General features: G+C 66.3%; 33 protein-coding genes (1 of these 33 cut by a window edge). 20 read left to right on the top strand and 13 right to left on the bottom strand.

Going from position 1 to position 44017, the window contains the following annotated elements; all coding sequences use genetic code 11:
- Positions 1-78: 78 nt before the first annotated feature.
- Positions 79-1272, top strand: a complete 1194-nt coding sequence (tyrS, locus tag ACQREB_RS06025; protein ID WP_427766515.1) for a tyrosine--tRNA ligase — start codon at positions 79-81, stop codon at positions 1270-1272.
- A 13-nt stretch (positions 1273-1285) separates the two neighbouring features.
- A complete protein-coding gene (locus ACQREB_RS06020) occupies positions 1286-1939 on the top strand; it encodes a CatA-like O-acetyltransferase (protein ID WP_427766513.1) in 654 nt (217 codons plus the stop codon).
- 32 nt (positions 1940-1971) lie between these two features.
- On the opposite strand, the gene ACQREB_RS06015 is transcribed toward ACQREB_RS06020, so the two are convergent.
- Together ACQREB_RS06015 and ybaK are read right to left on the bottom strand one after the other, a co-directional pair.
- Positions 1972-2790: an RluA family pseudouridine synthase gene (locus ACQREB_RS06015; RefSeq protein ID WP_427766510.1), complete on the bottom strand. Its 819-nt coding sequence runs from the start codon at positions 2788-2790 to the stop codon at positions 1972-1974.
- A 26-nt stretch (positions 2791-2816) separates the two neighbouring features.
- Entirely contained in the window at positions 2817-3290 is a 474-nt protein-coding gene (ybaK, locus tag ACQREB_RS06010; protein WP_427766508.1) for a Cys-tRNA(Pro) deacylase, read from the bottom strand.
- Between the two features lie 105 nt (positions 3291-3395).
- Here ybaK and ACQREB_RS06005 point away from each other — a divergent pair, with 105 nt between their 5' ends.
- Entirely contained in the window at positions 3396-5168 is a 1773-nt protein-coding gene (locus ACQREB_RS06005; RefSeq protein WP_427766505.1) for a beta-N-acetylhexosaminidase, read from the top strand.
- A 39-nt stretch (positions 5169-5207) separates the two neighbouring features.
- Positions 5208-6206, top strand: a complete 999-nt coding sequence (locus tag ACQREB_RS06000) for a 3'-5' exoribonuclease YhaM family protein (RefSeq protein ID WP_427766502.1) — start codon at positions 5208-5210, stop codon at positions 6204-6206.
- Here the strand turns inward: ACQREB_RS06000 and ACQREB_RS05995 are convergent.
- A complete protein-coding gene (locus ACQREB_RS05995; protein WP_427766499.1) occupies positions 6201-7046 on the bottom strand; it encodes an RluA family pseudouridine synthase in 846 nt (281 codons plus the stop codon). The two genes, ACQREB_RS06000 and ACQREB_RS05995, sit on opposite strands and share 6 nt — an antisense overlap.
- Before the next feature lie 597 nt (positions 7047-7643).
- Here ACQREB_RS05995 and ACQREB_RS05990 point away from each other — a divergent pair.
- The 3 genes from ACQREB_RS05990 to ACQREB_RS05980 all read left to right on the top strand — a co-directional run bounded on the left by ACQREB_RS05990 (position 7644) and on the right by ACQREB_RS05980 (position 16064).
- On the top strand, positions 7644-8408 hold the full coding sequence (locus ACQREB_RS05990) for a PEP-CTERM sorting domain-containing protein (protein ID WP_427766497.1): 765 nt from the start codon (positions 7644-7646) through the stop codon (positions 8406-8408).
- A 161-nt stretch (positions 8409-8569) separates the two neighbouring features.
- Complete coding sequence (locus tag ACQREB_RS05985) at positions 8570-9508, top strand: LOG family protein (RefSeq protein WP_427766495.1); 939 nt, start codon at positions 8570-8572, stop codon at positions 9506-9508.
- A gap of 64 nt (positions 9509-9572) precedes the next feature.
- A complete protein-coding gene (locus ACQREB_RS05980; RefSeq protein WP_427766492.1) occupies positions 9573-16064 on the top strand; it encodes a hypothetical protein in 6492 nt (2163 codons plus the stop codon).
- Between the two features lie 801 nt (positions 16065-16865).
- Here the strand turns inward: ACQREB_RS05980 and ACQREB_RS05975 are convergent.
- The 4 genes from ACQREB_RS05975 to tmk form a co-directional block, all read right to left on the bottom strand.
- Positions 16866-18095 (bottom strand): pyrophosphate--fructose-6-phosphate 1-phosphotransferase, encoded by a 1230-nt coding sequence (locus tag ACQREB_RS05975; protein ID WP_427766491.1) that lies wholly within the window; start codon positions 18093-18095, stop codon positions 16866-16868.
- 147 nt (positions 18096-18242) lie between these two features.
- Positions 18243-19442 (bottom strand): adenosylmethionine--8-amino-7-oxononanoate transaminase, encoded by a 1200-nt coding sequence (bioA, locus tag ACQREB_RS05970; protein WP_427766488.1) that lies wholly within the window; start codon positions 19440-19442, stop codon positions 18243-18245.
- A 174-nt stretch (positions 19443-19616) separates the two neighbouring features.
- On the bottom strand, positions 19617-22355 hold the full coding sequence (locus tag ACQREB_RS05965) for an excinuclease ABC subunit A (RefSeq protein ID WP_427766486.1): 2739 nt from the start codon (positions 22353-22355) through the stop codon (positions 19617-19619).
- Positions 22330-22980, bottom strand: coding sequence for a dTMP kinase (tmk, locus tag ACQREB_RS05960; RefSeq protein WP_427766485.1), 651 nt, complete (start codon positions 22978-22980; stop codon positions 22330-22332). Before tmk ends, ACQREB_RS05965 begins: the two co-directional genes overlap by 26 nt.
- A gap of 31 nt (positions 22981-23011) precedes the next feature.
- On the opposite strand from tmk, the gene ACQREB_RS05955 reads away from it, so the two are divergent.
- The 8 genes from ACQREB_RS05955 (at position 23012) to ACQREB_RS05920 (ending at position 33199) form a co-directional block, all read left to right on the top strand.
- The gene (locus ACQREB_RS05955) at positions 23012-23836 is read left to right on the top strand and encodes a hypothetical protein (protein WP_427766484.1); all 825 of its coding nucleotides are present in this window, start codon (positions 23012-23014) and stop codon (positions 23834-23836) included.
- 185 nt (positions 23837-24021) lie between these two features.
- Positions 24022-27504 (top strand): tetratricopeptide repeat protein, encoded by a 3483-nt coding sequence (locus ACQREB_RS05950; protein ID WP_427766482.1) that lies wholly within the window; start codon positions 24022-24024, stop codon positions 27502-27504.
- Between the two features lie 22 nt (positions 27505-27526).
- A complete protein-coding gene (locus ACQREB_RS05945) occupies positions 27527-28699 on the top strand; it encodes a tetratricopeptide repeat protein (RefSeq protein ID WP_427766479.1) in 1173 nt (390 codons plus the stop codon).
- 46 nt (positions 28700-28745) lie between these two features.
- The gene (locus ACQREB_RS05940; RefSeq protein WP_427766477.1) at positions 28746-29645 is read left to right on the top strand and encodes a MotA/TolQ/ExbB proton channel family protein; all 900 of its coding nucleotides are present in this window, start codon (positions 28746-28748) and stop codon (positions 29643-29645) included.
- A 49-nt stretch (positions 29646-29694) separates the two neighbouring features.
- Positions 29695-30162 (top strand): ExbD/TolR family protein, encoded by a 468-nt coding sequence (locus ACQREB_RS05935; protein ID WP_427766475.1) that lies wholly within the window; start codon positions 29695-29697, stop codon positions 30160-30162.
- Positions 30163-30168: 6 nt separating this feature from the next.
- Positions 30169-30627, top strand: a complete 459-nt coding sequence (locus tag ACQREB_RS05930; protein ID WP_427766474.1) for an ExbD/TolR family protein — start codon at positions 30169-30171, stop codon at positions 30625-30627.
- A gap of 60 nt (positions 30628-30687) precedes the next feature.
- Positions 30688-31890 carry a hypothetical protein gene (locus ACQREB_RS05925; protein WP_427766472.1) on the top strand — a complete coding sequence of 401 codons (1203 nt, stop codon included), beginning with the start codon at positions 30688-30690 and terminating at the stop codon, positions 31888-31890.
- 52 nt (positions 31891-31942) lie between these two features.
- Positions 31943-33199 carry a class I SAM-dependent RNA methyltransferase gene (locus ACQREB_RS05920; RefSeq protein WP_427766470.1) on the top strand — a complete coding sequence of 419 codons (1257 nt, stop codon included), beginning with the start codon at positions 31943-31945 and terminating at the stop codon, positions 33197-33199.
- 98 nt (positions 33200-33297) lie between these two features.
- On the opposite strand, the gene pstS is transcribed toward ACQREB_RS05920, so the two are convergent.
- The 6 genes from pstS to ACQREB_RS05890 all read right to left on the bottom strand — a co-directional run bounded on the left by pstS (position 33298) and on the right by ACQREB_RS05890 (position 37889).
- On the bottom strand, positions 33298-34299 hold the full coding sequence (gene pstS / locus ACQREB_RS05915) for a phosphate ABC transporter substrate-binding protein PstS (protein ID WP_427766467.1): 1002 nt from the start codon (positions 34297-34299) through the stop codon (positions 33298-33300).
- A gap of 144 nt (positions 34300-34443) precedes the next feature.
- Complete coding sequence (locus tag ACQREB_RS05910; protein ID WP_427766465.1) at positions 34444-35499, bottom strand: A/G-specific adenine glycosylase; 1056 nt, start codon at positions 35497-35499, stop codon at positions 34444-34446.
- A gap of 86 nt (positions 35500-35585) precedes the next feature.
- Positions 35586-36566: a permease gene (locus ACQREB_RS05905; RefSeq protein ID WP_427766463.1), complete on the bottom strand. Its 981-nt coding sequence runs from the start codon at positions 36564-36566 to the stop codon at positions 35586-35588.
- On the bottom strand, positions 36563-37003 hold the full coding sequence (locus ACQREB_RS05900) for an arsenate reductase ArsC (RefSeq protein WP_427766460.1): 441 nt from the start codon (positions 37001-37003) through the stop codon (positions 36563-36565). Before ACQREB_RS05900 ends, ACQREB_RS05905 begins: the two co-directional genes overlap by 4 nt.
- Positions 37004-37015: 12 nt before the next feature.
- Positions 37016-37504 (bottom strand): thioredoxin family protein, encoded by a 489-nt coding sequence (locus ACQREB_RS05895; RefSeq protein ID WP_427766458.1) that lies wholly within the window; start codon positions 37502-37504, stop codon positions 37016-37018.
- Positions 37505-37553: 49 nt separating this feature from the next.
- Positions 37554-37889: an ArsR/SmtB family transcription factor gene (locus tag ACQREB_RS05890; RefSeq protein WP_427766456.1), complete on the bottom strand. Its 336-nt coding sequence runs from the start codon at positions 37887-37889 to the stop codon at positions 37554-37556.
- A 336-nt stretch (positions 37890-38225) separates the two neighbouring features.
- Between ACQREB_RS05890 and ACQREB_RS05885 the strand changes: the two genes are divergently transcribed.
- From ACQREB_RS05885 to ACQREB_RS05865, 5 genes are all read left to right on the top strand, one after another.
- Entirely contained in the window at positions 38226-38468 is a 243-nt protein-coding gene (locus ACQREB_RS05885) for a hypothetical protein (protein WP_427766454.1), read from the top strand.
- A gap of 29 nt (positions 38469-38497) precedes the next feature.
- On the top strand, positions 38498-38815 hold the full coding sequence (gene trxA / locus ACQREB_RS05880; protein ID WP_427766452.1) for a thioredoxin: 318 nt from the start codon (positions 38498-38500) through the stop codon (positions 38813-38815).
- 101 nt (positions 38816-38916) lie between these two features.
- Entirely contained in the window at positions 38917-42117 is a 3201-nt protein-coding gene (locus ACQREB_RS05875) for a UvrD-helicase domain-containing protein (RefSeq protein ID WP_427766449.1), read from the top strand.
- Entirely contained in the window at positions 42114-43877 is a 1764-nt protein-coding gene (gene recD, locus ACQREB_RS05870; protein ID WP_427766447.1) for an exodeoxyribonuclease V subunit alpha, read from the top strand. The genes ACQREB_RS05875 and recD overlap by 4 nt, the downstream gene beginning before the upstream one ends.
- Positions 43878-43929: 52 nt before the next feature.
- Positions 43930-44017, top strand: the 5' portion of a protein-coding gene (locus ACQREB_RS05865) for a DNA methyltransferase (RefSeq protein WP_427766521.1). 2726 nt of this gene lie beyond the right edge of the window; only the first 88 of its 2814 coding nucleotides appear in the window; its start codon is at positions 43930-43932; its stop codon lies off the right edge, out of view.

The following is a 44017-nucleotide window of genomic DNA, read 5'->3' as shown; positions in this document are numbered from 1 at the left end:
CGGCTCCAATCGTTAAGCTTAAAAATTTGCGTTCCCGCGGGAACGTTTTTTAGACTGAAAAAACTTTTTTTGATTCCGATGGAAGCCGCAAAACAGATCGAACTCCTGAAACAGCGCGCCGAGGTCTTTCTCGGCGAAGAACAGCTCGTCGAGCGCATCCGCGCGGGAAAGAAGCTCCGCGTGAAGCTCGGCGTCGACCCCACGCGCCCGGACCTCACGTTCGGGCACATGGTCGTGTTCAACAAGCTGCGGCAGTTTCAGGACCTCGGGCACCAGGCGGTGCTCGTCATCGGCGATTTCACGACGCGCATCGGCGACCCGTCCGGCCGCTCCGTCGCGCGCCCGATTCTGAGCGAGGCCGAAATCGAGGAAAACGCGAAGACCTATCTCGACCAGGCGTTCAAGATTCTCGATCCGGAAAAGACCGAAGTGCGCCGCAACAGCGAGTGGTTCGGCAGGATGTCGATGCTCGACGCGCTGCAGCTTTCCCGCCAGATGACGGTCGCGCGTATGCTCGAGCGCGACGATTTCGCGAAGCGCTACGCCGCGAAGACGCCCATCTCCATCGTCGAATTTCTCTACCCGCTGCTGCAGGGGCGCGATTCCGTCGAGCTCGAAAGCGACGTCGAAATCGGCGGCACGGACCAGCTTTTCAACAATCTCGTCGGCCGCCAGCTGCAGAAGGAGGCGGGAATGCCGGAGCAGGCGGTCATCACGATGCCGCTGCTCGTCGGGCTCGACGGCGAGCGCAAGATGTCCAAGAGCTACGGCAACTACATCGCGCTGAACGATTCCGCGAAGGACATGTTCGGCAAGGTGATGAGCGTGCCCGACGCGACGATGTGGGTCTATTACGAGCTGCTGCTCGAAAAGTCGCCCGCGGAAATCGCCGCGATGAAGAACGAGCACCCGATGGAGATGAAGAAGCGCCTCGCCGCCGCGCTCACCGCGAAATTTCACGGCGAGGAAGCCGGGCGCTACGAGCGCGAGCAGTTCGAGAACGTGTTTTCGAAAAAACAGGTGCGCGCCGACGTTCCCGAGTTCGCGTGGGACGCGCTCGTTCCCGCGGGCGCGGCGGACGCGAGCGTCGTCGATCTGCTCGCCGCGACGAAGATTTTCCCGAGCAAAAAGGAAATCCGCCGCCTCGTCGAAGGCGGCGCCGTGAAGGTGAACGACGCGAAGCTCGCGGACGTGAACGCGCGCCTCACGCGCGAAGCCGCCGCGGGGACGGTCATTCAGGCCGGCAAGCGCAACTTCGTGAAGATCGTCTGAGGAGGGCGCGGGCGTGACGGACGGCACGGACACGCGCTTCCGCGCGATTCCGATCGGAACGTGGGAGCGCCGCGAGCTCTTCCGCTTTTACGCGGGCTTCGCGAATCCGAACTACAACGTCTCCGTCGCGCTCGACGCGCGGGAGATCTTCCGCTTCGCGAAGGAGCGCGGCGAATCGTTCTTCCTGCTCGCGTGCTTCGCGGTCGCGAAGGCGCTGAACGCCGTTCCCGCGATGCGCCTGCGCTTTCTCGACGACGAGCGCGTCGCGGAATACGCGGTCGTGCACCCGTCGTGCCCGCTCGCGCGCGAGGGCTCGGAGCTCTTCGTGCAGGCGCTGCTGCCGTACCGGCCGACGTTCGCCGAGTTCCGCGCCTCCGCCGCGCCGATCGTCGAATCCGTGCGCCGCGGGAACGCTCCCGCCGAAACGGGCGACGGCCTGCCGAACATTTTCTGCGCCTCGTGCGTGCCGTGGTTTTCGGCGACGGGAACGAGCGCGGCGGACTTCGCCTTCAATCAGGCGGAGCAGATTCTGACCTGGTTCAAGATGACGCCCGCGGGCGAAATCACGCTCTCGGGCCGCTTTAATCACTGCTTCACGGACGGCGTCCACCTCGGCGCCTTCTTCAACGGCGTCGCCGCGAACTTCGCCCGCCCGGAAACCCTCTGAAGACGCGCGTTCCCGCGTGAGCGCGCGCGGCGTCAGGCGCCGCGGAGCAGGCGGGCGAGGGCGTCGTCGAAGAGCGGCGGGAGCGGGGAGGACGCGCGGAAGCGCAGCATCCCGCCGCGCAGCGGGAGCGCGATTTCCGTCTCCGCGGCGTGCAGGAAAAGCCGTCCGCGCGCGTCCGCGAGCCGGTCGGCGTCGCGTTTGTCCGCCGCGGCGTCGCCGTAGGCGCGGTCGCCGACGATGGGCATGCCGCGCGCCGCGCACTGCACGCGCAGCTGGTGCGTGCGTCCCGTCTCGGGCGAAAGCTTCACGAGCGCGAACGCCGCGTTCCCGCGGATTTTTTCGACGGCGGTCGCGGCGAACTGCGAGCCGCGGATTTTCCCGTGAGGCGCGACGCGCACGCGCAGCTCGCCGCCGCGGCTTTCGCGAAGCAGAAAATTCTCCCAGCGCGCGGCGGCGGGAGCGTTCCCGCGCACGAGCGCGAAATAGGTCTTGCGGACGCCCGTTCCCGCGAACGCGGCGCGCGCGAGGCGGGCGACGGCCTCGTCCCAGGCGCAGAGCACGACGCCGCTCGTCGGCGAATCCAGGCGGTTGAGCACGAAGATTTTCCGCGCGGCGCCCGCGGCGTCGCGCACGCAGTAGCATTCCTGCTTCAGACTGTAGTCGGCGACGAGCATTGCGCGCTTCGCGGCGGCGACGCCGGGCGCGTTCGGGTGCGTCATCGTTCCCGCGGGCTTTTCGAGCGCGAAGATCCCGCGCGGGTCGGCGGCGAGCACGCGCACGCCCGCGTTCAGCGGGAGCGCGTCGAGGAGCGGCGTTCCCGCGGCGGATTTCGGTTCTTTGTCTTCGTTCATGGCGCGCTTCTCGGGCTTTCCTTTTTTCATTCTGTCAGGTCGGCGAATCTGCCGCCGACGTAGGCGCGGAGCGTCTCCGGCGCGAGCTCGACCTGAAAGCCGCGCCGCCCGGCGCTGACGACGAGCGTGTCGAAAAGCGTCGCCGTCTCGTCGAAGACCGTCGGGAACGCCTTCTTCATGCCCACGGGCGAGCAGCCGCCGTGGACGTAGCCGGTGAGCGGGAGCAGGTCGCGCTGCTTCAGCATCTCGACGCTTTTTTCGCCGACCGCCTTCGCCGCCTTCTTCAGGTGCAGCGTCGCGTTCACGGGAACGGCGAACACGTAGTGCGCGCCGGACGCGCCCGTGGTGACGAGCGTCTTGAACACGTGAAACGGATCCTGCCCGAGCGCGGCGGCGACGGCGTTCCCGTCCGTCAGCTCGGGATCGTATTCGTGGACGGCGAACGGGATCTTCGCGGCGTCGAGCAGGCGCATCACATTGGTTCTTTCCGATTTCGGCATGGTCGCGTGAAGTTTTTCGCGAAATCGAACGCCGTCGGCGGTGCGGAAGCAAGATTTTTGAAGAATTTTCTCGCGAATCCGTGCCTGCGGGCTAAGGTTGAGGGCATGAAAAAGCTTTTACTCGTTGTCCTCCTCGCCGTGTTTTCGGCGACGGCGTTCCCGCTGAGCGCGGCGCCGAAAGCCGCCAAGAACTCCGAAAACACGATCGTGCCGCAGCCGGTCTCCTACAAGGCGGCGAGCGGCAAGTTCGTCTTCCGCCCGTCCACGACGATCGCCGCGCAGTCGCCGGAGGCGCTGCCCGTCGCCAAGTATTTCGCGAAGGAGATCGAGCGCGCGACCGGCATGAAGCTCGAAGTCGGCAAGTCCGGGCAGGTGAGGCTGCGCATCGATCCCGCGGCGAAGACCGGCGACGAAGGCTACAAGCTCGACGTCTCGAGCGCGGGGATTTCCGTCGTCGCGAAGACGCCCGCCGGGCTCTTTTACGGGCTGCAGACCGTGCGCCAGATGATGCCGCCGGAGATTTATTCCCGCAAGCCCGTGAAGGAGAAGATCGAGTGGAGCCTTCCCGCCGCCAAGATCACGGACTCGCCGCGCTTCGCGTGGCGCGGCGCGCATCTCGACGTCGCCCGCCACTTCTACACGAAGGAGGAAGTGAAGAAATTCATCGACACGCTCTCGTGGCACAAGATCAACCGCTTCCACTGGCACCTGACGGAAGACCAGGGCTGGCGACTCGAAATCAAGAAATACCCGAAGCTGACGGAAATCGGCGCCTGGCGCGACAACATGCTCATCGGCGAGACGCCCAAGGAAGAGCCGCGCGGACAGTATCCGCTCGAAAAGAACGATTCCGCCTGCTGGAACTCCAAGGGCGAATACGGCGGATTCTACACGCAGAAGGACGTGAAGGAGATCGTCGCCTACGCGGCGGAGCGCTTCATCACGATCGTTCCCGAGATCGAGATTCCCGGCCACGCGCGCGCGGCGATGTATTCTTATCCCGAATACACCTGCACGGGTAACCGCCCGGGGAAGATGCCGCTCGTCGGCGGCGTGTACGGCCAGGTTTACTGCCCCGGCAAGGAAAAGACCTTCAAGTTCCTCGAAGACGTCTTCACCGAAGTGCTCGCGCTGTTCCCGGGAAAATACATTCACCTCGGAGCGGACGAATGCCCGAAGGGCGATTGGAAGAACTGCCCCGCCTGCCAGAAGCGCATCAAGGAAGAGAAGCTTGAGCCGGAGGAGGTCGTCGTCGCCGGAAAGACGCACAAGCGCTCGGCGGAGGACAAACTGCAGTCCTACACGATCGCGCGCATGCAGAAGTTCCTCGAATCGAAGGGACGCAAGATCATCGCCTGGGACGAAATCACCGAAGGCGGCATTCCGAAGGGCTGCACCGTCATGCACTGGCGCGAATACACCGACCCGAAGATCGCGCCGAACTGCGGCGAAGACCTCATCGTCTGCACGCGCCCGAAATGCTACTACAACTGGGGCTACGACAAGGCGGACCGCAAATTCCTTTTCTCGCAGGGCGGCATCATGCCGATGAAGCAGGCTTTCGACTTCGAGCCGATTCCCGGCGGGCTCGACCCGAAGCTCGAAAAACACGTGCTCGGCGCGCAGGCCTGCTTCTGGGGCGAGAAGGCGCAGAACGCGCAGATCGTCGAATTTCACTTCTTCCCGCGCATGTGCGCGATGAGCGAATCCGTCTGGTGCCGCAAGGGCACGCGCGATTTCGAAAGCTTCATGCGCCGCGTCGAAGCCCAGCAGAAACGCTACGCCGCCGCCGGAGTCAACGCGCGCCCGACCGTCATCCCCGACGGCTACAAGCCCTACAAGAAATACGACGCGCCCAAGACCAAGGGCAAACGCTGAACCGCCCGCGAGCCGACCGACCCGCATTTCCCGAAGCTCATGAACGCTCCCGCCCTTTCCGCCGCCGCGCTGAAGTCTCTTCCCGCGAACAGCCCCTTTTCCGGAATCTTTCTGCTGAAGAAATGCGCCATCCGCACCGCGAAGACGGGAACGCCGTTCTACTCGCTGGAACTCGGCGACAGGACGGGAACGTTCTCCGCGCTCGTCTTCTCCGACAACCTCGCCGGCGTCGCGCTGCGGGACGTTCCCGAGGGCGCCGTCGTGCGCGTCGGCGGGATCGCCGAAAGCTACCAGGGGCGCTTTTCGCCGAAGCTCGACGCCGTCGAGGCGCTCTCCGAAGAGGAAGTCGAGGCCTCCGGCGCGCTCGGCGATCTCGTCGAAAGCTCTCCGGAAGATTTCGACGCGCTTCAGGCGGAGCTGGACGAACACGTCGCGGCGATTCCGGACGAGTCGCTGCGCGCCGTCGCGGCGTCCGTCTTCGCCGAAATCCGCGAGACGTTCCTGAATTCGTCCGCGGCGATTTCGATGCACCACGCGTACCGCCACGGGCTGCTGGAACACTCGTGCCACGTCGCCCGCGTCGCGCGCGCGCTGCTGCCGCTTTATCCCCAGGTCGATCCCTCGCTCGCGATCGCGGGAGCGCTGCTCCACGACGTCGGGAAAACCGTCGAATACACGCAGGGGCTCGCGACGCGCAAGACGCGCGCCGGCATGCTGCAGGGGCACGTCGTGCTCGGCTACCGCATCGTGCGCAAGCACGGCATCAAAAACCGCCTCGCGCCGGAAATCCTGGAGCGGCTGGAACACGTCGTGCTCAGCCACCAGGGCGAGCTCGAATGGGGCGCCGCGGCGCTCGCGGCGACGCCGGAGGCGGTCTTCGTCTCGCTGGCGGACAATTTCGACGCGAAGCTCGGCATGGTGCAGGCCGCGCTCCGCAACGCCGTTCCCGGCGGACCCGAATTTTCGGAATACCTTCCCGGGCTGAAGTCCTCGCTGCTGCTCACGCCGCCGTTCCCGGAAGCCGAGGCGGAGTCATAATTTCATCACCGAGTTTTCGAGCGTCAGCAGCTCCGCGGGAACGCCGACTTTTTCGAGGCAGAAATCCCGCATGTCCGGCGGGAGCGGCGCCGTGAACGTCCGCGAAAATTCCGGGCTTCTGAAGACGAGCCGCGCCGCGTGGAGCGCCTGGCGCGGCAGTTCGAGTTCCCGCCGGAGGCGCGGCGTCATGCCGTTTTCGCAGAACTCGAGATACAGCCGCTCGTCGCGCCCGTAGAGCTTGTCGCCGACGACGCAGTGCCCGATGTGCTGCGCATGCGCGCGGATCTGGTGCTTGCGCCCCGTGTACAGCTCGACGCGCGCGAACGTGTAGCCGTTCCCGCGGAAAATCGGCTCGAAGAATGTGACGGCGGTCTGCGCGTCCGGACCTTCGCCGACGCACTGCTTCACGAGCACGGGACTCGCCGTGTCGGGGCGCAGCGGCGCGTCCGCGAGCGTCGGCTCCGCGAGCTCGCCTTCGAGAATCGCGAGATACGTCTTCGAGACCTGGCGACGCTCCACCGCCTTCTGCGCCTTGCTCGCCGCCTCGCGGTTGAGCGCGACGAGGATGACGCCGCTCGTCTCGCGGTCCAGGCGCGAAACGAGGTGCATCGTCGCCCCGCCGCGCCATTCGCGCACCGCGCCGACGAGGCTCGACCACGGCCCGTTCTTCGACGGATGGCAGACGACCCAGCCCGGCTTGTTGAACGCGAGAAAATCCGCGTCCTCCTCGACGATCCACGTCGGCAGTTCCGCGGGGTCGATCAGCGGCGCGTTGAGCGCCTGCGCGCCCGGCGGCGGGAACGCGCAGCAGTCCGGATTTCTCTTCGCCTGAAAAGCCATGCGCGCCAATGAACACGAAATCCCCCGCCGTGGCGAGCCTCGACGCGCGTCCGCCGCGGGAACGCGCGGGCGCGGAAAATCTCCCGCGGAACTCGCGGATTGGCGCGGAAAACGCCCCGGCGGGGCGAAACAAAAGTAACCCCATGCGCGCCGCGAAGCGCGCTTGGGGAACGCCTCGCGCGGGCAGAAAGTTTTTTGCCGCAGATGTCACGGATGAACACAGATGAAAGCCCCGACGGGGCGGAATTGCCCAGCGTAGGGTGCCAACCCTACGGAAACGGCAACGAAAACGATGCGCGCTGTAAGTGTGCGATTGCGGGAACGCGCGGGCGCGGAAAATCTCCCGCGGAACCCGCGGATTGACGCGGATTTTTTATCCACGAATTGCTCGAATTTCACGAATTCGGCGGGGCGCGGGAACGCCGCGCGGGGAAAATGCGGAGGCGGGAAATCGGGCGTCGCGGGAACGAAGGCAGGAATGCCTTCGCCCCCAAATTCGAAATGATGATAACGAGGTCAAAGAAAAAATGTTTTTCGGGCGAAAATTCGCTTCTTGACGATTTACATACGGGGGGGGCATTACTGTTTTTCCCACTTATGAAAAACATCATCGCAATTACCTCTCTCCTCGCCGCGGGAACCGCTCTCGCGAATGCGGCAGCGGATCTCTCGAACGCCGCTTGCACGAGCGCTCTCGCCCAAGCCCTCATCGACACGAATTATCACGTCGGAGACGCTTTCGAGCTAAATATCAAAATCGGAACCCACAATTTTGTCGCCGACCAGTCTGGGTCAGTGTTGGCGCTTGCCGGAACTGCAACTGCAGGTGTTCGCGTTGAGGGACAGCAGGGTTCTCAGAACGACACGCTTTCGTCGAATTATTGGGGTGTTTTTACGCAGGCCGGCAACTATGTCGCAATCGACAGCGGTGCGGCTAGTGATCGTACGTGGACAAGTCCGACTTCCAGATCGGGGTCGACGTTTACTTGGGAGACTTCGAACGGTGCGCTTTTGGACAGTTGGGTTTCTTATAATTCGTTAGGGGATCGAGCAACGCCCGGCATTCAGAATCTCGGTATCAACGTGACGTACTCCGGAACGGTTGGCGACGTCGCCGGTAATGTGGTCATCACGCTTCTGATGCCGAACAATACGACTTCCATCATCAAAGCGGGCGGAGTCGCCTTGGACGCGAACGATATCGCGTTGGGGGCTCATATTACGGCGCTTGCGGAGCTTGGTACCTTCACGGCGAACGGCGTGACGTCGCTCATTCCCGAGCCGTCGGCGTTCGGGTTGCTGGCGGGCCTGGGCGCGTTGGCGTTGGCGGGAACGCGTCGCCGCCGCGCGAAGAAGGCGTGAGCTGACTTTTTCTCAGTGTGTTAAATAAGTAGGCGTTCCCGCGGAGCGATCCGCGGGAACGTTCTTTTTTGCCCGCGGAACGCGCGTCGCCGCCGCGTCCGCGTTCGTTTTCGCGGCGCTTTGCGTTTGATAATTTCGCGGGAACGGCTAAGCTTCGAGGCATGGAAAACCCCACGTCGAAAATTCCTCAATTCAAGCACACTCGCGCCTACGAAAATCTCGACTTCCTCAACAGCCCCGTGGCGCGCACGATCCGCGTTCAGTGCGAAATGCTCGAGCCGTATTACCGGCTTTATCCCTACGGCGTGCGCAAGACCGTCGTGATGTTCGGCTCGGCGCGGACGCTCCCGCTCGTCGACGCCGAGGAAAACCTCGCGCGGGAACGCCGCAAGGTGCTCGAATCGCCGCTGCCGGAGGCGGAAAAGGTCGCCCGTCTCGCCGCCGCCGAGCGCGCGCTGAAGAACGCGCGCTACTACGAGGACGCGCGCCGTCTCGCGCACGACCTCACGCTCTGGTCGAAAAAAATGTTTCCGAATCCGGAGGACGAGTTCTACATCTGTTCCGGCGGCGGTCCGGGCATCATGGAGGCGGCGAACCGCGGCGCCTACGAGGCGGGCGGCAAGTCGCTCGGGCTCGGCATTCATCTGCCGTTCGAGCAGAAGCCGAATCCGTACATTTCGCCGGAGTTCGATTTCGAGTTCCGCTATTTCTTCATCCGCAAGTACTGGTTCCTTTATCTCGCCCGCGCGCTCGTCGCGTTCCCGGGCGGCTTCGGCACGATGGACGAGCTCTTCGAGATGCTCACGCTCGTGCAGACGCGCAAGGCGGGCAAAAAAATCCCCATCGTGCTTTACGGCGAGGAGTTCTGGCGCTCCGTCATCAACTTCGAAAAATTCGCCGAGCTCGGCTACATCTCGCCGGAAGATCTGCACATCTTCCATTTCTGCGACAAGGTCGAGGACGCGCGCGAGCTCATCATCCGCGAAATGACGTCGGAGGATTCCCAGATCGCGCGCGACGTCGCCGAGCGCAGCGAAGACGGGCTCCACCCGCACGAGCTCGACAAGCGCTGTTCCCGCGGCTTCGTGAAAAATCCCTGACGCGCGCGCGTTCCCGCGCCGCTTCCTTCGTTCCCGCCTTCCGAAAATTTCCACGCCACGATTCATGAAAAATTTTCTCCGTCCGCTCCTGTTCGTCTTCTGCGCGCTTTCGGCGACGCTCTTCGCCGAAGAATCCGCGCCCGCCGCGGCGGCGCCCGTTCCCGCCGCTCCCGCGGAGGCTCCGGCGGCGGAAAAGCTCTTCTATTCGGCGACGCTGAACGAGTCCGTCTTCATCAACGACAAGGAGGCGCTCTACAACGCGCGCGCGACGATGCGCGTGCTGCAGGGGCGGCTCGACGCGGTCGTCTTCGAGGCGGTCGGGCAGGGCGAAATCGTCAGCGTGAACGGCGACCAGGTGCGCGACTGGAGCGTGCGGCACGCGGGCTCGCGGACGTTTCTCGAGATCCGCCCGAAAAAGGCGCCCGGCGCCGGCGAAAGCTTCACGGCGACCGTCGTCGCGCGCAGGGCGCTCGAACTGCCCGCGACGATCATGCCGATGATCTTCACGGGAACGGACGCGACCGCGTTCGACGGCATGGTGCGCATCGTCTCGACGCCGGAACTCCGCCTCTACGGCAAGCAGTCGCGCGGGCTGATCCCGCTCGGCATTTCGACGGACAAGAACGAGCTCGCCTTCGGCATCAGCGGCTCGCCGTCGCTGCGCCTCGACATCGCGCGCGGGAGCGAGCTCCTCGCGCCCGTCTCGCTCGAATCGTTTTCGCTGGTGGGCGTCGCCGACGGCGGCACCGTGCATTTCCGCATGCGCGCGACGGCGAACGTGCGCGAGCTCGGCGCGGAAATCGCCGTGCTCTCCGGCGACGCGGCGCTGAGCAATTTCGCCGAGTCGTCCGCGTTTTCCGTCCGCGCTGAAATCGACGCCGAAAAGAAAAAGCCGACGTATTTTCTGAAGTTCCCGCAGCGCGGGAACTTCGACGTGGATCTGGAGTTCGACGCGCGTGTCGCGTTCGCGGACGGCTGGAAGCGCCTCGACTTCGCCGTTCCCGCCGTGCGCGTCGCGCCGTTCCGTCTCGAAGGGCTCGCGGGCGAAATCCTCTTCGCGCCGTCGAGCGTTTCCGTGCCGCAGCCGGACGAAGGCGGCTACGCGGGCTACCTTCCCGCGAACGGCGTCTTCGACCTGCGCTGGCAGGAAGTCTCGGGAACGCCGCCGGAATTTTCCGCGTGCGTCTTTTCCGCCGACGCCGTGGGCGAGCAGCGCGTCTCGACCGGCGTACTCGCGCTGCGCCAGGAAATCGCGCTGATGATCTCGCAGGGCGCGCTCTCCAATCTCGTCTTCGATCTTTTCGGCGAGGGCGAGATTCTCGACGTCTCCGGCGCGGACGTGCTTTCCTGGAGCGTCGAAAAGGCGGCCCCGCCCGCCGCCGTTCCCGCGGACGCCGCCGCCGCGCCCGCGCCTTCGGGGCGGCTCAACGTCGTGCTCAGCCGGCGCAAGAGCGGCGCCTATGCGCTCCGCGTGAGCGCGCGCAGCCGCTTCGCCTCGCTGCCCGCGACGGTCGAGCCGCTGCGCATCGTTCCCGTCGCCGCCCAGCCCGACGCCGCCGTCTGCGTGCGCTTCAACGAGCTCGTCCGCATCGTGAACGACGGCGCCGTGCGCTGCGAAATCCTCCCGCGCAACGGGCAGACGCAGGTCGCCGAGTCCGCGTTCCCGCGGAACGACGAGCTTTTCGAAGACACCGGCGCCGCGCAGGTGCAGGCCGTGTACCGCATTTCCAACGGCGGGAGCGGGCTCACGCTCGCCGTGGACGAAATCCGCCCCGACGTCTCGATTCTGCAGACGACGCGCTGCCACTTCGATTCCGAGCGCATCGTGCAGCTGACGCGCCAGCGCCTCAAAATCCGCGCCGCGCCGGTCTATGAATGGACGGTGCTCGTGCCCGACGACTGCACCGTCGAATCCGTCTCCGCCGAGCTGCTCGCCGGCTACGAGCTTGCGGAAACGGCGCGCGACGGCCGGCGCGAACTCCGCCTCGTCTTCACCGAGCCGCTTTCGGGCGAGCACGAGATCCGCATCTTCACAGGCAAAAGCGCCTCCGTCGAGGGCGCGGAGACGTGCGCGCTGCGCAGTCTGCGTTCGCCGCAGGCGCGCTTCGTCCGCGGATTCGTCGGCTTCGCGGCGGCGAAGAATCTCCGCCCCGTTCCCGTCGCGCTCGACGGGCTTTCCGAAGTGCCTTCCGAATTTTACCCGCAGACTTCGGGCACGCTCCCGCAGCAGGTGTTCCGCATGCGCGGCGCGGACTGGAGCGCGGACGTGCGCGTCGAAAAGACGCTGCCCGCGCTGCACGGGAGCGTCTCGACCGTCTATGAGATCGCCGCCGACCGCGTGCGCGGGAACGCCGTCGTCCGCGCGGAAAACGCCGTCGAGCCGATCGAAAACGTCTCCGTCGCGCTGCCGAAGAACGCGAAGTTTCTCGGCGTCGAGAACGCGTCGGACTTCTTCGCGCCCGTCGCGGGCGAGGACGGCGTCGTCGCGCTCCAGCTGCGCGCGCCGCGGCGCGACGCGTTTTCCTTCCGCGTGAATTTCGAATTTCCGGAGACGCCGGCGGACGGTTTCGCCTCGGCGGACTTTTCCGGCGCGCGCCTCGCGGACGTCTCCGGCGAGCAGGGCGAAATCTTCATCACGAGCGACCGCGCGGTCGCGCTGCTTCCGCCGGAAAACGAGGCGGAAAATCCCGCCGTCGCGGAAGTCGCGCGCGAGTGCGTTCCCGCCGAATCCTTCGCCGGACGCGGCGGAAAGATTCTGCTCGGCGCGTTCCAGTACGTGCGGCGCCCGTTCGCGCTTGATTTCGGATTCCGGACGCTGCCGCGGCGCGAGTTCCCGCGCTGCGTCGTCACGCGCGCGACGGGGCGGCTGGTTCCCGGCGTCGCGGGCGCGCCCGCGGAGTTCGTCTGCCGCTACGAATATCTGAACGACGGCGCGGCTTCGCTGGCGCTCGACCTGCCGCCGGAGACCGCCGTCGGCTCGGCGCTCCCCGAGGGCGCCGCCGTCTCCGGGACGCGCGTGACGGTGCCGCTGAAGCCCGGGCGCGGCGAGTTCGCGCTCGCGCTCCGCGGCGAGGCGTTCGCCCCCGGCCCCGGAACGATCAGGCTCGCGCTGCCGCGCGCGGACGTTCCCGTGCTTTCCTCGCGGCTCGAAGGCGCGGGCGAATTTCCCGGGCGTGCCTTCCGCAACGGACGCACGCCGCCCGCGTCGTGGGGCTCGCTCGCGTGCTCCGTCGCGAAAAACCTTTCGGACGCGGCGCCGCTTCTGCCCGCGCTCTGCGTCTTCGCGGGAACGCTCGCGATTCTGCTGGCGACGCGCGCGCGGCGCTTCTGGCGCGTGCTCGTCGGCGGCGCGTGCGCGGCGTCGCTCTTCGTTGCGCTCTTCGCGGGAACGGCGGCGCTGCGGCTCGGCTCGAGCCCGAGCTACGATTTTTCCGTCGCCGTCTTCGGCGCGGGCGAGACCGTCTCCGCGCGCTTCGTGCCGTGGACGACGCTCGGCGGCGCTCTCTTCGGGGCGGCTCCGGCGACGCTTTTCGCCGTCATGGCGGCGGGCTGCGTCCTGCTTTCCGTCGGCGCGGTCTGGCGGCGCAGCGTGATTCTGCGCCTCGCGGGGCGCGTCGGCTTCTACGGCGCGTTCGTGCTCGGCACGTCGGACGCCGCGCACCGCGTTCCCGCGCTCGTCGCCGCGGTTCTCGCGTCGGAAATTCTGCTCGCGCTCGTCTCCTTCCTCTTCGCGCTGAAGAAGCGCTTCGGCGGCAAGGAGGAGCCGCCGCGGGCGGGCGCGCCCTCCGCCTCCGCCGCGGCGCCGCTGCTCGCGGCGGGAACGCTCGCGCTCGCGTGCCTCGCGGGAACGGCGGAGCTCCGCGCCGCGCCCTTCGGCACGGACTTCGCGGAAGAGGAGCTCGACGTCGAGCTCGCGCGCCCGCAGAATATCGCCGAGCGCATCGCGCAGGACGTCCGCATTCTTTCCGACCGCGTCGTCGCCTCGGGCGAAATCCGCGTGAAGGGGCGCGCGGGCGAGCGCTTCGACCTGCTCGCGTCGCCGGCGGTGCTGACGCGCTTCGCCAAGGCGGACGAAGCGGCGCCGATGCGCCTCGAACGCCGCCGCGGGAAAAACGGCATCGTCTATCAGATCGTCCTCGACCGCGCGGGAACGTTTTCCGCGCATTTCGGCTACGAGCTCGCGCTGAACCGCGACGCGCGCGGCATGGCGCTGCCCACGGGCAACGCGGCGGCGGACGTTGTCGACGTCTCCGTCGACCGGCTCGACAGCCGGCTCTCCGCCGAGGGCGAAGTCACGCTCTCGCCGCTGCCCGCCGAGGGCGCGACGCAGCGCGGGACGATCGTCTTCAAGCCGATCGAGACGCGCCGCATTCTCTGGAACCCGCGGGAACGCGACCGCGCGGGCGAGCCCCTCGCGCTCTACGCCGAAAGCGCCGACCTCTACGTTCCCGCCGCGGGCACGATTGAGGGCTTTCACGAAATCACGCTGACGCCGGCGCAGGGCGAATTCTCCAGGACGGAAATCCGCATTCCTGAGGGCTTTTCGGTCTCGCGCGCGGACGGCGCCGCGATCCGCCGCTGGAATTTCGGGCGCGACAACGTGCTCACCGTCCTGCTCGATTCGAAAAGGTCCGAACCGGTTTCTCTGACCGTGCGCACGCAGGCGCCGCTCGACGTCGGCAGGCCGCAGCGCTTCGCCGCGCTCGAGATTCTGAACTGCGCCGAGAGCGTCCGCACCGTCGGCGTCGCCACGGGCGACGACCTGCAGGTGGACGAATGCGCCGCGCCCGGGCTCGTCGTCGTGGACGAAAAGGAATTCCCCGCCTCCCTGCGGGAACGCGCCGCGGAAGCCGCGCCCGGCGCGCAGCTGCGCCGCGCGTTCCGCTCCGTCTCCGGCGAGGCGGCGTTCCGCGTCGATCTTTCCGAAGTGAAGCCGAACCTGCGCATCACGACGAAGGACGTGCTCGTGCTCAATCACGACAAGGTGACGTTCACGGCGGACGTCACGGCGGAAGTCTCCCGCGCGGACGTCTTCAGCCTTTCGTTCCCGCTGCCGGAGGGGCTCGAGCTCGAGTCCGTCTCCGGCGACGCGCTCGCCTACTGGTCCGAGTCGCAGGAAAGCGCGGACGAGCGCAAGGTCACGCTCTTCATGAAGCACTCGCTTTCCGGCGAGGAGAATTTCCGCGTCGTGCTTTCGGGCGCGTTTCCGGCGGGCGCGCCGACGTGGACGGCGCCGCAGCTCGTCTTCAACGGCGCGCGGCGCCAGCAGGGCGATCTCCGCGTGTTCACGGAAGAAGGGCTGAAGCTCCAGGTGCGTTCCCGCGAGCGCGTCGTCGAGATTCCGCCCGCCGAGATCGAGGACGACGTTCCCGAGGACGTCTCGGGAACGGACGCGGTCGCGCCGCTCGGCGTGCCGAATTTCGCCTTCCGCCACGGGGGCTCCAAGTGGAGCGTCACCTTCGCCGTCGGCTCGGCGTCGTCGCGGACGACGGCGCGCTGGACGCAGAAGATTGAGCCGCTGGAATTTTCCCGCTACGCGCGCGCGGAGACGCGTTTCGAATGCGACGTCGAGAGCGCGCCGCGCCAGGCGCTCCGCGTGCGCCTGCCGAAGAACGCCCTCGCGCCGCGCTTCTTCGGCGAAGCTGTCGCCGCCGCCTCTCCCGCGAACGCGGGCGCGGACGACGCCGCGGGCGACGTCTGGGAAATCCGTTTCTCCAAGCCCATGCGCGGCGACGTCGTCTTCGGCGTCGTCTATTTCCGCGAACTCGCGCGCGCGATGACGTTCGAGCCCGTGAGCGTGCTCGACGTCGCCGAAGAACGCGGCGAAATCGAGCTCGTGCCCGGCGGCGTCTTCCGCGTCGCGGAGGACGCGCCGCTCGCGCGCGGGACGGAATTCGCCGGGCCCGTCGCCGTCGAGCTCGAGGAATCCGTGCTCGCCGACTGGCGCCGCCTGCGCTCCGGCGTCAGCGACGGCTCCTTCGTCTGCCCGCGGCTGAGCCGCTTCACCTGCGTTTCCGCGGACGGCTGGGCGAATTTCGACGTGTGGGAAATCGAGGCGCGGCGCACGGATCTGCTGCGCATCGTCTCCGCGGGAACGGAAATTCTCGGCGCGCGTCTCGACGGCGCTCCCGCGGCGTTTTTCGAAAGCGACGGCGATTTTTATCTGACGATCCCGCGCACGGAAGAGGGCGCGAAGCTGCGCCTCGAAATCCTCAGCCGCGGCCGCTTCGCCGAGGGCGCGACGCGCGTCGCCTCCGCGCCGCGGACGAGCGCCCGCCCGAAACGCGTCCGCTGGGCGTTCGCGCCGAACGTCGCGGGAGCGAATCTCGGCGTGACGGAAATCTTCGGCCTGCCCGCGGACAAGGTCGTCGCCGCCGCCTTGCCTGAAAAGATGCCGCTTTGCTTCGAGGCGTTCCCGGCGACCGCGGCGTTCGAGACGGACCGCGTCCCCTGTTCCGACGAGGGCGCGACGCTCGTCTTCGAGACGCCCGTTCCCGAGCCTCCCGCCGCGCTCTCCGACCGCGCCTTCCGCGCCCTCTTCGGCGACGCCCGTTGAAATTTCTGAGAAATTTCACGAATTTGGAGCGCGGCGTTCCGCTTGTCCGGCGCTTGGGCGCGAAGACGTCCGCGTCTTCGTCACGGGGCTCGGGAACGCGCGGGCGCGGAAATGCGTCCTCGGGAAATCGCCTGTCGCACGGACGAAGGCAGGAATGCCTTCGCCCCAAAGCCCCGACGGGGCTGCCCCAAAAGAAACCCCGGGCGGAAGCCCGGGGATGCACGCGAAACGGAAAAGCCTTGTAAAGGCGACCCTGTTCCCACGGCGAACGGATGCGCCCGGAGCAGGGGCGCCCCGACGGGGCTTGTCGGATTTTCCGTCCTGCCCCAGGTTTCCACCCGGGGTTTCAAAGAGGGACGCCCCCGGCGGGGGCTTTTCAAAGTGCGGAAGGATTTTCAAAAGCCCCGGAGGGGCGAAATTGCCCAGCGTAGGGTGCCAACCCTACGGAAACGGCAACGAAAAACGATGCGCGCTGTAAGTGCGCGATTGCGGGAATGCCGCGGTCGCGGGAAAATCTCCCGCGGAACTCGCGGATTGACGCGGATTTTTTATCCACGAATTGCTCGAATTTCACGAATTCGGAGGAGCGCGGGAACGCCGCGCGGCGGATGTTCGTTTTCGGGCGCCCGAACGCCGCGGGAACGAAGGCAGGATTGCCTTCGCCCCCAAAGCTCGTTCCCGCGGGAATCCCTCAAAATCCCTGCAATCCCTGTTTTTTTTCGGGCTTTGCGGGAGCCGCAAACGCAAAAAAAGCTCCGGGCCGGCGGGCGGCTCGGAGCTTTTTGAAGGCGCGGGAACGCGTCAGGCCTTGCGGGCGGCGACGGGTTCGGGCTGCCCGATTTCGCGGAGCAGATTCTTGAACCACGGGAACGCCATGTTGAAGGGCTTGCCGCCCTTGATGCGTTCGAACTCGATCGGGCGCAGGCGATCCTGGTGCGCTTCGTCGTGACCGATCACGCCGCTTTCGCCGCGCATCGCCGCGTCCACCGCGAGGTCCACGCAGCCCTTGATGAGCGTGAGGTCTTCCGCGTTCGCGGGAGCGGAGCGCGCGAAGTAGCCGGACTTCTGGACGAGCACCTTTTCCGCGCCGATCATTTCCGCGAACTGCTTGCCGAACCACTTGCCCGGGTTGATCGCGTCGAGCTTGACGTGGCCGAATGCGTCGCGCGGCACTTCCTCGCCTCTGGCTTCCATTTCCTTGATGATGGCTTCGACGCCGGCGCCTTCGGAGATGAAGATGTTGACGCAGTCGTAAAGATCCATGACGGCGTGGAGGCGTTTCGCTTCCTTCGCGAGGTCGATTTCCATCTCCGGCAGGTAGATGCCGTGGACGTCGTAGCGCTTCGGGTGCACGCCGCCGATTTCGGGAACGAACTCGTTGGAATAAAGTTCCTTGCGGTACTTGAGCGCCGTCGCCGCCGTGAGCCAGCCGCAGTTGCGGCCCATGACTTCGTGGACGATGAGCATGCGCGGGTTCGCGGAATTTTCGGAGACGATGTTCTTGAAGAAGATCGCTCCCTGTTCCGCCGCCGTCCACGCGCCGAGAGACTGCTTGATCGGATAGACGTCGTTGTCGATCGTCTTGGGCAGGCCGATGACGGTCAGGTCGTAGTTGTTCTGCTTGAGGAACGCCGCGAGATCCGCCGCCGCCGTGTTCGTGTCGTCGCCGCCGATGGTGTGGAGCACCTGCACGCCGTCCTTGACGAGCTGGTCCGCCGCGACCTTCTGCGGGTCTTCGCCTTCCTTGACGAGGCCGCGCTTCACGCAGTCCTTGACGTTGGTGAGCTTGACGCGGGAATTCCCGATCGGGCTGCCGCCGTAGAGCAGGAGCGTGAACGCCTTTTCGCGGATTTCCGGAGAAACCTTCACGCTGTCGCCGAGCAGCAGGCCCTTGTAGCCGCCGCGGTAGCAGATGATTTCGATTTCCGGATCAATTTCCGTGTAGCGCATGATGAGGCCGCCGACCGCCGCCGAAAGGCACGGAGCGAGACCGCCCGCCGTGAGAATACCGACTTTTTTGATTTTGCTCATGATTGCTGATGATTTGTATGAAATTGAAAAAAGGTTCTTCAATTCTGAATTCCGCGCGGCGGGAACGCAACGCGGAAACGCGGCGCATCGCGGGAACGCCCGGTTCCGCCGGCGAGTCATGAAAATCCGCATACGCGCGTTCCCGCTTCAGCGGCGGAACCACGCCTTCATCGTGTCGAGGACGCGGACGAGCTCCGCCTCGCCGATGACGTAGGGCACCATCGCGTACAGATAATTCAGGAACGGGCGCGCGAAGACGCCGCGGGAACACGCGAACTGCCGGTAGCCTTTGAGCGTCGCGGGATCGAAGACCTCGATGCAGACGCAGCCGCCCATGATGCGGATTTCGCGGATGCGCGGATCCGAAAAGCCCGCGAGCTCGCGCCGCGTGATCGCCTCGATGCGGCGGATCTTGGCGAGGTAGTCGTCGCGCTCGAAAATCACGATCGACTTCAGCGCGACCGCGCACGCGATCGCGTTGCCCATGAACGTCGGGCCGTGCATCAGCGCCTTTTCCGGCTCGTCGCCGTAGAAGCCTTCGTAAACCTTGCGGTTCGCCACGGTTGCGGCGTGGCCGATGCAGCCGCCCGTCAGCGCTTTGCCGAGGACGATGATGTCCGGCAGGACGAGATCGGCGACGAAGCGGTTGCCCGTGCGCCCGAATCCGGTCGCGACTTCGTCGAAGATCAGCAGCACGCCGTAGGCGTCGCAGAGCTCGCGCGCGCGCTTCAGAAAGGCGACGTCGTACATGCGCATGCCGCCCGCGCCCTGCAGCAGCGGCTCGACGATGAAGCAGTTGAGCTCCGCGTGGTGCTCGGCGAACGCGCGTTCCAGCGCGGGAATTTCCGTCGGGACGTGAATCGCGTTCGGGCTTTTCCCGTAGGCCTTCAGCACGAAGTGGTAATCCTCGTCGTCGCCGACCTCCATCGCCTTGAACGTGTCGCCGTGATACGCGTGCGTGAGCGCGAGCACCTTCGTGCGCCGCGTCTCGCCGCGGTTCACGTAGTACTGCAGCGCCATCTTCAGCGCGACTTCGACGCCGACGCTCCCGGAATCGGAGAAAAAGCAGTAGTCCAGATCGCCCGGCAGAAACGCCGCGAGCTTGTCCGCGAGCCGCCGCACGGGTTCGTGCGTGAGCCCGCCGAGCATGACGTGCGAAAACTTCTCCGCCTGCGCGCGAATCGCCGCCGTCAGCTCCGGATGGCGGTAGCCGTGAATCACGCTCCACCACGACGAGATCGAATCGATCAGCGTTCCCGCGTTCGTTTGCAGGTAAACGCCCTCGGCGTCGAGCACCTCGTAGGGCGCGTCCATCGTCTTCATCTGCTGATACGGATACCAAATCATATCCCGCCATTACACGCCGCGCGCCCGCGTTTTTCCACGAAAATTTTTCGCGGGAACGCGGAGCGCGAAAGGCGGAAGGTGTAAGGAAATAAACTCTAAACCATAAACTATAAACCTTACGCCAGTGGATAATGGATAACTGATAACGGATGAATAAATCCTAAACCCTAAACCTTACACCTTACACCCTCCACCGCTCCGAAGGAGCTTCCCCAAAAAGGGCGCGGTGGGAGAGAGCTCGGGCGGGAGCGCGGCGAGGCCGGGGACGTCGCCCTGGTACACGACGCGGCCGCCGGCGTTCCCGCCGTCGGGCCCGATTTCGACGATGCGGTCCGCCTCCGCGAGCACGTCGAGATGGTGCTCGACGACGATCACCGTGTGCCCTTCGTCCGCGAGCCGGTGCAGGAGCAGGAGCAGTTTTTCGCAGTCCGCCTGGTGCAGCCCGATCGTCGGTTCTTCGAGAATGTAGCAGTTCCTGCGCGGCGTTCCCGCGGGCGTTTTGCCCATGCGTTCTCGCCACGACGGGAGCGCGCCGACGAGCTCGCTCACGAGCTTGAGCCGCTGCGATTCGCCGCCGGAGAGCGTCGGCGAGCTCTGCCCGAGCGTGAGATAGCCCAGCCCGCATTCGACCATGAGCGCGCAGATTTCCTGCAGTTTTTTGTGAAACGCGAAAAATTCCGCCGCCTCGGCGAACGTCATCGCGAGCACGTCGGCGATGTTTTTCCCGTTCCAGCGCACGTCGGCGACGGCGGAGGAATAGCGCGTTCCCGCGCAGTCCTCGCAGACGACGCTGGCGTCGGGCATGAAGTTCATTTCGAGCTTCACGCGCCCCGCGCCCGCGCAGGTCTCGCAGCGCCCGCCCTTGGTGTTGAACGAGAAGAAGCCCGAGGAAAAGCCGCGCATGCGCGACTCGGGCAGCTCTGCGAAGACCTGCCGGATGATGTCGAACGCGCCGATGTAGGTCGCGGGCGTCGAGCGCGAAGTCTTGCCGATCGGCTCCTGATCGACGACGACGAGCCGGCGGAAGAATTTCCCGCCGCGCAGTTCGCGGAACGCGGGCGCGCCGGAATCGTCGTCGATCACGTGTTCCCGCAGGGCGCGCGCGCCGTCGAGCACGTCGAGCTTCTTCGCGACGGCGAACGCGAGCGCGGGCGCGAGCAGGTCGGAAACGAGCGTCGATTTGCCCGCGCCGGAAACGCCGCACACGACGTTGAGCCGCGCGACGGCGAACTTCACGTTCACGTTCTTCAGGTTGCGCAGACGCGCGCCGCGCACTTCGACGAAATCGCCGCCGCGCGCGGGAACGGGGCGCCGCGAGCCGCGCATCGGGTGCGCGATGCCCTCGCGCAGGAATTTCGCCGTGAGCGAATTTTTCCCCGCGAGCGCGCGTTCGAGCTTTTTCGGCGGGCCGGAAAAAAGAATTTCGCCGCCCTGCGTTCCCGAGCCCGGGCCGAGATCGACGACGTTGTCCGCCGCGCGCATCGTGTCCTCGTCGTGCTCGACGACGAGCACGGTGTTCCCGCGGTCGCGCAGATTCTTCAGCGATTCGATGAGGCGCGCGTTGTCGCGCGGGTGCAGCCCGATGCTCGGCTCGTCGAGCACGTAGAGCGCGCCGGAAAGATTCGAGCCGAGCTGCGCCGCGAGGCGGATGCGCTGCGCCTCGCCGCCGGAAAGCGTGTCGCTCGCGCGTTCGAGCGTGAGGTAGCCCAGCCCGACGCCGTCGAGAAAACGCAGGCGGGAACGCACCTCGGGCACGACGCGCGCGGCGATCGCCTTTTCGCGCGCGTTCAGTTTGAGATGCTCCAGCACGTCGAGCAGCTTCGCGGGCGGGAGCGCGAGCAGCTCCGGCAGCGAGAACGACGTCCCCGCGCCGCATTCCGCGTCCGCGAAAATCCGCACCGCGCGCGCGAGCGGATTGAGCCGCGCGCCGCCGCACGCGGGACAGATTTTTTTCGAAACCTTGTCGGCGAGCGCGTCGTCGTTCAGCGTGCCCTCCTCCGCGCCCCAGCTCTCGACGACGCGCCCGTGCCCGCGGCACTCCGGGCACCAGCCGCGCGGCGAGTTCCACGAAAAATTCTTCGGATCGAGCTCCGGGAACGATTCGCCCGTGAGCGGGTCGATGCGTTCCCGCGAAAGCCATTCGAGCGCGCGCCCGCGCGAATCCAGCAGCGCGCACACGCCCTTGCCGACGCGCAGCGCCTCGGCGACGGATTTTTTCGCGTCGAAATCCGGCGACGGGAACGCCGCGACGACGACCTCGACGTCGTGCTCGCGGTAGCGGTCGAGCGGCGTGAAGTTCGCGGTCGGGACGAGCTCGCCGTCCGCGCGCAGGTGCGTGTAGCCGTGCTCGAACGCCCATTCCGCGAGCGGGCGGTGGTGCCCCTTGCGGTTGCGCACGAGCGGCGCCGCGAGCAGCAGCGAGCCCGCGCGCTTCGCCTTTTTCGCGGCGGCGAGCACGCGCTCGAGCACGCGTTCCTGCGTTCCCGCGACGAGCGGCGTGCCCGTCTCCGGGTTGTGCATCACGCCGATGCGCGCGAACAGCAGGCGCAGATACTGCGCGACTTCGGTGACGGTCGCGACGGTGGACTTCGCGCTCCCGCGCGTGAGGCGCTGCTCGATGGCGACGGTCGGCGGCAGGCCGTCGATCGCGTCGGCGTCGGGGCGCGGCATCTGCTCGACGAACTGGCGCGCGTAGGCGCTCATGCACTCCATGAAGCGGCGCTGGCCCTCGGCGAAGATCACGTCGAACGCGAGCGAGGATTTCCCCGAACCGGAAACGCCGGTGAACACGGTGAGCGCGCCGTGCGGCACGTCCAGCGACACGTTCTTGAGATTGTGCTCGCGCACCCCGCGCAGAGAAATCTTCCCCGCGGAACCGGCGGCGGCGTCATTCGAAGCGCTCGAGGAACTCACGGCGAATCTTCTCCGAAATCGCGTCGGCGTCCGCGTCCGCGGGAACGACGGAAATGCGGCGCGGAAACCGCGCGGCGAGCTCGAGATAGGCTTCGCGGACGCGGCGGTAAAAATCGAGGCGCATCGTCTCCATGCGGTCGGTCTTCCCGCCCGCGTCCTCGGAGGCGCGGGAACGCACGCGGGCGAAACCGAGCTCGGGATCCAGGTCGAGAAGCACCGTCCAGTCCGGCTCGAGGCCGCCGGTCGCGAACGCGTTGACGCCCTCGATCGCGGGAACGCCGAGCGCGCGCCCCGCGCCCTGATACGCGACGGAAGAATCCGTGAAGCGGTCGGAAATCACGCACGCGCCGCGCTCGAGCGCGGGAACGACGACCTCGCGGACGAGCTGCGCGCGCGCCGCGGAAAAAAGCAGCGCCTCGGTCTCGGGCGCGAGCGCGTCGCCGTAGTCCGCGAATTTCAGAATCCTGCGCACGTCTTCGCCGAGCGCGGTTCCGCCCGGCTCGCGCGTGAGGAGCGTTTCGCGTCCGCGCCCGCGCAGGAACGCCGCGAGGCGCTCGATCTGCGTCGTCTTGCCGGCGCCCTCGCCGCCCTCGAAGGAAATGAAAAGTCCTCGTCGCATCGTCATTGGACGCATATTTGACCACGGAAACCGAAAAATGAAAAGCGGAGAATGGTGCGGGAGCACGGAGAAGGGCGAGCGGCTCTTCGCGTTCCCGCGCTTGCGTTTCGGGCGGTTTTGGGATTTTCTCGCGTGCATGAATTTTTCACGTTCCGCCGCCGTCTGTCTTTGCGCCGCCGCGCTCGCCGTTCCCGCGTTTTCCGCGGAGGGCGAGTCCGCTTCCGGGAAGACCTGGGGCAGGCACGACCCGAATTACGATCTCGAGGCGACGCTGAAGTCGAGCGGCGCCGCCAGGAGCGAAAAGGCGCGCAGGGATTTCGACGAGAGCCCGCGCGAGAGCACGCTGCGCGTCGCCGTCGCGCCGTTCCGCGCTTTCGGGATGACGGGCGACGTCTCCGGCGGCGACGGCTGGGGCGCGAGCGCGTCGGCGCTGCTGCAGATGAATTCCGACGAGCCGGACTTCAAGTTTCTGCTCGGCGGCGAGCTTTTCGGCTTTTCCGCGAAGGGCGAGGACGGCGGGCGCGATTCCGAGATCCGGACGCTGAACCTGATGCTCTGCGCCGGGTGCGCCTACGATTTTTCCCGCAGCTTCGAGCTCGGCTGCGTGCTCGGCTACGGGCTCGTCGGCGCGACGCATTTCCGGCGCGACAAGGAGGACGGCGGGAGCGAGTCGGAGGGCACGATGAACACTGTGCTTTCCGTGAAGCCCTACGCCGAATTTATGCTGAACAAGAATTTCGCGGTTTTCGTCGCCTACCGTTTCGCCTACATGGTGCCGTCGCTGATCTCCACCGCGGCGGACTGGGGCGACGTGGAGACTTCGGTGAGCGCCGTGGAAGTCGGTTTTTCGTATCGGTTCTGAGGGCGGTCGCGAGGCGCCGTCGGCGCGACCGATTTCTACAGCCTCATCATTTCCGTCGCTTCGCGGTCTTTCGCGCCGGGCGCATTTTTAAATTGTCGTTCCGCGTCCGTTCGGTTTTAATTCGTTCAGAATTTTACGAAGTCCCCGCGTCCGCGAGGGCGCATCCCCCAATTTACCTCAAGACCATGTTCAAAAAATCCCGCACGTTTTCTTTGGCAAAAGCTTCGCTGTTCGCGATTCTCGTCGCGCTCGCGGCCGCGTCCGCTCCGACGGAATCGTTCGCGCAGCAGGCGCCGAAAAAGGTGACGATGACGTCGCTCATCGCCGACATCACGAAAAAAATGGAAGCGCAGGACTACAAGGGCGCGGTCGATTCGCTGAAACTTTACAAATCGCGCTTCTGGGACCGCCTGCCGCAGAAGAACCGCGCGCTCGCGGATTTCACGCTCACCAACGCCTATTATCAGATGAGCGACTGGGCGAACGCGGAAATCGCGCTCAAGGATTTCTGCGCGATCTACAAGGACGAGCAGGACGAGGAGATCCGCGCCAATCTGACCGACGCGATGGTCACGCTCGCGGACGTGTACATTCAGCAGAAGAAATGGGCGGACGCGCGCGACCAGCTCACGCGGCTGAGCAAGCTTGCGTCGCTTCCCGCGGCGAAGCGGCTGAAGATGGGCGTTTTCCGCGCGGAGGTCATTCAGAAGGAAGCCGAGGAGACCGGCGACGAGGAAAAGATCAAGCAGGGGCTCGCGACGGCGGAGGAGCTGCTGAAGAAGCTGACGGCGGGCATCGGCAATACGCCTGAGGCGATCGACGCGAAGCAGCGCCTCGTGCAGGTTTACCAGAAGCAGGGAAAGCGCCGCGAAGCCGAAGCGCTCAAGAACGAGATCGACAGCGCGGGAACGAAGGATCCCGCGAGCGTGATCCGTTCGAACTACCAGGGGCTCGGGCTCGGCGACAGCTATTTCCAGCAGGCGATGGACACGTCGGAGGAAGACCAGCAGCGCGAGCTTTTCCGCGAGGCGCTCGCGCGCTACCAGGGCGTGCTCCGCAAGAACGCGCTGCTCACGTATTTCGCTCCCGCGATCGACGCGGCGCGCAAGAAGCTCGAAGTCTTCAAGGAAAAGGTTCCGGAGCCGAACGACGATCAGGCGGCCCAGCTCGAAAAACTGCAGGGCAATCTCGACGAGCTCGAAAGCTTCAAGACGGAATTCGAGAACAACAAGGACTACGACGCCTACATTTCGTTCCGCATCGGCGCCTGTCTGCTTTCGATGCGCCGCCCGTGGGAGGCCTACGTCGCCTTCGAGGACATCGTCTCCAATCACAAGGACTTCGAAAAGATCACGCTCGCGACCTACTACTACATCGCGTGTCTGCGCCAGCTCGGACGCAGCGCCGAAGCGCAGACGCAGTGCAAGAAATACATCGAGAGGTTCCCGAAGGGCGAGGAGATCGGCGAAATCGCGCTCATGCTGGGGCAGATTTCGTTCGAGCAGGGCGACTACATTTCCGCGATCGAAAACTTCACCTGGGCGAAGAAGAACGTGCCCAATCTCGAAATCGGGACGAAGTGCGAGCTCGACTGGTACACGATCACGGCGTGGTTCGCGCGTTGCCCGTGGGGTCTCGGCGTCAAGGAAGAGGACATCGTCGGCATGGGCAAGCCCGGCTACGTGCCGAAGCTGACGCAGGCGACGCAGGACACGATCGCGCTCATCGACCAGTTCGTCAAGGACTACGGCGAAGGACGCAAGGCGTTCGAAAATCAGGTCGAGGAAATGCTGTACCGCAAGGGGCTGCTCTATTTCTTCAGCGGCTTCTACAAGGAAACCAAAGAGGCGATGACGAGCTACGTGACCGACCACCCGAAGGGGATTTTCGTTCCCGACGCGCGTTACCGCATGGCGATCGCGAAATTCGGCGCGCGCTACAAGGACAAGAAGAAGGACCTCGAAAACCTCGAGGAAGTCTTCGGCGACTGCCGCGCGTGGCTGAAGGATTATTTTGAAGTCACCGACCAGACGCTGCTCAACGAAAACGTCATCGCTCCCGTCCGCAAGGAGGACGCGCTGCCCTTCCGCAGGGAGAACATGGAGGACGCGATCGCTTCGGTGCAGAACCAGCGTCCGGAAATCTACACGCTGCTCGCGGACTCCTACAAGCGCATCGCCGAGGGAATCAAGCCGCCGAAGCGCGGAAAGATGCCCGAGCACGACGCCGCCCGCAAGGAGCGCGCGACCAACGACATGATCCGCGCCTACATGCTCGCCGCGAAGACGGCGCGCAACAATCCGGAGACGCTCCGCGTCGCCACCGGAGAGCTCGACAAGCTCCTCGCCGGCCGCGGCGAATGGCAGCGACTGCTCGACCTTTACAACACGCTTTACGACTGGGACCCGGATTCTTCCGAAGCGCTGCTCTATCTCGACAAGCGCATCAGCTACACCGAACGCCTCGCGAGAACGCAGGGCGACGAAGCCAAGGAAAAGGCGAAGCAGGACGCGAAGGGCATCCTCGCGGCGGCGATTCTGAAGAACATCAACGATCCTGCGCAGGAAAACGTCGAAGAGCTGATTTACCGCCTCGCCTCGCGCCTCGCTAAGGAATCCATGCTCTCCGTGCGCCAGGCGGACCGGGCGAAGAAGGCCGCGGAAAACGCCGCGCTCGCCGCCGAAGAGGCCGCGAAGAACGGTCAGCCCGCGCCCGTCGTCGCGCTGCCGCCGATCCCGCCGCCGGAGAGCGTCTACACGCCCGCGAAGGCGGCGGAAGAGATGCTCGCGCTGCTGAAGCTCGACGGGAAGGACCCGAACGCCGAGAAGCCGACGCTCATCGGTCTCGCCCGCGGCGCCTTCGCCCGCGCGATGATTTACCAGCTTACCCGCAACGACTCGGAATACGCGCGCTACATGCGCAACATCGCGGCGACCTACAAGCCGGACGAGCTCGGTCCTACGATTCTCGCCGAAGTCGGCAACTTCCTCTACAACGCGGGCGAACGCGACAAGGCGGAACCGTTCTATCGGTATCTGATGGACAATTACCGCAGCGCCTACCGCGCGGACTCGGGCTTCGCGGGCATCGGCAAGATCTGCCTCGACCGCAAGGATTTCCGCAAGGCCTACGAGACGTTCAACGACGCGCTCGAGAACGGCGTGTACGGGGAAGAAGAGCTGACGCTGCGCATCGGCCGCGCCCGCGCGCTCATCGGCCTGCCGAAGGCGGACGCCGCGCAGCTCGAAATCACCGATCCGTTCGAGCGCGCCCTGAAGGACCTCAACTTCGTTCTCGCCGTCAAGGACTGGAAGTTCGCCGGCGGGCACGCCCAGGCTTTCTACTACAAGGGGCAGCTTGAGGAAGCCCGCGGCAAGCCGAACGAGGCGGTCAAGTATTACTACAGCTGCTACCTGACGCAGGGCAAGTGGAAGGAGTTCGCCGCCCCGGCGATGCTCCGCGCGGGGATTCTTTACGAAGAAAAGCTCGGCGACCGCAACGCCGCCTCGCGGATTTACTATGAAATGTCTCAGCCGAAGCACCGCTTCGCGGGAACGGACGCCGCCAAGGAAGCCGCCCGCCGCGCGCTGAAGCTGCCCTACACGCCTCCGGCGGAAACGCCCGCGGCGGCTCCGGCCGCTCCCGCGGGAACGCCCGCCGCGAAATAATCTCTTGGAGGAACATTCCGCAATGAACAAAATTTTCCGATACATCGCCGTCGCGCTTTTCGTCGCCGCGCTGCCGCTTCCCGCCTTCGCGCAGGAGGCCGCTCCCGCGCCCGCCGCCGAAAAGTCCAAGAAGAAAGCCAAGAAGGAGGCGCGCACGCCCACCGTGATTTTCGAGTTCTCCGGCAAGGAGGTCTGGAAGACGAACTACCCGCCGTTCCTGTTCCCGCCGGAGCAGAAGAAACGCGCCACGCGCTTCAAAGGCAACGCGAACGTCATCGAAGAGCGCGGCGGCTACTACGTCGAAAAGAAGGAAGTCGTCCGCGACGCCGAGTCCGTGCGCTCGTTCCCGTTGGCGCAGACTCAGCGCATCGGCTGGCCCGACAAGGACCCGCGCCTCGAGGAGGCGCAGGCGGAACTCCTGCGCGGTAATCCGTCCGCCGCGCTCGGTATCGCGGAACGCTTTCTCGCCTTCTTCGCGCCGCTGAAGACGGTCGAGGGCTCGCCGTGGATCCGCGCCGCCGTCATCAAGCTCGACGCGCTCGACCAGCAGGCGAACGATTCGATTCTCGACATGTTCATCGGCGAGATCGAGGCGACGCCAGGCTATCAGCTCATCGAAGGACTGCCGCAGAAGATCAAGCTCGCGCGCCTGAATCAGCTCGTGCGCCGCGGCGAAAACGCCGCCGTGCTCGTTTCCGCGGACGAAATGATCCGCGGGCAGACGAACACGGAGATGCTCGCGCGTCTGCACATCATCAAAGGCAACGCGCTCTACAATCTCGCGCGCTACGACGAGGCGCTCAACGTCTTCCTGCGCATTCCCGTGTTCTACGGGAACGAGGCTTCCTTCGTTCCCGCGGCGAAGCTCGCCGTCGCGCGCTGCCTGAAGCGCATGGACAAGCCCGAGCTGCGCGCGATGAATCTCGCCGGATACGCCGAAGAATACCTGACGGAAATCATCACCGAGTACCCGATGTCGCTCGAGGCGAAGGTCGCCTTCGAGGAACTCCCGAAGCACAAGCGCGACGCGCTCGAGGCCGCGGGATCGATGGAGGAACGCGCCGCGAAGCGCGCCGCCGTCACCTCGCAGATCGAAAATCCGGACGCCGAGGACGGCGAATCCGGCGGAAGCGGCTCCGACGACGATTCCTACACGGACGACTCGACGACCTCCGACGACTCCGATTACGAATGATCCGCACAACCACCTTTACATCAGAAAACCAAAAACAATCCGACTTATGAAACAGAAATTGCTCAAGCTCATCAAAACCCTCCTCCCGCTGTTCGTCGCGGTCGCCGTGTTCGCCCCGGTCGCCGTCTTCGCGCAGGAAGCCGCGGCCGAAGCCGCCGAAGCCGCCGCCGAAGGCGAACGCACGGAAACCTTCATCGACACGCTCGCGCAGGGCGGCTGGGTCATGTGGTTCCTGCTCGCGGGCTCCATCGCCCTCGTGTGGCTCACGGTGGACGGCTTCATGCGTTCGACCATCAAGCACATGTTCCCGCCGCAGCACGTCTCGCAGATCCGCTCGCTCTTCCAGGCGGGCGACTACCGCGGCGCCTACGAATACTGCCGCGCGAATCCCTCGTCGCTGACGGACGTCGTCCGCGTCGGCGTCGCCTTCCTTCCCGACGGCAAGACGATGACGGAAGAAGCGATCTTCTCGGAAATCTCCCGCATCAAGTCCGGTTTCGACGCCCGCATCTCCTACCTTTCCGTCATCGGCGTCTGCGGCCCGATGATCGGTCTGCTCGGCACCGTCACCGGTATGAAGGGCGCGTTCGGCGCTCTCGGCAAGGAAGGCGTCGGCGGCGGCGGCGCGGGCGAACTCGCGGCGCACATCGGTGAAGTTCTCGTCGCGACGGCGTCCGGCATCGCGGTCTCCATTCCCGCGTTCTTCTTCTTCTACCTGCTGCGTAACCGCATCACGTCCGTCATCCACGACCTGCAGGAAGTCGTGACGGGGCTCTTCCGCAAGATGCCGTACGAGAAGTTCGAAGGCTACCTCGTCGGCGACGAAGAGATCTACGCCGCGGCTCCGAGCTGGACCGTCGCTCCCGCCGAAGGCGCGGAACAGCAGCCCGCCGAACCGGCCGCGCTCCCCGAAGGAGAAAAGCCCGCCGAAGAACCGAAGGCCTGACGCCGTTCCCGCAACGGCGGCTCGTGAACTTTTCAAAGAAGGATAAACCATGGCAAGCAGCGGAGGAGGAAACGGGGAACCGGAATTCCAGATCGCGCCGATGCTCGACGTGCTCTTCGTTCTGCTCATCTTCTTCATGAGCATTTCGACGTCGCAGATGCTGAAGATCGACAACAGCATCACGCTGCCCGTCGCCGCGAACGGAGAACAGCCGGACCCGAAGACCAAGGCCAAGGCCGTGCTCTTCAACGTCGGCTGGGACGCGACGCTGGGCAAGCCCGTCGTCAAAATCGACGACCGCCCGGTGGACATCACCGAACAGGGACGCGAGGACACGATTCAGGAAATCGTCTCCCGAGCGACGAATCCCTACACCAAGGAAATCGATCCCGAAATCCGCTTCCTGATCCGCGCGGACAGGCAGGTGACGGCGAAATACATCAGCCAGATCCTCGAACTCGCGGCGGAAGCGGGCATGGACAACATCGCCTTCACCGGCATGAACAAGGAGGACTGACGCCCCATGAAACGCGTAGAAGCGGAAGAAACTCCCAATCTCGGATTCCAGATTGCGCCGATGCTCGACGTCGTCTTCGTCATTCTCCTTTACTTCATGGTGTTGGCGGGAACGATCAAGATCGAGTACGAAATCAAGACCACGCTTCCCGGCAGCGTCGAGTCGTCCGCCAACGCGGACGCCTCCGAGCCGCCGCAGGAAGTCACCATCGGCATCAGCGAAGTCGGCGAAGTCTCGCTGGACGAAGAACCGCTCGCCGGCCCCGAAGACAAGAAGCTCGTCGAGCTTTACGTCCGCATGCGCCAGCTCGCGGACCTCTCGAACCAGTCCGGACAGAAGATCATCGTCACCGTCGCCGCGGAAGAAACCGTCAAATACGACCGCATCATGAACGTGCTCGACGTCCTCGCGAAGGCGAAGGTGATGAACGTCACGTTCAGCGCGACCGGCGGAGACGATTTCTGAGTCGCGCCGTTCCCGTCGCGCGGCGGCGCGTCCGCCGCGCGGGAACGCGCGCCGTTTCCCATGCCGCCGAGCCTCACAGCCCTTTCCGCCGCGCCCGCGAACGCCTTTCGCGCGGACGCTCCGGATTCCGCCTTTCGCGACGCGCTCGGCGCTTTTTCGGACGCCGCCGCGTCCGTTTTTTTTTGCGCCGCCGCGCGTTCCGATGAGGCGCGCGAAAATCGGCCGACGCCGCCCGAGGCCTTCCGCGGCAATTTCTTCGCCGCCTGCGGGCGCGTCACGACCGGTTCCGCCGCCGTCGCGGAGGCGATCGGGCGCTCCGCCGCCGCTTCCGACGCGCTCCTGCTCGGCGACGTCGAAGGGCTTTCCCTCGCCGAGTGGACCCCGGCGCTCCCGCGCGCGCGTCGCGTCGTCGCCTGGGTGTTTTCGGACTGGCCGCGCGAATTTCCCGCCTGCGATCCCGTGTGGACGGAGGCGCGCCGCGGGCCTCTGCCGCGTCGGCTCGTCGCTTCGACCTGCGAGAGGCTGGCGTACAAGAAAAATCTCGCGCATCGCGACGTTCTTTCCGCCGTATCCGCGGCGGTCTTCGCCGACGAGGCGCTGCGCGAACGCAACGCGCGCTCGTTCCCGCGGCTGAAAGACGCGTTCGTCGCGCCGCCGCCGATCGACGGCGACGTCTTCCGCTTCAAGCCCTGCGCGCCCGCGCGCAAAAATTTCTGGGGCTGTTTCGGCGACGCGGACTCCGAGCCGGAGGAGCTCGAGACGGCGCTGAAGATTTTCGCGTTCGAGGCGCTGCGCAATCCGGAATGCCGGTTTCGCGTCTACGCGGACGTCGCTTCGCCGGCGGGGCAGAAGATCGTCGCGCTCGTCCGCAACCATCCCGCGCTCGCGCCGCGCACGGCGTTCGCGCCGCCTCCCGGAGGGAACGCGGAACTCGCCGCCGTGCTGCGGGCGCTCGGCGTCCTCGTGGCGCCGCGCCGCCGCCGCAAAAACGCGTTCCCGCGGCTCGTCTCGCTCGCCGTCGCCTGCGGCTGTTTCCCGATCTGCGGGAAGGACGCGGAGACCGCGACGCTGCTCGCGCGGCGGACGACCGAAATGCTCTTCAACGCGGAAACGCCCAGCTCCGCCTTCCTGCTCTGCGAAAAACTGAAGTCGCTCGCGCCCGAAGCCCTGAGCGCGGCGCTCGAGCCGCTCTCGCGCGAAATCCTCGCCGCCGCCGAAAAGACGCGCGTCGCCCGCGTCCTCGCCGCCGCGGTCGCCGCCTGAGGCGCGCGAATTTCGCTTTCCGCCTCTCGGCCTCTGTGGTTTCATAGGCGCCATGAAGACCGATTTTCAGCCCAAACCCGCACGCGTTCCCGCGAAGTTCAGGCCCGAGCCGTTCGCGTATCATCAGGAGCTCGAGCTCGAAATCGCGACGCTGACGAATCTCGGCGAGGGCGTCGCGCGGCGCGACGGCTGGGTCGTCTTCGTGCCGGGAGCGCTGCCCGGCGAGCGCGTGCGCGCGCGCGTCTGGCACAACGCGAAGAACTTTTCCCGCGCCGACCTCGTCGAAATTCTCGTTCCCGCGAAAGACCGCGTCGAGCCGCGCTGCCCGCTCTTCGGCGCGTGCGGCGGCTGCCAGTATCAGAATCTCGACTACGCGGCGCAGCTCGAATGGAAGACGCGCCAGGTCGCCGAGCTGCTCGAACGCCTCGGCAAGATCTCCTTTCCCGTCAGTCCCTGCCGCGGCTCGCCGAAGCGCTACGGCTACCGCTCGAAGATCACGCCGCACTTCGAGCGCCCGCGCCCCGGCGACGCGGATTTCCCGATCGGCTTTCTCGCCGCGGGAACGGCGCGCCGCCTCGTCGACGTGCCCGCGTGCCCGATCGCGACCGACGCCGTGAACGCCGCGCTCCCGCGTCTGCGCGAGAACGTGCGCGCCCGCGCCGCGCGCGGCGAGTTCCGCAAGGGCGCGACGATGCTCGTGCGCGAAACGCTCGAAGGCGTCGTCACCGACCACAAGGCGCCCGTCTCCGAGCGCGTCGGCGCGCTCACGCTGAAATTCGTCGCGGGAGACTTTTTCCAGAACAACCCGTTCATCCTGCCCGAGTTCGTCGAGTTCGGCGTGCGCGCGGCGCGCGGGAACGGCGAATGCAAATATCTTGTGGACACCTATTGCGGGAGCGGGCTCTTCGCGCTCTCCGCGGCGAAGCATTTCGAGCGCGTGCTCGGCGTGGAGGTCAGCGAGGACGCCGTCGTCAAGGCGCGCGAGAACGCGGCGGCGAACGGGCTAGCGAACTGCGCGTTCACGGCGGGCTCGGCGGAAATCATCTTCGCGGAAGTGCCGTTCCCGCCGGAGGAGACCGCGCTCGTCATCGACCCGCCGCGCCGCGGCTGCGACGAGGCGTTCATCGCGCAGCTGCTCGCGTTCGCGCCGCGCCGCGTCGTGTACGTCTCGTGCGGACCGGACACGCAGGCGCGCGACCTGCAGCGCATTCTCGCCTCCGGCGCCTACGCGCTGGAGCAGGTGCAGCCCTTCGACCTGTTCCCGCAGACGCGCCACATCGAAAACGTCGCCGTGCTCGCGCGTCGTTGAAATCCGGATACGGAATTTCCGCGCGGAGCTTCGGCGGAGCGAAAAAAACGCTCCCGCGCGGAAGGCGGGAGCGCTCTCGGATTCCCTCGCGGGAACGCTTATTTCAGAGCCGTTTCGTTGATGAGCGAGACGACGTTCTGCGGCAGCGGCACGTAGTCGAGCTTCGTCGCCGCGGCGCTTCCCGTCGTGAAGCACCAGTTGAAGTAGTCCTTCAGCGCGCTCTTCTTTTCCTCGGAAGCGTCCTTGCGGAACAGGATGTAGGTGACCGCCGTGATCGGCCAGGCGTTTTCGCCCGCGGCGTCGGTGAGCTCCATGTAGTAGCCCGGCGCGTTCTTCCAGTCCGCTTCGGCGGAAGAGGCGACGAAGGAGGACGGAGAGGCTTCGACGAACTTGCCGGCCTTGTTCTTCAGCGTGACGCAGGCGAGGTTCGCCTTGGTCGCGTAGGTGAATTCCGTGTAGCCGACCGCGCCGCGCGTCTTGGCGACCGCGCCGCAGACGCCCGTGTTCTTCTGCCCGCCGAGACCCGTCGGCCAGTTCACGGACTTGCCTTCGCCGACCTTTTCCTTCCATTCGCCGGAGATCTTCGAAAGGTAGTTCGTGAAGATGAACGTCGTTCCCGAAGCGTCGGAACGGCGCACGACCGTGATCTTCAGCGCCGGGAGCTTCAGGCCCGGATTCAGCGCGACGATCGCGGGATCGTTCCACGTGGTGATCTTCCCGAGGAAGATGTCCGCGAGCGTGCTCTGGTCAAGCTTCAGCGCGTTGTTCGCCACGCCGGGGACGTTGACGACGACCACGACGCCGCCCGTCAGCATCGGGAACTGAATCAGGCCGGATTCCGCCTGTTCGTCAGCCGAGAGCGGGCTGTCCGTTCCCGCGAAATCGATCGTTCCCGCGGCGATCTGCTTGATGCCCGAGCCCGAGCCGATGCTCTGGTAGTTGACTTTCGTCTTGTCCTGCGACTGCGAATACGCGTAGGTCCACGCCTGGTACACGGGCGCCGGGAACGACGCTCCCGCGCCGTTGAGCGTTTCTTCCGCGTTGAGGGCGATGACCGCCGCGACGGTCGCGATTGTGCTTGTGAGTATTTCTTTGATCATAGCTTTTTAAGAAAGTTCCCACAGCATACGCGCGCCGCGTTCGCGCCGTGTTGGCGTTTCGTTAGTTTTTCGTTAGACGCGCGCGGAGCTCCGAAAAGGCGTTCCCGCCGCGAGGGTTCCGGAAATTTTCCGGCGAAGCGCCGTTCAGCGTCCGCGGATTGCGCGGAGCCATTTGCGGTGCGGGCCGGAGAGCGTGATTTTTTCGAGCTCGCCCGCGGGAACGCGGAAGAGCGCCGCGCCCGAGAGCGTCTTTTTCTCGGCGAAATCCTTCGGCGGCGCGCCCGCGTAGATGCGCTCGCGGATGCTCTCGGACGCGATGCCGCGCTTCCCCTCCAACAGCAGGTCCGCGGCGCGCGGGGACGCGTCCGGAAAGACGTCGCTCCAGAGCGGCAGCTCGAAAAGCTCGCGCAGGCGGCGCGCCGAGGCGTGCGGCTTCGCGAGGAGCACGGAGCCGTCCGCGAAGCGCGCGAACGCGCGTTCGACGTCCACCTTCTTCGTCGCGCGCGCGGCGAAGCGCGGGAGCGCCGCGACGCCCTCGCCGAGCGCCCTGCCGTCGCAGAACGCGGCGACGGGGCAGAGCAGGCAGCGCGGATTGCGCTTCGTGCACATGGTCGCGCCGAGCTCCATCATCGCCTCGTTGTGGTCGCCGGGGCGCGCGGGATCGAGGAGCTTTTCCGCCTCGGGCGCGAAACGCTTCACGGCGGCGCCGCCGTCCCTGAACTCGGTTTCGTCGGCGGAAAGCCGCGCGAGAATGCGCACGACGTTGCCGTCCGTCACGGCGGCGGGAACGCCCTGGGCGATGCTCGCGATCGCGGCGGCGGTGTAGGCGCCGACTCCGCGGAAGGCGCGCCAGCCGTCGGCGTCCGCGGGAACGGCGCCGCCGCGCGCGGCGATCTCCTTCGCGAGCGCGTGCAGATTCCGCGCGCGGGAATAGTAGCCGAGCCCTTCCCAGGCGCGGAGCACGTCGGCTTCGTCCGCGGCGGCGAGCGTCGCGAAATCGGGCCATTTCGCGACCCAGTTTTCGAAATACGGCCGCACGGTGTCCACCTGCGTCTGCTGGAGCATGAATTCGGAGACGACGGTGCGATAGACGGAGCGCTCGCGCCGCCACGGCATGTCGCGGCGTTCCCGCAGAAACCAGCCCCGCAGGGCTTCGCGGAAACCGCGCAGGCGCGCCTCGCTCGTCGGAAAATCTCTCATGAGCGGAAAGCATTCACGCTCCGCCCGAAAAGTCGATTTTCTTCTTCGGCGAATTTTTCCCGGAATTCCTGTTCGGTTTCGCGGGCTCACAGCACGGCGTTGAAGAAGAAGCCGAGGGCGACGATGAAGACCGCGACCGTGCCGAAGAAGACGCCGAGGAGCTTCAGCGTCATCGCCCTTTTCAGCAGAATCGCCTCCGGGAGCGACAGGCCGACCGTCGCCATCATGAACGCGATCGCCGTGCCGAGCGGAACACCCTTCGCGACGAAGACCTGGATCACGGGAACGACCGCCGCCGCGTTCGCGTACATCGGCACCGCGACGAGCACCGCCGCGGGAACGCTCCACGCGTCGCCGCCGCGCAGCGCGTCTTCGAAAAATCCCGCCGGCACGAAGCCGTGCACGCCCGCGCCGACCGCGATGCCCGCGAGCACGTAGGGCAGCACGCCGACGACGATTCCGTGCGCGTCGCGTGCGATCGCGGGAACGCGCCGGAGAAACGGCGCGCGCGCGCCCGGCTCCGCGTCCGCCGCCGCGGGAGCGTCGTTCCCGCCGACGGCCGTCGCCGCCCGCGCCCACGGCGTAAGCCGTTTTTCCAGCCGCATTTTCCCGAGCGCCCAGCCGCCGACGGCGCCGAGCAGCGTTCCCGAAACGGCGTAAATCAGCGTCGCCTTCACGCCGAACGCGCCGAGAAACATCGCGACGGCGATTTCGTTGACCAGCGGCGACGTGATCAGAAACGCGAACGTCACGCCCAGAGGAATCCCGCCGCGCACGAAGCCGATGAACAGCGGCACGGACGAGCACGAGCAGAACGGCGTCAGCGCTCCGAACAGCGCGGCGAGCAGATACTGCGCGCCGAACAGCTCGCGCTCCGCCAGAAATTTCCGCACCCGCGCGATCGGGAAAAACGCGTTCACGACGCCCATCAGAAAACTGACGACGTAGAGCAGCGCGAGAATCTTCAGCGTGTCGTACACGAAAAAATTCACGGCGTCGCCGAGCCGCGTTCCCGCGGGAAAGAGCAGCACGTCGTGAACGAACCGGTCCGCGAAATCCCGGATCACGGCTCAAGCCTTTCCACGAAAGCCTCGATCTCGTCGCGCACGCGGCGATAGACGGCGAGCGCGTCCGCGCCGGGCGGCAGCGTTTTCGCGAGCGCGGGCGGGTCGTCGAACGGCGCGTGCGCTCGGCGCTCGGCGGGAAGCGTCGGGCAGGATTTCTCGGCGTTCCCGCAGACGGTGACGAGCAGATCCCAGCGCGTTCTCGCGGGCAGTTCCGCGAGCGTCTTCGAGCGGTGCCCGTCCATCGAAAATCCGCGTTCCCGCATGACGGCGAGCATGCGCGGATTCAGCCCGTGCGCTTCGATGCCGGCGGAAAACACGTCGGCGTCCGGGAAGCGCCGCCGCGCGAACGCCTCCGCCATCTGCGAGCGGCAGGAATTTCCCGTGCAGAGAAAGAGCAGCGTCCTGCGCACCGCGGGTTTTCGTTCTTCGTTTTTCATGATTTCAGAAAATCAGCAGCGCGGCGCCGGATTCCGCGCGTCGGCGGGCTGCTCGGCGGCGGGCTGCGCGGGAACGTCCGCGTCGCCCTGCGAGGCGCGGTTCCACAGGCGGACGGCGGCGATCAGCGCGAGCAGGACGACCGCCCAGACGACCAGCCGCCGCAGCGTCTTCTTCGGCGGATTCTTCGCGCCGCCTCCGCAACAGCACCCGCCGCCGCACGCGCACGACGCGCCCGCGGCGTTCCCGCGCGCGTCGGAAACGCGTTCCGCCAGAAGCTCCTTCAGCGTTTCCCTGTCCGGCGCCTTCCCGGAAAACAGCAGTTTCCCGTTCACGGCGAGCGCGGGCGTGCGCGCGATTCCCGCCGCCGCGATTTTCGCGAAGTCGGTCTCCTTGACGACTTCCGCCTTCGAACCGATTTCCGCGAGCGCCTCGCGCGTCGTTTCCGCCAGCGCGGCGCACTTCGCGCAGCCGCTTCCGTAGATCGTGATTACGTCCTTCATAATTTTTATATTTTTAAGAATATCAAAATATTGTCAAAGAAAAAAACGCTCACGCGCGTTTTCCGCCCGCGAGCACGCAGGCGAAGACTTCCGCGAGGCACGGGCACGCGAGCGAGTAGAAGACTTGTCTGCCGCGCTGCTCGCAGACGAGAATGCCGGCGTTCTTCAGCAGGTTCAGGTGAGACGAGACCGTGGAAATGTCGCGTCCGGCGATTTCCTGCAGCTCGCAGACGCAGCGTTCCCGCGCCGTCGCCGCCGCGACGATCTTCACGCGCACGGGATGCCCGAGCGCCTTGAACACGGCGGCGAGCCGTTCGGCGTCGCGCTCCGGCAGTGGTTTCTTCGCGGTCTTCTTCTTCGTCGTCTCCGTCATGCCTTCAATCATTTTGACGTCTGTCAAAATGTCAACGCGAAAGCCTCGCGCTTGCCCCCGGGAAGCCGTCCGCGGGAACTTCCCTTTAAGCTTTAACCCTTAAGCTTTAAGCTTTTTTAACACAGAGGAACGGAGAAACAACGGAACGGAGATTCGCGGGAACGGAGGGTAAGCGTCCCGCTTGCCCTCGGAATTCGCCAGCGGAAATTTCGCCGGCAGGACGCGATGGAGCGGAGAGCGAAAGAAAACGGGCACGCCGTTCCCGCGCGCATTTTGTGCTTTTCTCCCGCGGGCAAAAGGGTAAGATTTTCCGCACGAATTCACGTTAAACCCTCAACAAGAAAAGTCATGGCATCACCCCTTCCTCCTCCCCCGCCGCCTTCCGCGGCTCGTCCGCAGCTCGTTCGTCCGCCGGTCGCCGTGCGTCCGGCTTCCGCGTCCACGCCGATTCAGGCTCCCGCGGTGCCCGGCGCCGATTCGCCGAATTCGGTCGGCAAGCTCGCCGCCGCCGTGGACGTGATCTTCTTCCTCGCCGCCGCCGCCGGTCTCGTGCTGATGCTGCTCGAGTTCATGGCGCGCGAATACAAATAATTCCGCTTCGGCGACGCTTTATTTTCACTATGGCATCTCCTTACGTAAACGAATTGGACAACGACACGTTCGACGCCGCGATCGCCGCGGACGTTCCCGTGCTCGTGGATTTCTGGGCTCCCTGGTGCGGGCCGTGCAAGGCGCTCGGTCCGACGATCGACCAGATCGCCGACGAGGTCGGCGGGAACGCGAAGATCTGCAAGGTCAACATCGACGAATCGATGGAAATCGCCGCGCGCTTCGGGATTCAGAACATCCCGACGGTGCTGATTTTCCGCAACGGCGAAGTCGCGCAGAAGTTCGTCGGCGTCCAGCAGAAAGGCACGCTGCTCGCCGCGCTGAAATGACGCGGCGTTCCGCCGAACGCGATCCGAAAGAGAGGCGGCAGCGATGCCGTCTCTCTTTCGCGTTTCCGTCCTTCTCCTGACTCACGAAAAACTCTCCTCTCATGTCCTCGACCGCGCCGCAGCTCGCCCTCACGCGCCCGGGGCTCATCGAAGCCTCCGCGGGAACGGGCAAGACCTTCACCATCGCCGAAATCTATCTCGCGCTGCTGCGCGGGCACGCGTTTTACGCGCCCGAGTCCGCGGAGCCGCCGCCGCGCGTCGCCGAGCCGCCGCGCGCGCGCGAAATCCTCGTCGTCACCTTCACCGAAGCCGCGACCGCGGAGCTTTCCGCGCGCCTGCGCGCCCGCGTCCGCAAGGCGCTCGACGAGCCCGCCGCCGAGCGCGTTCCCGTGAGCGCGGCGGAACGCGTCGCGCTGCGGCTCGCCGACGCCGAGTTCGACGAGGCCGCCGTGTCCACGATCCACGGCTTCTGCATGCGGATGCTGCGCGACTTCTGTGTCGAATGCGGGCTGCCGCCGGGGCTGAAGCCCGTCGAGGAGGACGGCGACGCGATCCGCCGCTTCGCCGCGCGCCTGCTGCGCCGCCGCCGCCTGGCCGGCGACGCGGATTTCGCCCGCGTTTCCGTCGACGAAGCCGCGGAGCTGCTTTCGCTTTTCGCGAAAAATCCCGAGACGCCTTTCGACGCCTCCCTCGCCGCACCGTGGAAAAGGGCGTTTCTCGAGGAAGGGCTCGCGGCGTGGCGCGAACGCCGCGTTTCGGGCGATTCGCTTTCCTTCGACGACGTGCTGCTGCGCCTGCGCGACGCGCTGCGGGAAAATCCCGCGCTCGCCGACAAGATCGCGCGCCGCTTCAAAGTCGCGCTCGTCGATGAATTTCAGGACACCGATCCCGTGCAGTGGGAGATTTTCGAGCGCGTCTTCGTGCGGAAAAAACGGCCGTTCTTCGTCGTCGGCGATCCGAAGCAGGCGATCTACGAATTTCGCGGCGGCGACGTCTTCACGTACCGCGCGGCGCGGGAACGCATCGAATCCGAAAGCGCGGGAAACGCGCTCACGCTCGGCACGAACTGGCGCTCGACGCCCGAAGCGATCGCCGCGTTCAACGAGCTCTTCGCCTTCGACGCGCGGATCGGCGACTTCAAGGGCGCGCGGGTCGGCGGGCATCTCGAATTTCAGGAAACGCGCCCGCCCGCGGACAAAGGCGAGACGACGGGCGCTCCCGCGGCGTTTCTCCGCGTCGGCTTTCCCGGCAACGGCGAGACGGCGCGCACAGCGGTCCGCCGCCGGCTCGTCGAGGACGTGCGCGCGCTCGTGCTCGGGCAGGGCGTTCCCGCGCGCTCGGTCGCCGTGCTCGTCGGCAAGAATTCCGAAGCGGAGACGCTGCGCGAGGCGCTCGTCCGCGCCGGCGTTCCCGCCGTGACGACGTCGAAGAGCGCCGTCTTCGAGACGCGCGAGGCGGCGGACGTACGCGCCGTGCTCGAAGCGATGCTCGCGCCCGCGGACGAAGCCGCCGTGCGCCGCGCCGCGACGACGCAGTTCTTCGGGAAAACCTTTTACGCGGATCTGACGCCGGGCGCGGAAAACGCCGACGGGCTCGCGCGCCTGCGCGAAGCGCTTTTCGAGTGCGGAAAGCTCTGGGAACGCCGCGGCGTCTTCGAGGCGTTCTCGCGTCTCGCCGACGCGTACGCGTTCGCGGAAACGCTCGCGAAGCTCGAAAACGCCGCCGCGCGGCTGACGAACGCGCGCCACGTGCTCGAGCTGCTGCAGAGCGGCGAATCGCGCGAAAATCTCGCGCCGCGCGCGCTGTTCGAGCGCGTCTTCGGCGCCGGGGCCTCCTTCGGCGACGCGACGGAGACCGCGCTGCGCGCCGGCGGCGACGAGGAGGCCGTGCGCCTCGTCACGATGCACAAGAGCAAAGGGCTCGAATACGATTTCGTCTTTCTGCCGGGCCTCTGGGACCGACCGCTGTTGGTTCGGGATTCCAAGCGGCGCCGGAAATACGTGCGCGCGGAATCCGCCGACGGCGCGAAGCTGCTGCTGCGCCCCGAGGACGGAAATTCGCGGACGGCGGCCGCGCGCGAGAACGCGAAACGCTTCCAGCGCGCCGAAATCGAGGCGAACGCGCTGAACGAATCCTGCGTCGCCTACGTCGCGCTCACGCGCGCGCGCTTCGCCGCCGTCGTCTATCACGCGCAGGCGACGTCGTACAACGCGCCCGCGGAATCCTACATGCGCCGCCTGCTCGTCGCCGCCGGGCTGATCACGCCCGAGAACGCGATCGCGCCCGCCGCCGACGCGCTCCCGCACTGGCGCGCGCTGGACGAGGCGGAGCCGCTCCAGCGCCTGCCCTTCGAGCCGCGCGCCGAGGAAGCCCCGAAATCGCGCGCCTTCGACGCCGAGACCGCGCGCGGGAACGCCCTGAAGATCGACGACGCCTGGGGCGTGTACAGCTTTTCCGGGCTCGTCGGCGGGCACGACGAAAACGCCCGCGACGAGACCGACGCCGAGCGCTTCGCCGACGCGGAGACGCCCGCCGCGGACGAAGTCTTTCCCGCGCCGCCGCACTGCGACCTGCCCGCGGGAACGCATTTCGGCACCTTCGTGCACGCGATCTTCGAAAAGCTCGATTTCCGTTCCCGCGGGAATCTCGACGCGCTCGTCGAAGAGAACAAGGGCGCGTTCCCGGAATGGCGGGACGACGCCGCGACGCGCGGAAAATTCGCCGGAATGTTCGACGCGACGCTGCGCCTGCCCTTCGGCCCGGCGGGAATCCGGCTCGAACAGATCGACGTCGCCCGCGACGCGCTCCGCGAAGTCGAGTTCTTCTTCCGCCTGCGCAGGACGGAAGATCTGTATTCAAAACTTCACGACGTCTTTTCGCGCTGGGGCGGAATCTACGCGCGCACCGCGGAGACGCACTGGGCGCGGCGCGCGCGCGGCGCGCTCGACGCGGACGGGTTCATGCACGGCTACATCGACCTCGTCGCGCGCGTCGGCGACGCGTATTTCATCGCCGACTGGAAGACCAACCGCGTCATGGAGAAAGGCGCGAAATTCATGACGCGCCGGAATCTCGAGGACGAAATCGTCGAAAGCGGCTACGCGCTGCAGTGGGCGATCTACGCGATCGCGCTGAGGCGGCTGCTGCGCGAGACGCGCGGCGGGAACGGCGGCGCGCGCCTCGCCGGCGTCGCGTATTTCTTCGTGCGCTGGAACGCCGTGCATTTCGACGATTCGCTCGACGACGCCCGGCTCGACGAGCTCGAGGCGGCGCTCGCGCTTGAAGGAGGCGTGAAGGCATGAACGCGGAACTCGAGAAACTTTTTTGCGCCGAAGCCCGCTGGCTCGCCGTGGAGACCGCGTCGATCGCGCGCGACTGCGGCGTTCCCGCTGACGGCGTCGCGCGCCTCGAAAAACTCGCGCTGCGCCTCGCCGAAGCCGTTTACGCGGAAAACGCGACCTGCCTGCGCCTTTCGCGCGGGGAGCTCGCCTTTCTGCGGGAGCTCGGCGGCGTTCCCGGCGCGTCGGCGCTCGTCGCCGCCGCCGGCGAGGACGTTCCCGCGCCGCTCGTCTTCGACGCCGAGACCGCGCCCGACGCGCCGACGCTCTACTTCCGCCGGCGCCTCGCGGAGGAGCGCGCAATCGCCCGGGAGATCCGCGCCCGGCTCGGCGCGCCCGAGCCCGTCTCCGACGCCGCGAAGGCGCTGCTCCGCGCGGGCGAGGCGGAAGGCTTCGGCTTCGCGCTCGCGGACGAACAGCGCGCCGCCGCGGAGCGGATTCTTTCCGGGCGCCTGGCGCTCGTCTCCGGCGGCCCGGGCACGGGCAAGACCACGCTGCTGCTGCGCGCGCTCGCGTGCGTGCTCGCGGAAAATCCGGACGCGAAGATCGCGCTCGCCGCGCCCACGGGCAAGGCGGCGGCGCGCATCCGCGAATCGCTCGTCGGTCAGGTCGCCGCGATCGATTTTTCGCGTATCCGCGAAGAAAATACGCGATCCGCGCTGCGGAAGATCGCCCGGCTCGAACCGAAGACGCTGTACCGCCTCCTCGGCGTTTCGCCGGAGCGCCTCCGCGTCGCCGCGCCGCTCGACGCCGACCTCGTCGTCGTGGACGAGGCGTCGATGATTTCGCAGAGCATGGCGGCGCTGCTGCTCGGGGCGCTGCCCGCGCGCGCGAAGCTCGTGCTGCTCGGCGACGGGAACCAGCTCGAATCCGTGATGCCCGGGCGCGTCTTCGGCGAGCTCTGCGCCGCGGAAAATCTCGCGCCCTGCCGCGCCCGGCTCGAATGCGGGCACCGCTTCCGCGCGGACAGCTTTCTCGGCGGCCTCGCGCGGCGCGTGCTCGAAGGCGACGCCCCCGGCGCGCTCGCCGCGCTCGGCGGAAGCGTTCCCGCGAACGTCGTTCTCGGCGACTGCGGGAAGGAAAAAAGCCGCGAAAAAATCCTCGCCGCGCTCGCGGAGACGTTCCCGCCCGAGCTGCGCGCGCCCGCCGCCGACGCCGATCCCGCCGCGCTGCTCGCGCTCTTGGAGACGACGCGCGTGCTCACGCCGACGGCGGAAGGCGCGTTCGGCAAAAACACGATCAACGCGCTCGCGGAAGCGGCGTTCGCTCCCGGCGCGCGCGCGGGCGACGGGCATTTTCACGGGCGCCCGATCGTCGTCACGAAAAACGATCCCGCACAGGGGCTGAACAACGGCGACGTCGGCGTCGTGCTACGTTCCCGCGAAGACGGTCGCCTTTACGCGTGGTTCGCCGACGAGAACGGGAACGCGCGCCGCGTCCCGACGGCGTTTCTGCCGCCGCACGAGAGCGCCTACGCGACGACGATCCACAAATCGCAGGGCTCGGAATTTTCCCGCCTCTGCGTGTTCTTCCCGCCCTCGCCGCGCGAAGGCTTCTGCACGCGCCCGCTGCTCTACACGGCGCTGACGCGCTTCCGCGAAACGGCGGACGCGACGAAGAGCCGCCTCGCGTTTTATTTCTCGCCCGACGCCGTCCGCGCCGCCGTCCTCACGCTCCCGAGCCACGCCTCCCTCCTCGCCGCGCGCATTTTCGTAAAAGCCTGAAAATTCTTCATTATGGATAACTCTGTCGCCATACCCCCCCGGTAATAAAAGTCTGACCGACGCCGCCCGCCGCGCCGCCGCCAAGGCGTTCGCCGAGTTCTGGCGCGGCAAGGGCTACGAAAAGGGCGAATCCCAGCCCT

Origin of the sequence: Candidatus Spyradosoma sp. SGI.093 (assembly GCF_050314555.1) — a bacterium.
GTDB lineage: Bacteria > Verrucomicrobiota > Verrucomicrobiia > Opitutales > UBA953 > Spyradosoma.
Note: the sequence above shows the minus strand (reverse complement) of the source record. Positions and strands in the feature narration are given on the sequence as shown.

Bases quoted from the DNA above. Each gene is read 5' to 3' on its own strand.
- ACQREB_RS05945 (WP_427766479.1), top strand. From the start codon at position 27,527: ATGAACAAAATTTTCCGATACATCGCCGTCGCGCTTTTCGTCGCCGCG.
- bioA (WP_427766488.1), bottom strand. From the start codon at position 19,442: ATGATTTGGTATCCGTATCAGCAGATGAAGACGATGGACGCGCCCTAC.
- ACQREB_RS05975 (WP_427766491.1), bottom strand. From the start codon at position 18,095: ATGAGCAAAATCAAAAAAGTCGGTATTCTCACGGCGGGCGGTCTCGCT.
- ACQREB_RS05890 (WP_427766456.1), bottom strand. From the start codon at position 37,889: ATGATTGAAGGCATGACGGAGACGACGAAGAAGAAGACCGCGAAGAAA.
- ACQREB_RS05950 (WP_427766482.1), top strand. From the start codon at position 24,022: ATGTTCAAAAAATCCCGCACGTTTTCTTTGGCAAAAGCTTCGCTGTTC.
- tyrS (WP_427766515.1), top strand. From the start codon at position 79: ATGGAAGCCGCAAAACAGATCGAACTCCTGAAACAGCGCGCCGAGGTC.
- ACQREB_RS05995 (WP_427766499.1), bottom strand. From the start codon at position 7,046: ATGGCTTTTCAGGCGAAGAGAAATCCGGACTGCTGCGCGTTCCCGCCG.
- ACQREB_RS05925 (WP_427766472.1), top strand. From the start codon at position 30,688: ATGCCGCCGAGCCTCACAGCCCTTTCCGCCGCGCCCGCGAACGCCTTT.
- ACQREB_RS05985 (WP_427766495.1), top strand. From the start codon at position 8,570: ATGGAAAACCCCACGTCGAAAATTCCTCAATTCAAGCACACTCGCGCC.
- ACQREB_RS05930 (WP_427766474.1), top strand. From the start codon at position 30,169: ATGAAACGCGTAGAAGCGGAAGAAACTCCCAATCTCGGATTCCAGATT.
- trxA (WP_427766452.1), top strand. From the start codon at position 38,498: ATGGCATCTCCTTACGTAAACGAATTGGACAACGACACGTTCGACGCC.
- ACQREB_RS05910 (WP_427766465.1), bottom strand. From the start codon at position 35,499: ATGAGAGATTTTCCGACGAGCGAGGCGCGCCTGCGCGGTTTCCGCGAA.
- ACQREB_RS05955 (WP_427766484.1), top strand. From the start codon at position 23,012: ATGAAAAGCGGAGAATGGTGCGGGAGCACGGAGAAGGGCGAGCGGCTC.
- ACQREB_RS05980 (WP_427766492.1), top strand. From the start codon at position 9,573: ATGAAAAATTTTCTCCGTCCGCTCCTGTTCGTCTTCTGCGCGCTTTCG.
- ACQREB_RS05990 (WP_427766497.1), top strand. From the start codon at position 7,644: ATGAAAAACATCATCGCAATTACCTCTCTCCTCGCCGCGGGAACCGCT.
- ACQREB_RS05935 (WP_427766475.1), top strand. From the start codon at position 29,695: ATGGCAAGCAGCGGAGGAGGAAACGGGGAACCGGAATTCCAGATCGCG.
- ACQREB_RS05885 (WP_427766454.1), top strand. From the start codon at position 38,226: ATGGCATCACCCCTTCCTCCTCCCCCGCCGCCTTCCGCGGCTCGTCCG.
- ACQREB_RS05875 (WP_427766449.1), top strand. From the start codon at position 38,917: ATGTCCTCGACCGCGCCGCAGCTCGCCCTCACGCGCCCGGGGCTCATC.
- recD (WP_427766447.1), top strand. From the start codon at position 42,114: ATGAACGCGGAACTCGAGAAACTTTTTTGCGCCGAAGCCCGCTGGCTC.
- tmk (WP_427766485.1), bottom strand. From the start codon at position 22,980: ATGACGATGCGACGAGGACTTTTCATTTCCTTCGAGGGCGGCGAGGGC.
- ACQREB_RS06015 (WP_427766510.1), bottom strand. From the start codon at position 2,790: ATGAACGAAGACAAAGAACCGAAATCCGCCGCGGGAACGCCGCTCCTC.
- pstS (WP_427766467.1), bottom strand. From the start codon at position 34,299: ATGATCAAAGAAATACTCACAAGCACAATCGCGACCGTCGCGGCGGTC.
- ACQREB_RS06005 (WP_427766505.1), top strand. From the start codon at position 3,396: ATGAAAAAGCTTTTACTCGTTGTCCTCCTCGCCGTGTTTTCGGCGACG.
- ACQREB_RS05900 (WP_427766460.1), bottom strand. From the start codon at position 37,003: ATGAAAAACGAAGAACGAAAACCCGCGGTGCGCAGGACGCTGCTCTTT.
- ACQREB_RS05895 (WP_427766458.1), bottom strand. From the start codon at position 37,504: ATGAAGGACGTAATCACGATCTACGGAAGCGGCTGCGCGAAGTGCGCC.
- ybaK (WP_427766508.1), bottom strand. From the start codon at position 3,290: ATGCCGAAATCGGAAAGAACCAATGTGATGCGCCTGCTCGACGCCGCG.
- ACQREB_RS05920 (WP_427766470.1), top strand. From the start codon at position 31,943: ATGAAGACCGATTTTCAGCCCAAACCCGCACGCGTTCCCGCGAAGTTC.
- ACQREB_RS05940 (WP_427766477.1), top strand. From the start codon at position 28,746: ATGAAACAGAAATTGCTCAAGCTCATCAAAACCCTCCTCCCGCTGTTC.
- ACQREB_RS06000 (WP_427766502.1), top strand. From the start codon at position 5,208: ATGAACGCTCCCGCCCTTTCCGCCGCCGCGCTGAAGTCTCTTCCCGCG.